This is a genomic window from Massilia sp. CT11-108 (assembly GCF_047302915.1).
In the GTDB taxonomy this organism is placed as follows: domain Bacteria; phylum Pseudomonadota; class Gammaproteobacteria; order Burkholderiales; family Burkholderiaceae_D; genus Telluria; species Telluria orientalis.
The window spans coordinates 1-40,867 of the sequence record NZ_JBKYMO010000010.1 but is presented as its reverse complement, the minus strand read 5'-3'; the positions used below and the strand labels follow the sequence as shown (position 1 = coordinate 40,867).

The following is a 40,867-nucleotide window of genomic DNA, read 5'->3' as shown; positions in this document are numbered from 1 at the left end:
CGCAGGCGGCCGCGTGCGCGTGGCGAAAGTACGCGGCCGCCTGCGTGTTGCCGGTGCCGTGCGTGAACACGAGCGGGGCCGGGCCGGCCTGCAGGAACGCTTGCAAGTCGGCGGAGAGCGTCGCATCCGCATTCGGATCGAACAAGGGAAAATCGCCGCGCACCAGCGGCTGCGGCCAGTCCGGCTGCGTGGGCGCGAACCAGTCGGGGAACAGCGTCAGCGACAGGTCGGGCACGGACGCGATCCAGTCCATCAGCGACGGCACCGGTGTCAAGCCGTGCGCCGTGCGCGCCGCGTTCACGTCCGCCAGCGCGACGGGATCGATGAAGCGCCGGCCCACCCAGCGCCAGAACGCGCGGCGTGCGACCAGCGGCACCCACGCCGGCACGCGCCACGGGCCGACCAGCAGCGGATCGTGCACCGTCATCAGGTTCGCCGGCGCAAGGTAGGCGGCCGCGATTTTCACGCCCGGATGCACCGTGCGGCACAAGTCGGCCTCGGGCAGCGCGAGCGGATGCACGAGCAGCATGCAGGTTTCATGCTGCGGCAGCGCCGCGACGAAGGGCACGATGCGCGCCATCGCAAGCCGCGTCGCGCGCCACACGACGCCGAAGCCGCGCGTGGGATGCCACAGGTCGGGATCGCGCAGCACCGCCTCGTCGGCGGGCAGGCCCGTGAACGGCAGGCCGGTCGGACGCACCCACGGCCCGTGCTGCTCGGGCGCGAGAAAGCTCACGCGGTGGCCGCGGGCACGCAGCGCGAGCGCCAGCGCGAGGAACGGGAACAGGTCGCCGGCCGAGCCGATCGTGACGACGACGTAGTGTTGAGGTTCGATGCGGATCTCCTGCTAGAATATGAGTTCGTTTATCAGGAGATTCTACCCATGCGCCTGTAATGCCCGCCGTTCGCAACGCGACGGCCTCGAAACCTTCCGGCTTTCCTTGGCATTCAGGAGTTCCTCATGGCGCATCCCTATCTCGCGGCCCTGCACGGGGTCGACATCATCCTGCCCGACGGGCGCATTCTCTTCACGAACCTGCACGAGTCGTTTCAAGCGGAGACGGTCGGCCTGATCGGCCATAACGGCAGCGGCAAGTCCACGCTGGGGCGCGTGCTCGCGGGCGACCTCGAACCCACCGCCGGCCGCATCGAGCGCCCGGGACGCATCCGCTACGTGGCGCAGCAGACCGGGGCCACGTCCGCACGGTCCCTGGCCGAAGTCGCCGGCCTCGATGCGCCGCTGGCCGCGCTGCGCCGCCTGGCTGCAGGCGATGCACGCGACGAGGACTTCGACCTCATCGGCGACCGCTGGGACCTGGAAGCGCGCTGGGAGGCGATGCTGGACGGCGCCGGTCTCGATGCGCGTCTCGCACCGCAAGCCTTGTCGGGCGGCCAGCACACGCTGCTCACGCTGATCGGCGCCTTTTGCTCGGACGCCGACCTGCTCGTGCTGGACGAACCGGGCAACCACCTCGATGCAGGCAACCGCGCGTTCCTGCTCGACCAGATGCGCGCGTGGCGCCAGGCCGGCCGCGGCCTGCTGCTCATCAGCCACGACCGCGACCTGCTGGAGCACGTCGAGCGCACGCTGGAAGTCCACGCGGGCGGGCTGAGGCGCCATGGCGGCGGATGGTCGCTCGTGGCAGAGCAACGCGAGGCGGAACTGGCCGCCGCCGGCGCCCGGCTGGAACGCGCCCGCACCGAGCGGCGCCAGGGCGAGCAAAAGATGCGCAACCAGGCCGAGCGCGCCGCGGGCGCTCTTGCGCGCGAAGGCGGACGGCGGCATGCCGAAGATCGTGCTGAACGCCCTGCCCCAGCGCGCCGAACAGACTGACGGCGCCCGCGCCGAGCGCCATGCGCGCGAACGGCAGGCGTTACAGGATGGCGTGGCCGGCGCGTTCGCGACCTTCGATGCGCTGCACCAGCAGCCGGCCTTTCCGCAGCTGGACATCGACATCCCGCCCGGCCAGACGGCGCTCGCATTCGACGCGCTCGTCGCGCGCCACGGTCCCCGTCAGCCGCTGGACTGGCGCGTGCAGGGCGCGGCGCGCATCGCGCTTGCGGGGCCGAACGGCTGCGGCAAGTCCACGCTGCTGCGCACGATCGCCGGAGAGATCGCCCCGCTGTCCGGCAGCGTGCACGGGCTGCCGGGCGTGCTGCTGGACCAGCACCTGGCCATGCTCGATCCGGCGCGCAGCCTGCTGGATCATTTCCCGACCTCGCACGACGCAGGCCGCCTGCGCCAGATGCTCGCGCTCGCGGGGCTGGGCCCGGACCGCATCCTGCGGCCCAGCGGCGAGCTGAGCGGCGGCGAACGCATGCGCGGCGCGCTGCTGCTGGCCGTGCTGGGCGAGCCGTCACCGAAACTGTTGATGCTGGACGAGCCGACCAACCACCTCGACCTCGCGAGCGTGGAGGCGCTGGAAGCGATGCTGGGGTCGTGGCCGGGGGCGCTCGTCGTCGTGTCGCACGACGGGCGCTTGCTGGAGAAGCTGGCGCTCACCCACCGGCTCGAGTGGACGGCGGGTGGGTGGATCGCCGGCGATGCGGCTGAAAACGTTGTCGATAAATAACAGATCTTCTGGCAATATTATGTCAATACATTTGCAAGGAGAAGGACATGCGGTCAAGGTGGAGCATCGCGTTGCTCATGGGCGTCGCCGTGCAAATCTGCGCGCCCGCGTGGGCGCAAGGTACGCCGCCACCGGTCGACGCTTTTTTCGGCAATAACGCGTTTGGCGGGGCCCAATTGTCGCCCAGCGGGCGCTACCTGGCGATGCGCACGAATCGCGCTGGCCTCCGCGATTTCCTTGCCGTGATGGACCTGGAAACGAAGGACGCCAAGGCGGTCGTGTCCTTCGCCGATCTCGACGTTGACCAATTCCGTTGGGTGAATGACAACAGGCTCGTGTTCAATGTGCGCGATGCGGAATACGCCAGCGCCGACCAGGACGGTGCGCCCGGCCTGTTCGCCGTCGACCGTGATGGCAGCAACTACCGCCAGCTGGCACAGCGTACCGTCCGCCAACCCTCGCCGCAGCCGTGGAACACGTTCCTCCTCTCCCAGGCCGGCAGCCAGGATTCGGAATGGATCTACGTGGCGCGTCCCATGTACGACAAAAACGACAAGTACTTCGGTACCCGGCTGCGCCGCCTCAACACATTGACCGGCAACGCCGAGGTCGGTCCCGAACCGGATGTGGAAGTCAGCGCCTTCATGCTCGATGCCAAAGGTGCGCCGCGACTGGCCATGCTGTACGGCGACATCAAGACCGTCATGCATTATCGCGATCCGGCGACGGGGAAGTGGCGCGAGGTGGCCAGCTTCGACACCTATCGCGGCACCCGGGATGCGATCACGCCGCTCGGCTTCGGTCCCGATGGCACGCTGTACGTCGTGGCCAACGCCGGAGAGGACACGGCATCGCTGCGCACTTTCGATTTCGCCACCGGTACGGTGAACAAGGAACCGGTCGTCGTCACGCGTGGCTATGACTTCGACGGCAGCCTGCTCGGCAACAGCAAGCTGCTGGGCGTGCGCCTGACCACCGATGCCGAGGCCGACGTCTGGTTCGATCCGGCGATGACGGCGCTCCAGGCGGCAGTGGACAAGGCCCTGCCCGGTGCGATCAACATGATCGACGCTCCGGCCAGGTCCACCGTGCCCTGGGTACTCGTAAAATCCTATTCCGACCGCCAGCCGCTGCGCTACCTCCTGTACCACACGCAATCCGGGACGCTCGAACTGGTCGGCAATACCTATCCGAAGATCGATCCCGCGCGCATGGGGCGGCAGGAACCTGTCCGGTACAAGGCGCGCGACGGCCTCGAGATCCCCGGACTGCTGACGCTGCCGCCCGGCGGCACGCGCAAGAACCTGCCGATGGTGGTGCTGGTGCACGGCGGGCCCTGGATCCGCGGCGCCAGCTGGGGCTGGAATCCCGAGTCGCAATTCCTCGCGTCGCGCGGCTATGCCGTGCTGGAGGTGGAGTTTCGTGGCAGCACCGGTTTCGGCATGCGTCATTTCGAGGCCGGCCTGAAGCAATGGGGCCTGGCCATGCAGAACGACATCGCCGACGGCACGCGCTGGGCCATCGACCAGGGGATCGCCGACCCCAAGCGGATCTGCATCGCGGGTGCCAGCTACGGCGGCTATGCGACGCTGATGGGACTCGTCAACGACCCCGGCCTGTACCGTTGCGGCATCGATTGGATCGGGGTGACCGACATCGAACTGATGTACACCGGCACCTGGTTTTCCAAGCCAGACTATCCCGAGGGATACCTGCGCTACGGCATGCCATTCCTGATCGGCGACCCGGTCAAGGATGCCGAACAGTTGAAGGCAACCTCGCCGATCCAGCAGGCATCACGCATTCACCAGCCCTTGCTGCTGGCCTATGGCGACGAAGACAAGCGCGTGCCTCTGTATCATGGCAAAAAATTCTATGCCGCCGTCAAACGGAGCAACGAGCAGGTCGAATGGGTGACGTACGCCGGCGAAGGTCATGGCTGGTCGCTGGCGAAGAACCGGATCGATTTCTGGCAACGCGTCGAGCGCTTCCTCGACCGGCATATCGGACCCGGCCGGCAGTAAACGGCGCAGGTCCGGCGCTTACAGGAACCGGTCGAGAATCTTCCGGCTCCCCTTGTCGACGGCGAACATGTCGCGGATGAGGAAGTGGATGCCATGGCTGTCCGCGATCAGCAGCGAATACGTGCCCAGCCGGCGAATATCTTCCTCGCCCTTGAGCACGAACTCGGTGTCGCCGCGGTCCGTCTTGACGGTCCACGTGCACGGCGTGGCATAGCTGGACACGCCCTTGATCGACAAAATCTCGGGCATGAATTCGCGGCCGTCGAGCTCTTCCGTCACGAGCGCGCGGATGTCGGCCGGTATCGTGTCGAGGTCGTCGATCCACGCGACTTCCTTGCCGCCGTCGCGCACGAGCGAGATGCCCTTCGAGGGCGCCTGCACGGGGAATGAGCGCACGGGCGTGACGCCCACGAATTCCTCGCCCTCGGCATTCGTCAGGACCAGCTTCCCGAACGGGTCACGCTTCAGTTGAAAAGTTGCATTCATCGTTCAGTCGTCCTTGCTGCCGTCGTCGTCCGGATCCTGGTCCACGTTGCGCGCCTGCGCTTCGTACAGGCGGTAATACGCGCCTTCGCGGGCCATCAGTTCGTCGTGGTTGCCCTCTTCCACCACCTGGCCGCGATCCAGCACGACGAGGCGGTCGGCGCGGTGCAAGGTGGACAGGCGGTGCGCGATCGCGATCGTCGTGCGGCCCTGCACGAGATTGTCCAGCGCCTTCTGGATTTCCTTTTCCGTTTCCGAGTCGACCGAGGACGTCGCTTCGTCCATGATCAGGATCGGCGGGTCGATCAGCAGTGCGCGGGCGATCGAGATGCGCTGGCGCTCGCCGCCGGACAGGCCCTGGCCCCGCTCCCCGACCATCGAGTCATACCCCTGCGGCAGGCGCAGGATGAATTCGTGCGCGTGCGCGGCGCGGGCGGCGGCGATGATCTCTTCGCGCGTCGCATCCGGCTTGCCGTAGGCGATGTTTTCCGCGATGGTGCCGAAGAACAGGAACGGCTCCTGCAGCACGAGGCCGATGTGGCGGCGGTAATCCGCGACGGCGAAGCTGCGGATGTCGCGGCCGTCCAGCAGGATCGCGCCCTCCGCCACGTCATAGAAGCGGCAGATCAGGTTGACCAGCGTGCTCTTGCCCGAGCCGGAGTGCCCCACGAGGCCCACCATTTCGCCGGCCTTGATGTTCAGCGAGATACCGCGGTTGACAGCCCGGTTGCCGTAGCGGAAGCCCACTTCGCGCAGCGCGATATTGCCCTCGACCTTGTCCAGTTTCACCGGATTGACGGGCTCGGGAACGCTCGACACGTGGTCGAGGATGTCGAAGATGCGCTTCGCGGCCGACGCGGATTTCTGCGTGACGGACACGATGCGACTCATCGAATCGAGACGGACGTAGAAGCGGCCGCTGTACGCGATGAACGCCGACAGCACGCCGACGGTGATCTCCTGCTGGCTGACCTGCCAGATGCCGAAGCACCAGATGATGAGCAGGCCCAGTTCCGTCAGCAGCGACACGGTCGGCGAGAACAGCGACCACACCTTGTTCAATTTGTCGTTGACGGCCAGGTTGTGTTTATTGGCATCGCGGAAGCGCGACGCCTCGCGATGCTCCTGCGCGAACGCCTTCACGACGCGGATGCCGGGGATGGTGTCGGCCAGCACGTTCGTGACCTCGCCCCACACGCGGTCGATCTTTTCGAAACCGGTACGCAGCTTGTCGCGGACGACGTGGATCATCCACGCGATGAACGGCAGCGGCACGAGCGTGATCAGGGCGAGCTTGGCATTGATGCTGAACAGGATCACGCCCGTCATGATGATCATGAGGACGTCGGACAGGAAGTCCAGCAGGTGCAGCGACAGGAACACGCAGATGCGGTCCGAGCCGCTGCCGATGCGCGACATGAGGTCGCCCGTGCGCTTGCCGCCGAAGAATTCCAGCGACAATCTCAGCAGGTGTTCATAGGTTTCGGAACGCATGTCGGCGCCCATCCGCTCGGACACGAGGGCGAGGATGTAGGTGCGGCCCCAGCCCAGCGCCCAGGCCAGCATGCTCGATGCGAACAGGCCGCCCATGTACATGTAGACGAGGTGCGTGTCGATGTGCTTGCCGTTCTGGTACGGGATCAGCACGTTATCCATCAGCGGCATCGTCAGATACGGCGGAATCATGTGTGCGCCGGTACTTGCCAACATGAGCAAGAATCCGAGGAGCAACTGCCCCTTGTAAGGCCGGGCGAAGCGCCACAGGCGGAACAGGGTCCAGGTCGACGGCGGCGTATGCAGCACCTTGGTGCAGATCGGGCAGTCTTCCTGGTCCGGTTCCAGCGGGGCCTTGCAACTCGGGCAAGTATGTTGCTCGGGCGGTTGCACGGCGACGCCGCTGACGTGGCTTTCGACCTGGTCCTCGAACTGGTCGACGACGCGGATGGCTTGCAGGTTCTGGCCCAAAGTAAAGCGCCAGGCCGCCAGCAGGCCGTTCTGGTCGACGAGCTCGAGGTGGCCGACGCCCGCGTGGTCGTGGTGGCGCATTGTCAAACCGGCACGATACGGCCAGTCGCGCCACATCGTGTCGCCGGGCGCGCGGGTCAGCAGGCGATAATTCGTGACGACAAGAATACCTTTGGTGAAACGTAATTTCGCATCGAGGTCAACCTCGACGCTGTTTAAAACGTTTTCCCCTGGCGCAAGCTTCTTCGCGACGTCCGCCTGCCAGTGCTCAGGCAGGAAACCGGCGGTCAACGCCCGCGGACCGGAGGGAATAAGTTGTTGAGTTGTCATGTGATGCCGCCGGCAAAGGCGAGTTTTGGTTCTGATCTGTACGATGGAACGTTGAGGGCGGTGTTGCCGTTGACACGCGCACCTTCCGAAACGCGGCGCTTCGGCGTGTACGGTATTCTATCGGAGGGGCCAGAGTGGCAGAAATCGGTTCGGCACGGTAAGCTTCGTTCCGGCAAGTATACAACATGTGCATTATGGAAAGAGAGGAAGACGGGGCCGCGATCCGGCAGCGTCTTTGGCCATCGATGTGCAAACTTAGGCAATGCCACGCGATGAGAGAGCGGTCGTCGCGTGGCTGGATATTTTCATGACAAATAAGAAAGACATTGCAATCCTTCGTGTAAACCACCTGCGTGGACCGAACATCTGGACCTACCGCCCTGTCATCGAAACGTGGCTCGACATCGGCGAACTCGAAGAATGTCCTTCGAATAAACTCCCCGGCCTGTATGAACGCCTTACCGCCTGGCTGCCGGGCCTGATCGAACACCGCTGCGGCGTCGGCGAACGGGGCGGCTTCCTGGAGCGCCTGCGCGACGGCACGTGGTCTGGTCACATCCTCGAACACATCGTCCTCGAATTGCAGAACCTGGCCGGCATGAAGACCGGTTTCGGTAAAACCCGCTCCACCGCCGACCGCGGCATTTATAAAATGGCATTCCGCACGCGCGACGAAACCGTCGGCCGTGCCGCCCTGCAAGCCGGCCACGCGCTCCTGACGTCCGCCATCAACGACACCCCGTTCGACCTGCAGGCCAAGGTCGATGAGTTGACGGAACTGGTCGACCGCTACTGCCTGGGCCCCTCGACCGGCCACATCGTCGACGCCGCCACCGACCGCCGCATTCCGTCCATCCGCCTGACCGAAGGCAACCTCGTGCAACTGGGCCACGGCAGCGCGCAGCGCCGCATCTGGACGGCCGAGACGGACCGCACGAGCGCCATCGGCGAATCCATCGCCAGCGACAAGGACCTCACCAAGACCCTGCTCGCCTCCTGCGGCGTGCCGGTGCCGGAAGGGTCGGTCGTGCGCAGCGCGGCAGCCGCGTGGGAAGAAGCGCAGGACATCGGCCTGCCGGTCGCCATCAAACCCGTCGACGGCAACCATGGCCGCGGCGTGTCGCTGAACCTGATGTCGGAAGCGGACGTGCATGCCGCCTACGCCATCGCGTCCGAAGAAGGGGATTCCAGCGCCGTCCTCGTCGAGCGCTTCATTCCCGGCAACGAACACCGCCTGCTCGTCGTCGGCTCGAAAGTCGTCGCCGCCGCCAAGGGCGAATCGCTGTGGGTCGTCGGCGACGGCACCTCCACCGTCACGCAGTTGTGCGACAGCCAGATCAACATCGACCCGCGCCGCGGCAGTTCCGAAGAATTCCCGCTCAGCCCCGTCGTGCCGGCCGAAAGCGATGAAGTCAAGCTGGACCTGAAACGCCAGGGCCTCACGCCGGATTCGGTCCCGCAGGCCGGCCAGAAAGTGCTGATCCAGTTGAACGGCAACGTGGCCGACGACGTCACGGACGAGGTCCACCCGGAAGTCGCGCACGTGGCCGCGCTGGCCGCGCGCGTCGTCGGCCTGGACATCGCCGGCATCGACCTCGTGTGCGAAGACATCTCGCGTCCGCTGGAAGAACAGCGCGGCGCCATCATCGAAGTCAATTCCAGCCCGGGCCTGCTCGCGCACATCAAGCCCGCCCAGGGCGAGCCGCGCAACGTGGGCAAGGCGATCGTGGAACACCTGTTCGCCGAGGGCGAGACGGGACGCATCCCGCTCGTGGGCGTCACGGGCACCACGGACGCGGCACTCGCCGCGCGCCTCGTCGGCACCGTGCTGAACCTGGCCGGCAAGCACGTGGGCGTGGCCAACCGCGAGGGCCTGTTCCTCGACGGCCGCCAGGTCACGGCGCAGGACGGCACCCGCTTCGACGCCGGCCAGCGCCTGCTGATCAACCGCACCGTGCAGGCCGCCGTGTTCGAATCGAACGCGCGCACGATCCTGACCGAGGGCCTGCCGTACGACCGCTGCCTCGTCGGCATCGTGACCGACATGGGCAGCGTGGCCGACGTGGCCGACCTGTACGTGCGCGACGACGATGCGCTCTACAACGTCGTACGCAGCCAGGTCGACGTCGTGCTGTCCGATGGCGCGGCCGTGCTGGATGCGGCCGATGAACGCGTGGCCGCGCTGGCCGAACTGTCCGACGGCGCCGTGCTGTTCTACGCGCAGGACGAAGCCAACGCCACCCTGGCCGCGCACCGCGCGGGCGGCGGCCGCGTCGCATTCGTGCGCAACCACCACATCGTCCTGGCCCAGGGCAGCGAGGAAGTGCCGCTGCTGGGCATCGACAAAGTAAAGCCCGCCACCGCCGCGCAGCCGAATGCCCTGCTCGCGGCCGCGCTGGCCGGCTGGGCGCTGGACGTGCCGACGGACCTGATCTGCGCCGGCCTGCGCACGTTCGACCCGGCCGGCAAAAAGAAAAAGGCCTGATGACGAGCCCGGCATGACCGGGCGGATGCCGCAAGACCCTAAAGGAAAGACTTATGGAAGTATCACGCGTACGCGCCCTGCGCGGTCCCAACCTCTGGAGCCACCACACGTCGATCGAGGCGATCGTCGCCTGCGCGCCGGAAGAGGAATCGATCGGCGCCCTGCCCGGCTTCGAGACGCGCCTGCGCGCCCTGTTCCCGGAAATCTGGCCGCTGCAGCCGACCGGCCATGACGACACGATCCCGCTGGCCCAGGTGCTGGAAGTCGCCGCGCTGGCCCTGCAGGCGCAGGCCGGCTGCCCCGTCACGTTCAGCCGCACGACCGCCACGCTGGAGCGCGGCATTTACCAGGTCGTCGTCGAGTACAGCGAAGAAGACGTCGGACGCCTCGCAATGGAACTGGCCGGGCAGCTGTGCGCCGCGGCCCGCAATGACCAGCCGTTCGACCTCGAAGGCGCGCTGAAGCAGCTGCGCGACCTGGACGAGGACGTGCGCCTCGGCCCGTCGACGGGTTCGATCGTACACGCCGCCGTCGCGCGCGGCATCCCGTTCCGCCGCCTGACCGAGGGCAGCCTCGTGCAATTCGGCTGGGGCAGCCGCCAGCGCCGCATCCAGGCCGCCGAGATCGACGCCACCGGCGCCATCGCGGAATCCATCGCGCAGGACAAGGAACTGACCAAGACCCTGCTGAACGCGGCCGGCGTGCCCGTCCCGCTGGGCCGCAGCGTGAACGATCCGGACGACGCCTGGGCCGCCGCCCAGGAAATCGGCCTGCCGGTCGTGATCAAGCCGAAGGACGGCAACCAGGGCAAGGGCGTGACCGTGAACGTCACCACGCGCGAGCAGCTGGACGCGGGCTTTGCCGCCGCGTCCGAGTTCCGCGACGAGATCATGGTCGAAAAATACCTGCCGGGCCACGACTACCGCCTGCTCGTCGTCGGCAACAAGCTCGTCGCCGCCGCGCGCCGCGACCCGCCGCACGTCGTGGGCGATGGCGTGCACACCGTGCGCCAGCTCGTCGACATCGTCAACAAGGACCCGCGCCGCGGCGACGGCCACGCGACGTCGCTCACGAAGATCCGCTTCGACGACATCGCCCTCGCCTCGCTGGCGAAGCAGGGCTATGACGCGGAATCGGTCCCGCCGAAGGGCCGGCGCGTCACCCTGCGCAACAACGCGAACCTGTCGACGGGCGGCGCCGCCACCGACGTCACGGACGACGTGCATCCGGAAGTGGCGGCGCGCGCCATCGCGGCCGCGCACATGGTCGGCCTGGACATCTGCGGCGTCGACCTCGTGTGCGACAGCGTGCTGAAACCCATCGAGGACCAGGGCGGCGGCATCGTCGAAGTGAATGCCGCGCCAGGCCTGCGCATGCACATCTCGCCGTCGTTCGGCAAGGGCCGCGCCGTCGGCGAAGCCATCATGGACACGCTGTACGGTCCGGGCGACGACGGCCGCATCCCGGTCGTCGCCGTGACGGGCACGAACGGCAAGACGACGACCGTGCGCCTGATCGCGCACCTGCTCGCAAGCTCCGGCCTGCGCACCGGCATGACGAACACGGACGGCGTGTACATCCAGGGCCGCCGCATCGACAGCGGCGACTGCAGCGGCCCGCGCAGCGCGCGCAACGTGCTGCTGCACCCGGACGTCGACGCGGCCGTGTTCGAGACGGCGCGCGGCGGCATCCTGCGCGAGGGTCTCGCGTACGACCGCTGCCAGGTCGGCGTCGTCACGAACATCGGCTCCGGCGACCACCTGGGCCTGAACTACATCACCACGCTGGAAGACCTCGCGGTGCTGAAGCGCGTGATCGTGCAGAACGTCGCGCCGAACGGGATGGCCGTGCTGAACGCGGCCGACCCGATCGTCGCCGGCATGGCCGAGAACACGAAGGGCGACATCACTTATTTCGCCGCGGACGCCTCGCTGCCGGTCATGCAGAAGCACCGCGCGCAGGGCCGCCGCATCGTCTACGTCGACAAGGGCCACCTCGTCGCGGCGCAAGGCAAGAACGAAGAACGCGTGCCGCTGGCCGAGGTGCCCATCACTCGCGGCGGCGTGATCGGCTTCCAGGTCGAAAACGTGATGGCGTCCGTGGCCGCCGCGTGGGCCGTCGGCATCTCGTGGGATGCGATCCGCGTGGGTCTCAAGACGTTCGTCGGCGAGAGCGACAACGCGCCGGGCCGCTTCAACGTGTTCGACTACCGCGGCGCGACGGTCATCGCCGACTACGGCCACAACCCGGACGCGATCCAGGCCCTCGTGAACGCCGTCGAATCGATGCCGGCCAAGCGCCGCTCGGTGGTGATCTCGGGCGCGGGCGACCGCCGTGACGAGGACATCCGCGACCAGACCCGCATCCTGGGTAAAGCGTTCGACGACGTGCTGCTGTACGAAGACCAGTGCCAGCGCGGCCGCCTTGAGGGCGAAGTCGTCGGCCTGCTGCGCGAGGGCCTCGCCGGCGCGCCCCGGACAACGCACATCGACGAGATCAAGGGCGAGTTCGTCGCCATCGACAAGGCGCTCGAACGCCTGCAGCCGGGCGACCTGTCGCTGATCCTGATCGACCAGGTCGATGCGGCGCTGGCGCACATCGCCAAGCGGGTCAAGGAAGGCTGACGCCTCCTGGCCGTTGTTCCGAAACGGGCGCCGCGTGCGCCCGTTTTGCTTTTTATTGGTGCTGCTCAGAAACGTCAGGCACCGCGCACGCTACGTTAGGCAACGAACGTGGCTTGACGCGGCATCTGGCATACCATGAATGAGAATTCGAGCGAGCGGTGCAACCATGACGATCGACAAGCAATCCCACCCCGTTGCAGACAACGACCCGGCCCCGGAAATGCCCTTCCGGCGCCTCCTGTATCGCTTCCTGTTCTTCGACTGGCTGTTCCGCGACGTCAGCGCCGCGCGCGACCGCATCGAGCGGCACGCCGCGCACCAGCACAACCGCAAGATGAGCCGCTACCTGCCCGTCTACCTGCGGCGCTGGTCGTTCCTGACCGCCTTCGATTTCGCGCTCGGTATCCTGTTCGAGAAGGTGCTGCAGGCCGGGATCGTGTCGGCCTGGTTCTTCACCTGGTCGTGCGTGACCTTTACCGGCATGGTCGTCATCACCGTGGCCTGGCTCATCCTCAACCACGCGCGCCTGTCCTGAACTTGATGCTCAGTAAGTTGCCTTGTTGCAATTAACGCGAAACTGGTGTCCTCAACCACAAGGAGGACGTCATGACTTACCGATGGATCGACGACCAGGGCTTGCTGAAAAAACTGCTCGGTGAACGGCGGAGCGACCGCTGGACGGCCGAGAACGTGCAGGATGCGTTGCGGGCGCGGGGCGTGCACGCGGCGGCAAGGGCGATGGAGTACCGGCGCGTGGGGCTGGAGACGGCGCTCAGGGTGTTGGCGGTGCAGGGCAAGCGACGGCGCGGTTCGATTTCATGACCGAACCGCACATGTGCTGCCTTGTTTCCTGTCATCGGCGTGCGGCCGTGGCCGAACAGTCGCTGTCCGGCCCCGCATCGAGCGTGATACACTTGGAGCAAAGGAGCATGTCATGATCATTTATACTCACGCTCAAACAAGTCTCGAATTTTTGCGCTCTGCGTTCGCCAGGTTGACCGTAGGCTCCAAGGTTTCCAACGCAGCGTTGGAAAAGTATCGTCGCAAGCAGGGTACCATCGCCGCGGGTGGCGCACCAGAAACGCTGGACGTCTATAAGTCCATCTACCGAAATAAGAAGCTGACTCCAGAGGAGCAGTACCGCGCCTTGTTCGGCTTTGTTGAGCAAATCGAGCGAAGGCCGAGCTGACGCTATTTGTAATTCGTTTTATAACACCGGGACGGTAATCGGGGTGCCCAGCCGAGTGAAGCGATTCAGCACGGCAGCCCGCACTTGTAGCTCGGCGACCTGACGGTCGAAGTCACGTGCCATGACGCGTTCGCCCAGCAGCTTGAAGCAGCGCATCTTGGTTTCGATAAGGCTGCGCCGGTGGTAGCCGCTCCATCTCTTCCATATTGCCCGTCCCACTCTTTTGGTCACCCGCAGGATGTCGTTACGTGCTTCGGCACCGCAGCGGTTTGCCTTCCAGGGCTTGGCGTTCTTGCGGGTCGGGATGATGGCATGCGGGGCGCGCGGAGCGATGGCTTCATGACAGTCCTTCGTGTCGTAGCGCCATCGCCACTGACGCTGGCAATGCGTTCGTCAGCAGGAATCTGGCTGAGCAGCACTCGCTGGACAGGTGCGTCGCCGATACTGTTGTCGGTCACTTCCATGGCCCGGATCTCGAGCGTGGACGCGTCGATTCCGAGATGCACCTTGCGCCATTGGCGGCGGTAATCCGCGCCATGCTTCTTCGTCTTCCATTCGTCTTCGCCCAGCATCTTGATGCCCGTGCTGTCCACCAGCAGATGCAAGCCCGTCGTGGTCGGCACGGCGCCGATGGCCACCCGCAGCGTCTTTTGCCGCCGGCTTACCGTGCTGTAGTCCGGCACCGGCCAGTTGAGCCTGGCTAGGCGCAGCAGGCTTTGCGTCATGCCCATGGCCTGGCGTAGCGGTAAATTGAAGAGGCACTTGATGCTCAGGCAGAACTGGATCGCCTCGTCGCTGAACGTCTGGCTGCGCCCGCGCTTGCCGCTTGGCTGGCCATGCCAGCTCATCGTCGGGTCAAGCCAGATGAGCAGCGAGCCGCGTGACTTCAACGCTTCGTTGTACGTCTTCCAGTTGGTTGTGCGGTACTTCCGAGGAGCTGGTTTCATCCGTTCAGGCTACCAGACCTGCGGGTTCTACGCTGGCCCAGCCTGATTTGCGCAACAATGCCGAGGCGCCCCCATTAATTGCTTCGGTCATTCACGCTGGACATTTACCTCTTATCAAAGGACATCGGGCGAGATTTCGGGCCGTCGGTAAAAATCCCACAGCTCCTTGTAGGGCAGTCCAATGCTCGACCCACCGGATTTCTTCCAAAAGCCAGCCCAATGCACGAGGAAGACTCCGGCGCCCCTAGGGTCGTATAATTTCCCCCCATCCACACGTCCATTTGGCGTACCGGCCCACCATTCCAAGCTCACGGTCGGAGCAATACCAACCATAAGCAGCTGCAACAGGCTCGTGTATGAGTAACCTGATGTTACAATCAGATAATTTAGAAATGGCTGTTCCATGCACTCTAATTCCATACTCTCCTTGAGTTCTAACGCGCCGTTCACCTTTGCTACACAGTGTTTCATTGGCAAGAGGCCACGCCGGCTCACAAAAAAACCCGTGTTTGCCGAATACTCGATCTGCGGTGGGGTAAGCAAATGTGTTGCGTAAACGCTATCCTTCCATACCCAGCACCGTATATTTTCGAGATTTGAATGCGAAGCGACATAGTCACCATGCTTGAGGTGCTCGAATGCGAAATCAACGGAATCAGTGACAACTGTGTCGACATCGATGTAAATGAAGGTGTCAAATATTCCCTCCCAAGCTACTAACTTTCGATAAGTTCCAAGCACGAAGCCGTGAAACCTCTCGCTGATTGCATCGCAACTGGCGAGCAGCTCCGCATCATCGAATATGGAAAATGAAAAGGTAGTTTTGAGCGACGATATCTTATCGAAATCGCTATCAAAAGGTATCAAGCAGAGTGGGATAGTCGGATTGTGCATCCGAAAGCTCCGAAGGAATGCGACGACTTGTTCGAAAACCTTGTTATTCGCCAAAAAATACACGCCGCTGGTGGGATTATTCTTGTTCATTAGTGCAGTTTCCAGAATGATAAATAAAGGTGCAATGAAGAGCTCTGTCAATACATGGCATGCTCACTTTCATACGCATCAGCTATGTTCGGGTGTGGTTCCTGATGAAGGGATGGGATCAATTGAAGTTTCATATCGCTCTAGTGGATTTCCCTTTCCCGTGGCCAATTTGAAGAGTTGGCGTAATTTCGCGCTTACTCTGCAAACCAAACCGAACAGAGTAATGGCGCATGTAAGTGCCAGTAACATGATGGCTAGGTCGTGATGGCTTTCGCGACACCAACTATTGGCGAAATATATTAAGCCGAGGTTGCTTGCAACCCAGATCGATGCATGTAAATTCCTATGCCGAAGGAAACGATTATTTTGAAAAAAATTCTTCCGGTATTTAAATCCATCGTTTCGGGTATCCGTCAGCAAACCTTTTGTCCCCCAGCTACTGTCATGCGAATTGCAGATTGCATACATCCACATGAGAAGGGGGACAACATAGATGGCAAAAAATACGACTGGAGTACTGGCAACGATCGTCTTAGTAAGTTTACGATGACCTAATAACGACGCAAGTGGCGCGGCAACGTAAAGAAACAAAAGCAACTGTGCGAGCAAAAACGTTTCTTCGAATAGCACATTCGTCAGGAGAAAAATCGCTACAGCGCTCATTTGAAGAGAAACGGAGAAACGTAAAAAGGCGATATGCCGCGCCGAAAGATCGCTACGCAAACAAACAATAAATTGAGGAAGCAGAGCACACAGCGCCATTGGCAGGAGTATCTCTAAGCTGCCCTGGAGCGCAGGAATATGATGCGTAGACGATATTGCCCGTTGTCCAATTGAAGACAAAAGGAGTATGAAAATGGCTGGGGCGCACCAGTCATAAGTGAGTATTAAGAAATGGTAGATTCCCGCTGTGACAGCACGCAATTTCCTTCGAGTCGCCACCGCTGGATCGCGAACGAAGTCAGGGAGATGTCGGAGGTAGCTGACACGGCATGCCATGTAGCCATTGCACCACCGCTTTCTTTGTCGCAATAACTCCTGCCACGAATGGCAGGGGTCGGTTACAGCCACTGCATTATCGACATGAGTAATAGTCCATTCGGTTTGCGGGCTGCTGATAATTTCGCGACAAAGAACGCGATCTTCGGCGAGATAGAGCATGGACTCATGAGGTGTTAGAGGTCCTAATCCTTTGAAGTATACACTGAGCGGATCACGTGGCTTCGTATCGGGATCGAAGCTATTGGTAGTTTTGATTGCGTCCCATCGGACCGCACTTAATTGTCCAGGAATGACGCTCAAATATCCGGCCGCGCGTTCTGCAGGCCACTCCAAAAGAATTGAGTTGGTAAAGGACGTATATTGCCAGCATTGAAGAAGGCTCCACGGACTGGAAGGTCTGGGCGGCAAAATGCTGCTCGCCACAGCTCCTACACGGCCATCTCGCTGAAACGCATTAACAAGTTCGCTAAATGCGCTTCTGGCCGGAACCGTACCTACATCCATCTGGAAGCAGTAAGCCGGTACGATACATGGGCAGAAGATACGATAAAACCACCAGTGCGAATCCAGTTTTCCGTGATTTTCACGTTTAACCGCAACGAGTAGATGAACTTGGTTGCTATCAATTAGGCGTTCTGCTTCCTGTGAATCTGTGACACACTGTTGCAATTCGCTTAGGCGCCCTTGCCAGTGAAAGTCATCGTCGTACTGGCCGCTCCTGCATAACTTAAGTAGATCAAAAAGATCGGCTTCAAGGTAGTTGCACGCCAAATCATGAGAATCAAATCGGAAACACTTATCAGAACCCGTAAGCCGCTCCAAGGTAGCCCTCATCGACGGCGAACATTTTTGAACACCATCTACCAACACGCATATATTGATAATGATATTTGGACAGGTACGACGCAACCGTGCGATGGTGTTGGCTAAGCCGATAATTGAACAATGCAATGCATCCGCAGGCTCGTTATAAACCGTAATGCATAAGAATATGCCGCCGTTCGAAAAGGGAAAACGACGAATATCGGCTGAGGCCGTGTCCCGATTGATTCGGGCTTCGAAATCGCCCCTTAAGAATTTACGATTTTCGGGGTCAACCTGCTGTGGGGGCAGCAATGCATTCATTAATATACTCGATTGTTGTTAATCGGGCTAAAAGGCGAAGCTTAATCGGTCAGCTTGCCTTCGCGTTCCGGTCGATAAAGTGGTTGCGATTAAACATAAGCCTGGTCAAGAGGCGCCAATTTATACGTTACATCTGTCAAAACTCAATAAGATTGTTCAATAGTCGGGCTGCGAAAAATACGTGCACTTCCATGCGAATTCAGTGCAGATCATCTGCTCAAGCACCCTACGCTTGTAATTTGGTATTGAAAGGGAACGGATGGGATTGCTGGCTCGCGCGACCGCCTCGTCTCAACTGCTATTGCAGGAGTTCTGAACGGGGCCGACCGATGGGCTGAATCGCAGCAAACGACAAAAAAGCGAAATCGAGTTTACCTCATCTCTGAGGTTTAAATTCTCTCAAAAATTCACCGTGTAGACCGCTAATTCCCTGCAATTTCGTACTCTCTCTAAAGTGGCTTCTTGAGCATTCGCCGGTGCTGGGAAGCTCGGCGTTTAAAATGCACGCAGCCATTTGTCAAACACATCATGGCCAGACATCACCAGCAAACGTTTCAATGTATCCCTCGATTTCGACATCGCTTATACGGTAAGCGTAGGCGACTCATTCAGCACCGCACTTAACTGCGTCGCTTGGGATTGTCGCTCGGTCGCTTTGCCATTTTGAACTTGGATGACGCGTTCAGCTGCTGCAATGGTTTCTGGACGATGTGCAATCATGATTCTTGTCAGATCGAGGCCGCTTAAGGCTTGATTCACCTTGCGCTCATTATCAATGTCCAAATGGCTCGTTGCTTCGTCCATAGCGAGAATTTTCGGATTTTTGTATAAGGCACGGGCTAGCAAGACCCGTTGTTTTTGCCCGCCTGAAAGAATGCTGCCCATGTCGCCCACAAGGGATTGATATCCCATTGGCATACGAAGGATGTCTTCGTGGATATTTGCCATGGCAGCACATCGCGCCACGTCGTCATAATTCGCTCGCACATCATAAAAGCTAATGTTGTCGAGCAGTGATCCTGCAAGCAAGTCATCGTCCTGCATGACCGTGCCAATCAGTTGGCGATAAGCTTTTAAGCCGACTTGTCGAATAGGAATATTATCAATTAAGACCTCGCCCTCATTGGGTGCAAGAATACCCACGATGATTTTGCAGAGAGTGGACTTGCCACATCCGCTTGGTCCCACTAGAGCAACATTTTGGCCCGCCGGAATATGAAGATTGATCCCATCTAGCACCCATGGCTCGCCATCAGCATAGCGGAAACGTACATTTCGTAGCGTTATACTTGGTTCAAGTCGGTCTACGGCGTTGAGCACTGTCGCTTCTTCCTCAACGGGTTCCAAGACAATATCCGCCAAACGCTCGGTATGGACCGAAAGCATCCGTACGTTGATGAACGCATCGATCAATCCGAATACGCGGGTAATAAAGGTTCCAGCGTAAACGGTAAATGCCGTTAGCATGCCAACCGACAGTTCACGCTTGATGATCAGTTCTGCTCCCAAATAGAAAAGGAGAAGGTTCTGGATGCTCATGATAGCGGAGCTACAAGCACGGAACGTCACGTCAATCTTTTGCGTCTTGATGTCTTGATTGACCGCGTCCTGCCGCAGGTTCAGCCAGCGTGCCATACGTTCCGACTCACGGCCGAATAGCTTGAGGGGGGTGATCGCGCGGAGGGTCTCAAGAAAGTGACTCTCTTCCTTTGCGCGCAATATCAGGGTTTCCTGCGTGGCATCCCGCAACGCACGATAAAACAACCAGCGTAGTCCGGAGTAAATCAGCACACAGGCGAAAACCACAGCGCTCAGTACGGCGCTATATTTCAGCATCAGGACCAGTGCTGTGATGGCCAGTAATCCGTCCAAGGCACTCTCGACCAACAGGCTAGTTACCACGCGTTGTATGGCGCTAAGGCTGCTGAAGCGGCTGATCACATCGCCCAAGTGACGTTTCTCAAAAAATGCCGGGGGCAATTTTAAGAGATGGGCGAACAATCTGCTCGACCATTGTAGCCCTAGTTCAATGCCCCAGCACGTCAAGGACCAGCTACGGGCAAGTTGTAACGCGGCTTGCGTGAAAAGAACAAGGCCAAAGCCGATAGCCAGTGCATGGAGCAGTTCGAAATCACCTCCAACGACGACGTCGTCAAGGATGAACTGAGTGAATAGTGGGGTGATCAGGGTCAGCAGTTCTAGACCAATGGCCATGACCAGCACTTGGACCAATGCGCGGCGCAAGCCGACGATTTTCCCGACCATATTCTGGACGGGCACGCGCTTGGGTGCATCGCGCTTTTCGAATGTTGCTGTCGGACGAAGTTCCAAGGCCACGCCCGTAAAGGAACGCGAAATCGCATTGTGTTTGATGACACGCTCCCCCACTGCCGGGTCGAGGATCACCAATTCCAAATCACTACGTAATGTTCGGCGTGCCCGTTTAAGAACCACAAAATGGTCAAGATTCCAGTGCAGGATGCACGGACAATCAAGCTTGACCAAGTCCTCCATCTCGAGCCGTACGGGGCGTGACGCCATCCCGAGCGCACTAGCATGGCGTAACATTTGTTCGAGCGTCATGCCCTTGAGGCTGACGGAAAATCGCCGACGGAGCGAAGCGAGGTCCGTTCGATGGCCATAATGATTGGCGATCATCGCAAGGCATGCCAGTCCGCATTCACTGGCTTCTGTCTGAGCAATAAATTTCATTCTTCACTTCTCGTTCGAGATCTGGGTAGAGCGGGCAACGAACCCAAGAGCCGGAGCGAATGCCCACTCCCAGATGCGCCGCGTATCCAGCATTAGATCGGCTTCAAGCGTCATCCCGGCAGTCAATGGCTGCGGTTTCCCGTAAATATTGATGAACTGTTCGGCTGGCTTTACACGAATACGGTACAGTCCCTCGGTTCCACCAGGCGAATTAGCAAATGCATTACTAACTACAGTCCCGGCGATATTTGCCGGTAACTCGTTCGACGCCAGAGGGGTCTTGCTGATGCCGATCACTTTGCCATCGTACAAGCCGAACCGTTCATACGGGAACGCACGGTAGCGAATTCGCACCGCTTGTCCGACCTGAGCAAAGCCGATGGCACGACTAGTGACATACAGATGGACTTCAAGTTCCTCGTTGGCTGGACCCGCGCCGGGCTTGCTGGGCATGAGGGTGGCTAGCACCTGGCCAGCCTGGACGAATTGTCCAGGCCGGTTTGTGATCGTGGTGACGATGCCATCAGCCGTGGCCTTGATGAGGGTCCGCTGGCGGGTTTGGTTCTCGGCACGTTCCTGGCGCAATGCCGCTTCAGACCGGTCGAGTTGAGCAAGGGTCGCAGACAGATTGTTTGCCAGGCTATCCCGTTCGGCGCTGATCGTAATGCGATTTGCCCGCAATTGCAGCAAAGAGCGGTTCAGTGCGCTAAGTCGACTGCTAATGTCAATAGTCTCTTCCACCTTTTGTTGGACTTGAGCCTCGGATACAAAACCATTCCGCTGGAGTGTTTCGAATTTGGTCACCGTGGCTTGGGACAGGCGTTGCCGACGGCGGTTCAGCTCAAGATCTTGTTGCAACTGAGCTTCCTCTGCTGCCAAATTTTCCAAGCGGGCGTCGAGTTCACGGCGCCGCTCGGTCTCCTGAGCAATACGGCTGCGCCGCTCAGCATCCACGGATTCCTGACGCACATCAATTTGTCGAGATAACAGCGACGCCAATGCGCCGCCTCCGACATACTGTTCGCTGGAAATTTCGAACATGGTTTGATCGCGCGTCACGCGTTCTCCCTCGGCGACGTAGTTGCGCACGATGATTCCAGGGGCGAAGCTGGAGATTGTGATGCTGCCACCGTGTGGCATGGTGAGTCCGGTGACGGATAACTTTTTTGTATAGGTGCCAAATAATCCAAAGGCAACCAGGCCCAGCGTCACACATAGCGCGATCGATGCCATGACTTTGCCAGATACCGGTTGCGTCAGTCGTATCGGACCAAACCATTGGGTCGCCTTCGCGTCCCACACTTCCGGGCGGAACAAAGGAAGCGGTACCTCGTCCTGTATCGGGTCGGGTTCGCGTTGCATCGTCTCATTCATTCAACAATATCTATCATGTATTTGCCGCACCAAGCCGATCTTGGGACGTGTGGTCACGGCGAGCGGTCCAGACAGAATGGCGCCGCACTTTCCCGTCCTGGTCACGCCGAATGGAGTGAGCCTCTACGCAATCCGGGAACATATGCCGTTGCATGTAGCGCGCCATGTCATAGCCGTGGCCGAAAGGCGCGACAAAATCCATAATCCATAGTCGCCCCCCTTCGTTCCACTCACTGAAATGCAAAGTCGCGTCGGGATCGGTGAGCCAGCGTTGCTCTACATCGGGGGCAAGCCAAGCCCAGGTGACGTAGCCCAAAGGTAAACTTGTCGTTGGGTCGAAGAAGACCTTGATTTGATCAATGTTAATCGGAGTCTCAATCCAGGCGGTTAGGCAGGCCATGGGATACTCCCGATACACCAGCTGTTGCGACATCAGATACGCAACGTGGCCGCGCGTCTCGGCCGCATCACGCAAATTTGTATTTTTTGCAAGAAATGTAAATTGGTCGCTCACAGCATCTCCCATAGGTGTTCTCCCCAGAAGGCACGCATATCGCGCCGACAAGTGGTTACGTCTGTAGCCAGGCTGTCGGCGTCGAAAAACTCGGCCCAGGTAAACCGCTTGCGCTGTCCTGACCAGCACGCGACGATCATGTCGTCGAGGGCGTCATACACGAGTTCTCCCTCGTCGGCGCACCACAGTAGGCATGTGAACCCATCCGGATCCTTGTAGAGCAACCGCGCCCGTTGTCCGGCGTACTTCCACAGGCGTTCGGCCTCCAAGTTGAACTGGCCCGGGTCATGGATGTCCTGCGCCATTTCCTCCAGTTGTATATTCATGCGATCGCGGTAAAACAGCGGTTCGACGAGCGCGGCCTTGTTTCGGTACAAGCACACTAGTCGTTGCAAGGCACGTAGCGAGAGGTTGCTACGGTCGGCCAGCGAATACATTGCCGCACAGACTGCCGCGTGGGCCGACAATAGTTGAGTTCGCAGTTCTTTAGATGGAATCAAACTTGCCAAGCGCGCATCCGCAACCGGGTCCGAAGTGTTCGCAATAATGTCTAGGATGGCCAGCACATCATAGGTGCCGGTCGATGAATCGAGGATAGGGCTCGCATACCGTCGGGAGCTTCCGCTAGTCCCGAGGTGCAACAGAATCTGACCCAGTTGCCGCATCGCGGCCCGACCGTCCGGCGTGTCCCATACCCGTTGCGCCAAGACGCCTTGGCAGCCGATCAATCCTGCCATGCGTCGATCCAGGGACGACTTATAGTGGCCGACGTAGGTATCGACAAGTTCATTGGGCTGGGGGAGGCCCCGGCGTTCCTCGATGGGAACCGGGAAGTATTTCCCGATATAAAAGCACAGCGTGGCCAGCGTCTGGGTGAGCGTTAAATACTCGTCAGTCAAGCGGCAAAGGCAGCTGACATAATTGGCCCAACCCGGAAGCGCCGACGCCGTCGCGAAGTCGATCCAACGTCCATCCAGACAAATATTGGAGGCAGTCACCGTGCCATGCATGAGACGCTTAGCTACCGCTGCGGCAAACTGCTCAGCGAAGCGGCGGACCATCTCATTCATGCCGGCATTGAGGCGGGCCAACGGTGACCAACTCAGCCATTCTGAAGGCGAGCAATCGATTGGAACAGGCAACAGGCGATCAAGTTGCGCCACGGCGCACCGCACCCGTTCCGTGTCGCTTGGCAGGCTTGCCGCAACCTCCGGCGCCGGCCGGAACATGTGTGCACGCTGGAAGTGCGCAGGCCGCCAAGCCGCCTCACGCACCACCATGCCCAGCACGCGGTCACAGGGGCGCGCTGCTTGCTCGTCGTGTAAACCAGTCCGGATCACGGCGCAAATCCGTGTCGAGCCATAAGGAAGCGCATGCTGGAATACTTCGCTCCATAGTGCTTCCTGCAAGGATTCGGCCAAGGTAGTGGTGCCAGGGCGACCGATCGATCCGTCATTGTCAATGCCGGCCAACGGATTCAGCCCGCAGCCCTTAATCTGCCAAGTGCCATCGCTGGCGCATCGGGCTCCTCCGCCATTGCGATGAATGGCATTACCGCCGTAACGGTCGGCATAAAAGACCTTCATCGGCTTGCTGCGGTCCACCCCATCTGGTGGGACATTCCAGGCGAAACGTGCAAGCAGCGCTTCCGGCCCGCCCACGTAAGGCATCCCGGGATTAGCGGCGGCCAGGCTCGCCGTAGGAAGAGCCTGCATGTGGAACGGTACACTCCAGGGAGTAACCTCGGGTAGGCTATCGCTCGTGGCAATGGCTGTAGACTGGGAGGAATTGTTATGCATATGTTAATTCCGTTCCACCGGCTTACGTGACTGCCTGCTCATGAGGATACGAACCATGAAATCATACAGCACGGCTTCGTGCTGCCGCGCATTTGCGTCCAACATGCGATTGCAAAACATGTGCACGAAGCTGGAGAACATTTGGCTGAGCGGGACTTGAAGTTCTCCGGCTTCTTCAAGCGCGCGCAATTCGTTCACAAGGGCGCGGCGGGCCGGTAAGGTATCGCGCAACAGCGCGAATACTGGCTGCGAAGCCTCAGGCACCGAATCGGCAAAAAAGTGGGAGTCGATCACGCGCCTGTAGCCGCGGAACTTTGTTCCCAACTGCACCTTCTGGGTCGCACCAATGCCGAATTCATATTTAAAGGAATCTCTTGGGCCGGTCATCACCTGCAATGCTGCTTCGTCCGAAAGTGAGTAGGCTTCCAGCCAGCTTTCAATTCCCAAGAGGGTGAGCACCCAGCGTTCCGGCAGGCCGTCCGAATCGCGCAGCAGCGCCAGCAGTTGCGTGGCGAGAACGCTGTCATGGTGGAAGAGCTGCTCCGCCAGCGAAATGGCGCGCGGCCCGCCGTAGCGATCCCGTTCTTGTTCATAGGTGTCCAAGGCCAATCGGGTGCATTGATAGTTCTGCAGCGCGGGCGTTAACGCAGTCATGAGTTCGTCGGTGACCCGTTGGCGACTGGCAGTCACCAAAGAATGAAACCGTACACGCAAATGCTGGTCTGGATCGGCATAACGGATAAAGAACCATCGGTCGATGAGTCCCTCCTGCTGGGCCCGATTCAGGAGGGGCGCGATCGTGTCGATCAGCATGTTATCGGCCTGTAGCGCTCCTCCGTAGACCTTTACATAGCTCCACGCACTTCCAGGAGGAAATATCCCACGCCGGTATCCATCGGCAGCGGGCAGCGGTGGCAAAACGACTTTTTGGCGTGGGATTTCTGGTGTCTCCACCATGAAAGGCACCACGACCTCTTTGGAGTATTGTGGCATTTCACCAGCGAAATGATTGAGCGATAGGGACTCGGCCACTTCCCACTGAGGCGACTTATCGACTTCTTCGAGCAACATGGCAACAAGCAGGGCATTGTCCAGATCAATGGGCAACGAGTTGTCGGCTACGTCCAAGGTCACGAAGCGTGGTAGCCCGCGCGCGGTACGCCATGCGGACAGGTCCTCCGGGCGGGCGGCCGCCCGTGCGAGCGCAACCGCATCGGTCTTATCAAAGCGCCAGCGCGCGGGCGCCCATACCGAATTGCGATAACACACGCGTGGCAGATAAGGGACGGTTGCAAAAGCCTGCGGCCAGCTGAACGGGGGGCAGGCGTGTGCGCCCTGCCATTGCAGGGCACAGAGAAAATGGTACATGCCGTGCGAGCCTTGGCTGTAATTGTGTACCGTCGTCATGCGCGGAACAATTTCTTTGTTGAGGCGTTTGGATCGCAGCCGATACTGCCCCTGCTCAAGGCGAAGCAACAGGTCCGATGTTGGGATTTGATGGTCGAGGTCGAGAGCACTATTGCCAAGACACACGATTTCGTACTCGCGCAGCGTGGCGCGTGTGAGAATGTTATTCACACGGCCGCCGGAATCGTGGTTAATCTCCGCGTAGATCCGCTCGGGGTCCGCTTCCTCTTGTCGCCGCAGCATCGCCTTGACTTCGTCGCGTAGTTGCTGATCGATGGGAGTAAAGCGGCCGAACATCTCTGCGCCGGATCGTCCGCCCGTCTGTTGAAGTACAAAGCGCATGTCACCTTTACCGTCGCCGATCAGCGCAGCCTGAGCGAACATGCCGGCGGCGGCTGCCCGGGGCCTAGCCGAACCGCCCTGTTTAATCCGGTCGATGTCCGTATCGGTGATGTTAATACTGCGTTCACCGTGACGCAAAGCCTGCACAAGGTGACCGGTCAATATCTGGGTACGGACAAGATCGAGCCAGGATTGGACCTCGCCGGATGAATTGCCTAGCTGAACGCCCGCCAGCAGATCTGAGATGACCTTGGTCTGAGCCGGAAACGGAACCCCGATTTCGCTATGCAGTGCAAGTTCAAGAGGGACTTCGCGCTCGCCAAATCGTTCAGTAAACAACTTTTTATGCTCGTCAAAGCCGGTAAAGCGAAAGCAGCCGAACTCGAAAAAGGCCTGTGCGCTGACGGATATGTCATCAACGAGATCCTTTCCTAGTGCTGGTTCAAAATCTCGCCGGCTATCGATTTGGAACAGCGAATCACGGGTATTTCCGGACGCATACGTGGTGGCAAACGTCTCGGCCGCAAATTGATAGTCCTTTAACAGGCAGGCTTCAGGCGTCGCGCTCGCCTTTTGGCGGATCACGGTCAAAACACGCGCGAGGTCGGCTGTATGATGCGAATGGCCAAGCTCTTGTAGTTTGGCGTGGAGTCCCAGCAAGCGCTGGCCTCCGATAACAGGGATTCCCAGCATGGGGAGCAAGACTTGATTGTCGATTAACTCGCTAATGAAAGCGTGGGCGTCTGCTACATCCACCTCGCAGTCACGGGCAATAATAGCTGCCAAGTCGGCAACTTTGCGACCTCCAGCCGCAGAGGCTATTGCAAGTGCCATCGCCTCGTTCTTTTGCAAACGCGATACCACAAATCGCGCCCGTGACTGGGAGGCATGGCGTTCAGTGTAATAGTACTGCTGATCCAGGTCGACAATGGTTGGATTTGGAAAGAAACCCAGCGCTTCGCGCACTTCCGGATCGGCGATCACTTTAGCTAGCACCGACTGCTCTATCCACGCATCGTACTGGACGTGTCGCTCGATCGGGGCGGAGCCAATGCCGTCGAAATTGCTCTCAGGCGCGATTCGTCCGAAAGAAACGGTGGAGAATAAGCCGAACGGGGTGCAACGATAGGCCGCGCGGGCAATGTAACGCGCTAACGCGATGACGAGTTTGTCGTTACCTTTTGGGTCAACACCTGGAGCGTCAAAGCGCATTCCACTAATTTGCAATTGCCCTGGTGCAATTAATTTTTCTTCGCGAGTTTTTTTGAATTCTGTGAGACGTTCGTAAAGGCCTGGGGACCCAATATAAATTGCCTCGCGCAATTCGGGTAAGTCGAGTTGCTTCAGCAAAAAGTCAACCTTATCCGGAGCGGCATGCCATTGCTCGAACAATTTGCCCGGCAGGAGCGGAGTGCGGAGATGAAAGAAACCTTGATGCACAAAAGTATTGGAAGACGCCGGCAAATTCATGGGTAATAAATCCTTTGTTAAATATTCTAATAGTGCTGTGATTGGTCGGCGCAATCCGTCAATGCGCGGTAGCTACTTTGCAGCGACCGCAGCTTACGTTGTCTTCTTTTTGAATCCGGCTCATAAAAAAATACCACCCCTGAGCAGATTTGATAGTAGGTAGAGCAGTCTCATCCCGTAATGTTGTCGGCTGGACATCCTGAATTAATTTATAAATTTCTAATCGGAACAGCCCCGAACGGCAAATTCTGCTCGGATTAACCATCCAGAAAATGCCGGGGGCTACCAACTAATCAGATTGTGGCAAGATTACTTGGCCGGCGGCGGTGCGCAATTGCAGGTGCCTGATGGGCACGTAAACGACACCGGGCAACCGTCCGAGGGGCAACCGTTCGTGGCACAGTTATTAGAGTACGTAATTTCAATACCCCAGCCGCCCCCTACCTGATCCCACTCGCTCTGGGTCAACTCGCGAATGCTATTTTTCGAAATGGAAAGTTTCTTTCTTGTTCCGTTGATGTTCATTGTGGTCCTGAATTAATTTATAAATTTCCAATCGGAACTGTCCCGAACGGCAAATTCTGCTCGGATTAACCATCCAGAAAATTCCGGGGTTACCAACTAATCAGATTATGGCAAGATTACTTGGCCGGCGGCGGTGCGCAATTGCAGGTGCCTGATGGGCACGTAAACGACACCGGGCAACTCTTCGAGGGGCAACCGTTCGTGGCACAGTTATTAGAGAACATAATTTCAATATCCCCCCAGCCGCCTCCTACCAGATCCCACTCGCCCTGGCTCAGCTCGCGAATGCTGCTTTTCGAAATTGCAAGTTTCTTTTTTGTTCCGTTGATGTTCATTGTAGCCTTCTAAAAATAGTATGAGAAAATACAACTACGCTTCTGAATTAGTAATAGTTCGTGGCGTTTCCCTCCCGTCCTCCGTTAAATTAATTCCAAAATAGGTTGGCGCGTAGCGCCCGCCGTGCTTGATGACATTTAGGCCGCCCTTCGAGTGCGGGCGGCCGATAACGGGCGCATCTCCTGAAAAGATCTCCGCGCCTGCAAAATGTGCGAGATAACAGTACCGGTACCCGTGATGGCATAAAATTCCTCCGCTATGTTCCGGCAAGCTCGCGACCGGGCACCATCGAAGGAAAAGTGTCACCGCCTGACCTGGCGAGGCTGGTGGGGCCATAGTTTCCCACCTTCTACGAGACCAACAGTTGGCGATCCCAGCGTCGTTGGATTAAGCCGCATGTATCGAGGTAGCAGAGGCAATTGCCGACGATTCCCTCCAGCAGACTCCAATCAAGGTGCGCTTGATGGGCTAGCGGACGAGCAAGATCGAGGGACAATTCGAAATAACGCTGCGCAACCACCATTAAGGTAGTTTCTTGAAATATAGAGGCGGCGCGCCTTGCCAAGTGGGAGAGGCCGGCATAGCCATGACAAAACCATGGGTCGCTGATGGCGAGTGATTCGCCCGTCCGCGCCGATGCTTGCCGGAGCAAATTCAAGCCGAAATTGTTGAGATGAGAGTCGTCTAGGGCACGGCCGGCGCACAGCAAAGCCCATGCTGCCGAAAAGTCGCCGTAGCACCAAGCACCGCGACTCAGTGTCTGATCGCCGGCACGATATCCGAAAACGCCTTGCGTGAAGTCTGGGCGTTGCTGTGCGGTATACCATGACACCGCAGCGGCCAACAACGCCCTCGCATCCGCGTTGTCTTGCTCCTGTTCAACGATCGCTGCGAGCAGTGAGATTACACCGGCATTGCCGTGCGCTATGCCCAAGTCGATGAATGATTCCTCGGAAGCTGCAGGCCAGGTGAAGCCCGGGGCCAACATGGAGCGCGTGGTCACCCAGCAGCAGCCTTCGTCCGTCCAGGTCGCCATGGCGCGTAGGTGCTTAAGCACTTGTTCCTGGAGCGCGCCACCATGGCCTTCCAATCGCCGGGCAAAGGCGTACACGCCAATCCCGGTCAAGCCGTTGATGAGTTCATAGTGACCGGGCCAGTGCGCATGACCGGACAATTTCTCGCTGAGAGATTCATCATAGTCAGCCGCGATGGAGGCGTATTCGTTCATGCCAAGAAGTGCATCGACCTCGGCGGCCTTCCAAACCAAGCCGGTGGCTCCTGAAAAGAGTGAGTGGTCGCCTAGGTCTACGCCTGCTAATGCATCGTCCATGAGTTCGAGGCCCCGCGCGCCGTAGGCATTTTCTTGAAGCGCATTCGAGGCGACTGCCAGCAATAAGGCGACTGCCCCCATCGAGCGCCTGTCGGACAGATTAGAAAAATCATGTTCCATGGCTCGGGTGCACACCACCCGAACAAGCTCGAGTGCCGATTCGCAGGAAGCTGGAGACAACGTCCAGTACTGCTCCGAGTGCGTTGAAGCCGGGGACAGGATGGATGACACCTTGGCTCGGTTCATTGTTGCCCCCCCAGCCAAGTGATGGCCGCGTCGAGGACGGGATCAGGCTGACCCGGCCCCGTCGCCTCGGCTTCGATCACAACATCGGGCACGACCTTGGGATACATTCGCTGACCGTTGCGGTCCGCGACATACTGTGATGTGATGCCAAAAAAATTTCCGTAGCGATCGGACACTCCGTGGACGGCGGTAGTAAACCCGGCTGTCGGCGTACCAAAATTTCGAGTGTTTGAACGGCCGTGAAAGGCAATCGCCACCATTTCGCCTGTACTGCTCGTCGACCCGCCAAACAAGATTGCGGTTGGCTCCCTTTCGCCGTCAAAGGTTGGATCTGAGTCGCTGAAATAGGTATTGGCCGTTTCCTTCGGCTCGGCAGGCGTGCCCCACAGCCAGTCTCCGTGTGACTTACCGTCTCTGTCGACAAAGTAGCCGACCGCACCATTACCCAGCAGCGGCCGGAGCGCAGCAATTGCCGGGAACAGTGTGCCGCCGCCATGTTCACGCAGATCAAGAATCCATTGAACTGCTCCCTGTTTATGCAGCTTTACAATGGCGTCACGCAAGGCGTGCGCATATGCTCGACCCTCGGCAAAATTCGGCGCAAGAAAAAATCTTAGCTTTACATAACCCACATGCTTATCCACAAGGTCTGTATAGAACAGGGCGTCCCGCTTCTCTTGGCGTGGCTGGGCTTGTGCTACTCGCACGGGCGTGACGTCCAAGGCCAACTCGGCTTTCGTTTGGAATCGACCATGGGGTATTACACCGGCCGCAAACTCCGCGTTATTAAGCTGCCGGGACAGTTCCTTCAGCGGTCCATCGAGTTCCCGGATATTCCGAGCCCCTGTCGCCGCCAAACCGAGGGCACCTTCCAGTTCGTCCCAGCGCAGGCGGTCTGCGACCAGCGATTCACGCCGCACCTGCTGCAATATGTCGTCCAGATATTTGCGACAAGGTACGCACATTTGCCCAGGGCGGAATTGTGTTTGGCTGACATCAATTCGTACATCGCGAATGATCAGTCCGGAAACTTCCTGTGGAGGACCGGGAAGTGTCAGTGTCCACGCAAACCTCGTGGCATCGTCCGGCACAAAAACACTGGTTTTCACCTGCCCTCGCCCCACTCGAGAGACCACGCCAACATGCGTTTTAACTTGCCAGCTCTCGCTGAAACTGGTAAGGGTGAGAAGAATCGAGGGGTTGAATTGGGACGTCGGATAGAAATCGAATGTTAAATACACGCGGCGTCCTGACAGCGTAGAAATTTCTTGGGTATCCGCCATGAGCTTCGCGCCAGCAACTGAACATCGCGCGAGCGGACGCTTAAGTGGAATCTCCAATGCTTCTTTTTTTCCTTTTTCGCATTCCATCGCTCCCTTCATTGGGAGCGGTATAAGATTCTTCATCTCCTGCGCGGACGCAGGCAAAGTCGCTAATGCGAGGCCAAGCATGATAAGACGTTGAAAACTAAAACGAGCAGACATGGAATATAAATTTTCGTCAAATGGAACTTTTGTTATTCGCGGCGAGAATCTAATTGATCCAATCCGGAGACCTTGGAAAGCAGGGTTAAAGATTGCGCCCTTTGTTCATGTGTAGGGGAAAGATCCCACCACACAATATTTGACACATTATATGTGCGCGCCAGTCTATGTAATTCGGCAGCGCATGTGCTTGCGGAGCCGGCCATTGTCGGAGTGATAAAGGCATTGTTATATCCAGCCAACATCTCCAAGGCCTCCGCATCAGTGGATGCGCAAATTCCCGCAACGAGGACTGCGCAATCGGGAATTACACTTGGATTTGTATGATCTTCAATTTGAGACCTATATTCAGCCAAGACGAGTGGATCGGCATTGCTGGTGTGGTGACACAAAGAGTAACAGTAAGATGCGCGAAGTCTTATAGCCAAGCTCATCGAGCCGCGGCCAGTACCGTGGATCCAATAATTCGGCTGGGATTCCGCCCATTCAAACGCCGATAAGCGCTCATGATTGAACTGTAAATAGCCCCTCAGCTGCTCATTCTTTTCGTCAAATCCGAGCACGTCGCCCGAACTGAGTCCTTCTAACGCCGTACCGGCAACTTGCCCGGCGCATACACCCAAATCAATCCGCCCGGGGAACATAGTGTTCAAGAGCTGAAAAGTTGTCGCGACCTTATACGGGGAGTAATATCTCAACAGGATCCCGGCTGTGCCGACCTTGATCTGCCGAGTCGTCGCGGCTAGCAATGGCAGAATAATTTCAGGACTGCTGTCGAGCAGGCAGCTGTGGTGTTCGGTCAGCCAACAGCGTTTGTATCCAAGACGGTCGGCGAGTTGTGCAATCGAAATTAATTCAGTTATAGCTTGTCCTTCGCTGCCAATCGATACCGGTCTTTCCAAAATACTAAGTTGAAGGTGTGTCAAAGAAACTCCATTTTGCGAAGTTGAGTTTTCATGTGCAGTAGCCAGAGTGTAAGCCAGCCGTAAATTCCGTCGATAGAACTGAGCAATAGCGTCTCGCAAAGGACAAGTTATTAATTATTGAGTCCGCAGGCGAACAATTCGCGAGAAAGCATGTAGCGTTTTCGCGAATCGACGTTCCCCTAGTTCCTTGTGCTAGCGTTGATTGTTCACTCATCCCGGGTATTCTCGCTGCATTTAAATTTGGGAGAAGCAATCTAATGAACGCCCGGTATATTAAATAACAAAATTATTTCTTCGAGGTAATTTAGGGCATATTTACGGCTGGTCAATAATGTTTTTCATGCATAAGCCACTGATTTATCCGTTATCGGCATTCCAAACTGCGCGCAGCCTGAGCCCGGGTAGCCATCGGAAAAAATACGAGTGTATTGTTCCTACATCAAAGACGTTGCCGGCGAATGCGAATCTGGGCCAGTTTTCTCGAATCGATAATGCTAGAGGCCGCGGCTCTCCCACTTGCCTTCGCAAGCTGGGGATACGTAATGCATCGGATTCAGCGCTTCGCGTAAAACACACGTCCATACCTTGGGCGATCAGCTATAATTGCCCAGGGCAATCTGCCTTGAGAGCCCGGCAATAGTTTTTGCCATTACTTCATTCCAATTTTTTATCGAGGTTCAATGAACAAAATTAATGCAACGCGCGGCGTATACTTTTTGGCAAATAACGGGGTTTTTGAGCAGTCCGTTGGATTCCTTCGAAGCTTTCGCACACATAATCCAAAGCTTCCGCTGTGCCTGATTCCTTTCGATAGCGATTTCGACAAGATATCGGCGCTTAAGAATACCTATTCTTTCTCTGTATTTGATGATTCCAGTTTGCTTGCCAGTTGTGATGCCATTAGTGAGAAGTTTCATGGTTTCAAGCTTGGAACCTATCGGAAGCTCGTGGCGTGGGAGGGCATATTCGACGACTTCATCTATATTGATGTCGACACAGTTGTCATTGACTCGGTGGATTTTGCATTCGAGCATCTCAAGCAGCATGACTATGTGGCTTCGCATTCAAATATCGAAACTATCCGGCGCTGGGTCTGGAAGGACAGCGTCTACTCCACGAATTTGCTCACTACACCCCAGATTGCATATTCCGCCAATACAGGTTTTTTTGTTAGTCGGCGTGGTCTATTACCGATGAAGCATTGCTCGGCAAAGGTTTCTGGAGGTCTGGAACTCAAGGAAAGCATGGAGTTGGATTGTATGGAACAGCCCTTCTTGAATTATCTCGTCGTAACCTCAGGTTATTCCTATACCAGCCTGCTGCGCTTGCTCACTGCTGAAAATGCCCCAGCCGCGAAGTTGGAATGGTGGGCCGGCACACCGGCCGGGCGCGTCGAAGAAGGGAAACTGTACCATCCATCTGGCGCGCCGATCTTCTTGGTTCATTGGGCGGGATTTTCGAACAATTTCGGTGGTTCAAGGGCGGGACTTCCTTATAGGGATTTATGGGAATTTTATCGCCGTCCTGGTTTTTCCGCAGATATCCTATAGCCGAGTCCTGAACCCCCGTCCGGAAAACTCCTGTGGCGGTAATCCTGCCGTGTTCGCCATACCCTCGGACGGCTGCGTTTACCGGACGGCGTTCGCGATGATTTTTTACGGCTCCATTAAATCAAGCGCTGAATTCCCGTCCAATCTATTCTCACGCCGTCGGCTTCCTCCCCGGCTTGAGTAAACAGCATATTTGGATTGTCTTTCCAAGGAATATTTTTGTTTCTACAATCAGGATTCGCCCATCGCAACGATTGAAAATTCATCAGATGCAAGTAGAGATATTGATGCCCAATATTTCTGTTGTTTGACACAATCCCATCTTTCCAGAACCACACGTCAGGATGATGAGTCATTCCGTCGTGCCAGGGCATGGGATGGAAAACCGTTGAGTACTGTTCTTTGAAGTAAACGTTGTGACGAAATACGGCGTCGAACTCGTTCGTCCGATTACGTCGAATGAAGAGATCGGAGTAAACATCCTCGTCAAATCTCGTCGAATCGGGATTCTCCAAGTAGGCCTTCCAGTCAGGAATCTTTAAATATGCCCTGCGTATCGGTTCGGTATTTTTAAAAAGAACCAAATGTCCAGAAATCATGTGTTGATGTGCGCTAACCACATCAAAAGATAAGACATCGTCGGTATAAAATTTTCGGATATCACCATAAATTACATCTAGATCGCCGAAGCCATAGTAGTCATACGCTGCTACGTCGTCGCTGTACAGGTCGCCGTAGGCGGGTCTGATATCGCAGATCTTATAGTTTCCGTTCGGGCGGAAATTGATATTTAGACGTTTGGAAACGTTAGCTACGTAGTCGGCAAACGTTGTCGAAATGAATCTTACATTTTTTGGTGGGCCGACCGGAACTTGACAATCTGTTCTTATTATCCAGTTAACAGTACTATTGCACTTGCAACTTGCCAGGAACACTGGAAACCATTTTGGCCAGCTTCCAAAATAGTCGATAAAAATAGCGATACTTTTCATTGTCCTCAAGTCCACTCATTCTTCATTTTTATCTTGCGATTCAAGCCGATTATCATTGTCCCGCCCCACCCATGAATATTCGAATGTGACTACATGCTGTGAAATGCACTCTCGGGACTACCTCGGCAGCGTGTCAAGCGCTGCCACAGTTCAGGCGATTATTCCGAAATTTTGATTGCTGGACGTTGTAAAATCAATGCAAGTATTTCTCGTTTGCGAGCCACTGTGCAGTCAATCGCTGCATCTGCGTAGCCATCTCTTACAGGCGAAAATTTGGCAAAACATTTCATCTTGTCAAATAACTTTTTTGGCAATTCTGCAGGCTCGTCGCAATTGCATTCGTCATCAGATTGCATTCCCGACGTCACATAGATTTTTGGAAACAAAGATGAGCGTGTTTGTGGAGCGTTGCAAAGTGCTCAAGTCCGTTACCAAAAATCTGCCCCGCCCGTTTGAATCAGGTGAAAAGAGCATTCACCAAAAGACAGCCGGAGCGCATAAGTACGCTTATCTATCGCTATTCGTTCAAAATCTTTCGGTGATTTGGATTCTATCCACACGGTATCCCATGAAGCAATTATGAAATTCGCTTTTTCAATGATGTTTTTTGACAAGACAATTGCAGGCTTTTCGTGTTACGTTTGCTGGAGTCTCAGGATGTGCCGATCAAGTGGTTATTTGAGAGAATTAATCCCAATGCAGGCATAAAGGGGCACGTTGATTGCCGTGATATTTTGTTAGAATTATTTATCAAGAATTATCATGCAATCCACCGACATAGCAAAAACGCCATAGGATGAAGATGAAGTCAGCAAATGTATTGGAAAAAGTTCTTGTGACCGGCGGGGCGGGGTTCCTGGGTAGTCACCTTTGCGAACGGCTTTTGAAGACGGGCGCCGACGTGCTGTGCGTCGATAACTTCTTCACTGGGAGCAAGGCCAACATCGCACATTTGATCGGCAAACCGACTTTTGAGTTGATGCGGCACGACGTAACATTTCCACTATACGTCGAGGTCGACAAGATATTTAATTTGGCATGTCCGGCGAGCCCAGTCCACTATCAATACGATCCGGTCCAAACAGCAAAGACTAGTGTAAACGGCGCAATCAATATGCTGGGGCTCGCGAAACGCCTGAAGGCACGTATTCTGCAGGCATCGACGAGCGAGATATATGGCGATCCCGAGATGCATCCACAGACCGAAGGCTATTGGGGTCGTGTCAATCCGGTCGGAATCCGTTCGTGCTATGACGAAGGAAAGCGCTGCGCCGAGACGCTTTTTTTCGACTATTGGCGCCAGCATAATCTTAACATCAAGGTGATCCGTATCTTTAACACTTACGGGCCACGAATGCACCCTGACGACGGCCGCGTCGTCAGCAACTTCATCGTCCAGGCATTACGAGGAGTTGACATCACCCTGTACGGAGATGGAGAACAGACGAGGAGTTTCTGTTACGTCGACGACTTGATCGAAGGGATGATGGCAATGATGCAAAGCCGGGACGAGATCACCGGCCCTATCAATATGGGCAATCCTACTGAGTTCACAATGCGTGAGCTGGCCGAACTCACGCTCAAGCTCACGGGATCAAAATCGAAACTCTCGTTCCTGCCGTTGCCGAGCGATGATCCACGCCGTCGAAAGCCTGACATTACCGTGGCAAGAGAGCAGCTCGGCTGGAGCCCGAAGGTCAGCCTGGAGGATGGTTTGAAAGAAACCGTGCGGTACTTCCGGCATACCCTCGATCTCTGATCGGGCATGCCGTGCAATGACTGCACTATAGTGGACCCCAAATTTGAGACGGTGGTTTAAGCTGTCGTCCTTGAAGGGATGATAGCGAATGAGTGAATGTAAAAAACGCAGGACGCATCCGGCGGACTTCAAAGCCAAGATTGGCCTGGAAGTGGTTCGCGGCGTGAAGACGATCAACGAGATCGCGCAGGAGCACAACGTGCATCCGCAGCTGGTCACGCAATGGAAGAAGGAGATTCTGGAGAACGCGAGCTCCTTGTTCGATACCAAGCGTGGCCCGAAGCCAGTCGACGAGAGCAACCCGGAGGACAAGCTGTACAGCGAAATCGGCCGGCTGAAGATGGAAACCGACTGGCTCAAAAAAGCTGGGGCTGTAAGTCGGGAAGATCGCATGGGATGGATCGAGCCTGCACATACGGATCTGCCGTTGACGCGCCAGTGCGAGCTTGCCGGTGTGCCGAGAGCGACGGTGTACCGCAGGCTGGAGGCGATGGTCCGCCAGCAGCATGAGGGCCAGGTGGACAACGAACTGCGCGCCCTGATCGACGAGGAGTACACCGGCCGACCGTTCTACGGCAGTCGGCGCATGGTGGTTTTCCTGCGAGGTCGGGGACACAGGGTCAATCGCAAGCGCGTACAGCGCCTGATGCGAGCAATGGGGCTGGCAGGCATGGCGCCCGGACCGGGGACGAGCAAACCGCATCCGCGGCATAAGATCTATCCGTATCTGCTGCGCGGGGTGGCGGTCGCGCGGCCGAACCAGATGTGGAGCACGGATTTGACCTATATCCGGCTGGCGCGGGGTTTTGCCTACCTGTGGCGACCATCGACTGGTACTCGCGTCGGGTGCTGGCCTGGCGTATCAGCAACAGCATGGATGCGTCGTTCTGTTTGGACTACCTGGAAGACGCCTTGCGTCACCACGGCAAGCCGGAGGTATTCAACAGCGACCAGGGCTCGCAATTCACCAGCGATGCCTTCACCGGCGTACTCAAACGGGAAGGCGTGGCGATCAGCATAAATGGGCGCGGGCGGGCGCTGAACAACATTTTCGTCGAGCGCCTGTGGCGCAACGTGAAGTACGAGGATGTGTACCTGAAGGGTTACGCCAACATGGCCGAGCTGACAGTTGGTCTGGCGCAGTATTTTGCGTTCTACAACGCCGAGCGTCCGCACCAGGCGCTGGACTACGAGACGCCGGATCATGTCTATCGTGCCGGCGTCGGAGGCGGTGCGCTGATCGTCGACAAGTTCGGCGACGCCGACCAGGAGCTGGAAAAAGATAGCAGTACGGGGCAGCGCCGGGCAGCTGCTGAGGTGGAAACGGACACAGCTTAAATTGACCGGCTGAGTGTCTTGACTGACAGGTCCACTTTAATACAGCGCTTGGTTCGCATGGGTAGCTTTCCAAAACCTCGCCAATTATCAGATCGAAGAGTTGCCTGGCTCGTTCGGGAGATCCAAGAATGGGCCGAAGCTCGGCCCATGTTAGATCTACCTCCACCGCCAAACACATCAAAGCGAAAAGCTCCAGTATCGTGCAGTGATCACGTTGAGGAGCGTGCCACTGACTCGTAGTGCTCGCTGAGTTTGGTCAGCCATTCCCGGCGCTCGCGATCATACGCGTACTTGTCATAGATGCCAGCGACCCCATCCGGTATATGCCCAATCACGGCTTCTGCGATCTCTCTACGGCAGCCGAGCGCGGACAATTGAGTTCGACCTGTCCGGCGCAAGTCATGTGGTGACCAATGGGTTACCGGCAAACGAGGCCTGATCTTTTCCGGACGCGTCATGGAATATGGCTGGTGAATCCAAACCCCGACGCCCACTACTTTTTGCTCCATATGGTCACTCTTCCCTCTAGACGGGAACAGGTATCCGCTCTTCACCAGAGCAATACGTCGACGAACGACATCCGCAGCGCGACCAACTAAAGGTACCCGCAAGTCCATAGCTTCCTCATGCCGCTCGTTTTTGGTCTTCGCCTTGGGAACGGTCCACCATAAACCGTCTGGTTCCTCCGAGATCTCACTAACTTCCATGGCGACGATCTCGGAGCCGCGGGCGCAAGTCCACATGTAGAGGATCAGGAGGTCATGTACGGCTTTCGAGAAGTTGGGCAACCACCGAATTAACGCGCCCTGCTCCGCCGGCGTCAAAAATCGCTTCGCAGTTCCAATTTGTTTGCCCTCGCGTACGCGTCCCTTGCTGCGAAGCTTTCCCCGCATGATGACCCGCCACCAGTTAGGCACCTCCTCGGGGAGTTTGCCGGCATCGTGGCCAAAGTCCCAAGTTGCCCCAAGCTCGAGCCGAACCCGCCCTGCTTGTACGGGAGTTTCAATGAATGTGTGCAGCAAGGCGAATGCCCGTGCTCGGGTGACTTTCGCCGGATCGAGATCTCCAAACTCTCCCAGCCACTCCTCGGGGCAGGTCGCACATAACGCGTAGTTCAAGGTCCGACGAGTCTCGTCGATGCCTTTCTGTTTGCGTTTTCGTTCGATGTGTCCGGTCAGATAAAGATCGACCAATGTACGCACCGTTAGCGTCCGCGCCGACTTCGCACGCGCAGATTCTTTCTCTTCGTTCTCCCGGGCGCGTTTGGCGCGACGCTCGGCAGCGGGATCCTCACCTCGCGCACGCTGGTCGCGCAGCTTTTCCCATTCGGCCTTCGCCGCATTGATCGATACGGCGGGCCAGGTACCAATCTTCACCTGGCGCATCTTGCCGTCGACTGGGCTCTTGTAGCGATAGATCCACGCACGTGTTGTGGTTGACACTTCAAATCTGAGACCTGGGCAGTCAGGCATGGTGTAGTGCCCCCTGGAGCCATCAGCTTGGCCGCCCTGGCATCGAATGCCATTTCTTTCCTCCTTTCGCATACGTTGACTTCATGCCATGTAAGCAAGTGTAGGGTCCGCTATGCAGCGCATCCTTGAGCATCCTCGGATTGTCGGTTCCGCGCGTCCGGCGTAGGCTCGGAGTGGCTTTTCACGTATACTTGCCGCCCCTGCATCTCGCATCGCCGGTCGACCGGTGCGACATGGTAAAGTGCACGTTTGGCGACGGCTGCTCGGCCGCCTGGCATCGAGCGCATCACTCTCCCAGCACAGGGGCCGGCGTAGCTTTTTGACAGTCCGCGACACCGGTTTGCTCCCTCGGCGTAGGTTCGACGGCAGAGCATCGAAAAAGCTACGCCAATCCGTGAAATGAAGCGATGTCGAGTGATGCGTCGTCATGCGATCGAGAGCCGCGCGAGCCCAAGGAATCCGCAACAAAATCATGAAGTTAGACGACGACATGCCGTTAGATCAACAAGTTACCAAGTCCGGAAAAAGCCAGCATACCCCGATGATGCAGCAGTACCTGAGCATCAAGGCCGACTACCCCACGATGCTCGTCTTCTACCGGATGGGCGACTTCTACGAGCTGTTCTTCGAGGACGCCGAGAAGGCCGCGCGCATCCTGGGTATCACGCTGACGGCGCGCGGCAGCTCGGGCGGGAATCCGATCAAGATGGCCGGCGTGCCCTTCCACTCGCTCGATCCTTACCTCGCCAAGCTCGTCAAGCTGGGCGAGTCGTGCGCGATCTGCGAACAGATCGGCGACCCGGCGCTGAGCAAAGGTCCGGTCGAGCGCAAGGTCGTGCGCGTCGTCACGCCGGGGACGCTGACGGATGCCGACCTGCTGCCCGAGAAGGCCGAGCGCCCGCTGCTCGCCGTCTGCACGGTCGCGAACCGCAAGGTGGTCACGACGGGTCTCGCGTGGATGTCGCTCGCGAGCGGGGGACTCCGGCTGATGGAATTCGCGGGCGACGCCCGTGCGGCCGCCGTGCGCCTCGTGCAGGAACTGGAACGCATCGCGCCGGCCGAGGTACTGCGCGCCGACGGCGGCGCCGACCTGTTCGAAGAATCGCCGGTCGGCCACACGGCACGCGTGCCGGAATGGCATTTCGACGTCGTGCACGGCCACAAGGCGCTGCTCGATCAATTGGGTGTCGCCACCTTGTCCGGCTTCGGCGCGGACGGTCTCGGCGCCGCGTTCGGCGCGGCCGGCGCGCTGCTGCGCTATGCCCAGGCCACGCAGGGCCGCGGCCTGCAGCACGTGAAGAGTCTCGCGGTCGAATCGGAGAGCGAATTCATCGGCCTCGATGCGTCCACGCGCCGCAACCTCGAGCTGACGGAGACCATCCGCGGCCACGAGTCGCCCACGCTGTTTTCTCTTCTGGACGGCTGCCGCACGGCGATGGGCTCGCGCCTGCTGCGCCACTGGCTGCACCACGCGAAGCGCGACCAGCGCGTGGCCCGCTCGCGCCACGAGGCGATCGAGGCGCTGGCCCAGCGCGAGGCCATGCACGACCTGGCCGCGAC

At 58.1% G+C, this 40,867-nt stretch carries 26 protein-coding genes and 3 pseudogenes; 13 read left to right on the top strand and 16 right to left on the bottom strand.

What is annotated here, in order from left to right; all coding sequences use genetic code 11:
• Positions 1-769, bottom strand: a pseudogene (locus ACEN88_RS02485) (glycosyltransferase); the annotation flags it as partial.
• Positions 770-961: 192 nt separating this feature from the next.
• Between ACEN88_RS02485 and ACEN88_RS02480 the strand changes: the two are divergent.
• The 3 genes from ACEN88_RS02480 to ACEN88_RS02470 are packed head-to-tail and all read left to right on the top strand — an operon-like array spanning position 962 to position 4,597.
• Complete coding sequence (locus ACEN88_RS02480) at positions 962-1,834, top strand: ATP-binding cassette domain-containing protein (protein ID WP_413337237.1); 873 nt, start codon at positions 962-964, stop codon at positions 1,832-1,834.
• A complete protein-coding gene (locus tag ACEN88_RS02475; protein WP_413337236.1) occupies positions 1,785-2,573 on the top strand; it encodes an ATP-binding cassette domain-containing protein in 789 nt (262 codons plus the stop codon). Before ACEN88_RS02480 ends, ACEN88_RS02475 begins: the two co-directional genes overlap by 50 nt.
• Positions 2,574-2,620: 47 nt before the next feature.
• Positions 2,621-4,597, top strand: coding sequence for a prolyl oligopeptidase family serine peptidase (locus ACEN88_RS02470; protein ID WP_413337235.1), 1,977 nt, complete (start codon positions 2,621-2,623; stop codon positions 4,595-4,597).
• Positions 4,598-4,615: 18 nt separating this feature from the next.
• Here the strand turns inward: ACEN88_RS02470 and ACEN88_RS02465 are convergent, their stop codons facing one another.
• Both ACEN88_RS02465 and ACEN88_RS02460 read right to left on the bottom strand, forming a co-directional pair.
• Positions 4,616-5,083, bottom strand: a complete 468-nt coding sequence (locus tag ACEN88_RS02465) for a DUF1854 domain-containing protein (RefSeq protein WP_413337234.1) — start codon at positions 5,081-5,083, stop codon at positions 4,616-4,618.
• A 3-nt stretch (positions 5,084-5,086) separates the two neighbouring features.
• Complete coding sequence (locus ACEN88_RS02460) at positions 5,087-7,375, bottom strand: ABC transporter ATP-binding protein (protein ID WP_413337233.1); 2,289 nt, start codon at positions 7,373-7,375, stop codon at positions 5,087-5,089.
• A 307-nt stretch (positions 7,376-7,682) separates the two neighbouring features.
• Here ACEN88_RS02460 and cphA (ACEN88_RS02455) point away from each other — a divergent pair, with 307 nt between their 5' ends.
• The 5 genes from cphA (ACEN88_RS02455) (at position 7,683) to ACEN88_RS02435 (ending at position 13,673) form a co-directional block, all read left to right on the top strand.
• Positions 7,683-9,860 carry a cyanophycin synthetase gene (gene cphA, locus ACEN88_RS02455; RefSeq protein WP_413337232.1) on the top strand — a complete coding sequence of 726 codons (2,178 nt, stop codon included), beginning with the start codon at positions 7,683-7,685 and terminating at the stop codon, positions 9,858-9,860.
• Between the two features lie 53 nt (positions 9,861-9,913).
• Positions 9,914-12,484: a cyanophycin synthetase gene (cphA, locus tag ACEN88_RS02450; RefSeq protein WP_413337231.1), complete on the top strand. Its 2,571-nt coding sequence runs from the start codon at positions 9,914-9,916 to the stop codon at positions 12,482-12,484.
• 166 nt (positions 12,485-12,650) lie between these two features.
• Positions 12,651-13,019 carry a hypothetical protein gene (locus ACEN88_RS02445; protein ID WP_413337230.1) on the top strand — a complete coding sequence of 123 codons (369 nt, stop codon included), beginning with the start codon at positions 12,651-12,653 and terminating at the stop codon, positions 13,017-13,019.
• A 71-nt stretch (positions 13,020-13,090) separates the two neighbouring features.
• Positions 13,091-13,306: a hypothetical protein gene (locus ACEN88_RS02440; protein ID WP_413337229.1), complete on the top strand. Its 216-nt coding sequence runs from the start codon at positions 13,091-13,093 to the stop codon at positions 13,304-13,306.
• Between the two features lie 112 nt (positions 13,307-13,418).
• On the top strand, positions 13,419-13,673 hold the full coding sequence (locus tag ACEN88_RS02435) for a hypothetical protein (RefSeq protein ID WP_413337228.1): 255 nt from the start codon (positions 13,419-13,421) through the stop codon (positions 13,671-13,673).
• Between the two features lie 18 nt (positions 13,674-13,691).
• Here ACEN88_RS02435 and ACEN88_RS02430 read toward each other — a convergent pair.
• From ACEN88_RS02430 to ACEN88_RS02380, 11 genes and pseudogenes are all read right to left on the bottom strand, one after another.
• A pseudogene (locus ACEN88_RS02430) lies at positions 13,692-14,620 on the bottom strand (IS5 family transposase).
• Positions 14,621-14,734: 114 nt separating this feature from the next.
• Positions 14,735-15,604 carry a hypothetical protein gene (locus tag ACEN88_RS02425; protein WP_413337227.1) on the bottom strand — a complete coding sequence of 290 codons (870 nt, stop codon included), beginning with the start codon at positions 15,602-15,604 and terminating at the stop codon, positions 14,735-14,737.
• Positions 15,605-15,682: 78 nt separating this feature from the next.
• Complete coding sequence (locus tag ACEN88_RS02420; protein WP_413337226.1) at positions 15,683-17,731, bottom strand: hypothetical protein; 2,049 nt, start codon at positions 17,729-17,731, stop codon at positions 15,683-15,685.
• Positions 17,732-18,313: 582 nt separating this feature from the next.
• A complete protein-coding gene (locus ACEN88_RS02415; protein ID WP_413337225.1) occupies positions 18,314-20,443 on the bottom strand; it encodes a peptidase domain-containing ABC transporter in 2,130 nt (709 codons plus the stop codon).
• 3 nt (positions 20,444-20,446) lie between these two features.
• A complete protein-coding gene (locus ACEN88_RS02410) occupies positions 20,447-21,805 on the bottom strand; it encodes an HlyD family secretion protein (RefSeq protein ID WP_413337224.1) in 1,359 nt (452 codons plus the stop codon).
• Positions 21,806-21,830: 25 nt separating this feature from the next.
• On the bottom strand, positions 21,831-22,331 hold the full coding sequence (locus ACEN88_RS02405; RefSeq protein ID WP_413337223.1) for a toxin-activating lysine-acyltransferase: 501 nt from the start codon (positions 22,329-22,331) through the stop codon (positions 21,831-21,833).
• A complete protein-coding gene (locus tag ACEN88_RS02400; protein ID WP_413337222.1) occupies positions 22,328-24,046 on the bottom strand; it encodes a hypothetical protein in 1,719 nt (572 codons plus the stop codon). The genes ACEN88_RS02405 and ACEN88_RS02400 overlap by 4 nt, the downstream gene beginning before the upstream one ends.
• An 87-nt stretch (positions 24,047-24,133) precedes the next feature.
• Positions 24,134-27,349 carry a lantibiotic dehydratase gene (locus ACEN88_RS02395; protein ID WP_413337221.1) on the bottom strand — a complete coding sequence of 1,072 codons (3,216 nt, stop codon included), beginning with the start codon at positions 27,347-27,349 and terminating at the stop codon, positions 24,134-24,136.
• 1,210 nt (positions 27,350-28,559) lie between these two features.
• Complete coding sequence (locus tag ACEN88_RS02390) at positions 28,560-29,786, bottom strand: lanthionine synthetase LanC family protein (RefSeq protein ID WP_413337220.1); 1,227 nt, start codon at positions 29,784-29,786, stop codon at positions 28,560-28,562.
• Positions 29,783-31,270 carry a S41 family peptidase gene (locus tag ACEN88_RS02385; RefSeq protein ID WP_413337219.1) on the bottom strand — a complete coding sequence of 496 codons (1,488 nt, stop codon included), beginning with the start codon at positions 31,268-31,270 and terminating at the stop codon, positions 29,783-29,785. Before ACEN88_RS02385 ends, ACEN88_RS02390 begins: the two co-directional genes overlap by 4 nt.
• Before the next feature lie 32 nt (positions 31,271-31,302).
• Positions 31,303-32,196, bottom strand: coding sequence for an LLM class flavin-dependent oxidoreductase (locus tag ACEN88_RS02380; protein WP_413337218.1), 894 nt, complete (start codon positions 32,194-32,196; stop codon positions 31,303-31,305).
• A gap of 680 nt (positions 32,197-32,876) precedes the next feature.
• On the opposite strand from ACEN88_RS02380, the gene ACEN88_RS02375 reads away from it, so the two are divergent.
• Complete coding sequence (locus ACEN88_RS02375; protein ID WP_413337217.1) at positions 32,877-33,746, top strand: hypothetical protein; 870 nt, start codon at positions 32,877-32,879, stop codon at positions 33,744-33,746.
• Between the two features lie 116 nt (positions 33,747-33,862).
• Here the strand turns inward: ACEN88_RS02375 and ACEN88_RS02370 are convergent, their stop codons facing one another.
• A complete protein-coding gene (locus tag ACEN88_RS02370; RefSeq protein WP_413337216.1) occupies positions 33,863-34,738 on the bottom strand; it encodes a DUF6625 family protein in 876 nt (291 codons plus the stop codon).
• Positions 34,739-35,540: 802 nt separating this feature from the next.
• Here ACEN88_RS02370 and ACEN88_RS02365 point away from each other — a divergent pair.
• The 3 genes from ACEN88_RS02365 to ACEN88_RS02355 all read left to right on the top strand — a co-directional run bounded on the left by ACEN88_RS02365 (position 35,541) and on the right by ACEN88_RS02355 (position 38,075).
• Complete coding sequence (locus ACEN88_RS02365) at positions 35,541-36,497, top strand: UDP-glucuronic acid decarboxylase family protein (RefSeq protein ID WP_413337215.1); 957 nt, start codon at positions 35,541-35,543, stop codon at positions 36,495-36,497.
• Positions 36,498-36,585: 88 nt separating this feature from the next.
• Positions 36,586-37,835, top strand: a protein-coding gene (locus ACEN88_RS02360; protein WP_413337214.1) for an IS3 family transposase whose coding sequence is annotated in 2 segments (ribosomal slippage) — positions 36,586-37,312 and positions 37,312-37,835 — 1,251 coding nt in all. Because the reading frame shifts where the segments join, the coding sequence is not laid out codon by codon here.
• An 18-nt stretch (positions 37,836-37,853) separates the two neighbouring features.
• A complete protein-coding gene (locus ACEN88_RS02355; RefSeq protein WP_413337213.1) occupies positions 37,854-38,075 on the top strand; it encodes a helix-turn-helix transcriptional regulator in 222 nt (73 codons plus the stop codon).
• Here ACEN88_RS02355 and ACEN88_RS02350 read toward each other — a convergent pair.
• Positions 38,045-39,307, bottom strand: coding sequence for a tyrosine-type recombinase/integrase (locus ACEN88_RS02350; protein WP_413337212.1), 1,263 nt, complete (start codon positions 39,305-39,307; stop codon positions 38,045-38,047). The genes ACEN88_RS02355 and ACEN88_RS02350 overlap by 31 nt on opposite strands.
• A gap of 541 nt (positions 39,308-39,848) precedes the next feature.
• On the opposite strand from ACEN88_RS02350, the pseudogene ACEN88_RS02345 reads away from it, so the two are divergent.
• Positions 39,849-40,867, top strand: a pseudogene (locus ACEN88_RS02345) (DNA mismatch repair protein MutS); the annotation flags it as partial.

Coding starts and splice junctions, on each gene's coding strand:
- cphA (WP_413337232.1), top strand. CDS start 7,683: ATGACAAATAAGAAAGACATTGCAATCCTTCGTGTAAACCACCTGCGT.
- ACEN88_RS02435 (WP_413337228.1), top strand. CDS start 13,419: ATGATCATTTATACTCACGCTCAAACAAGTCTCGAATTTTTGCGCTCT.
- ACEN88_RS02465 (WP_413337234.1), bottom strand. CDS start 5,083: ATGAATGCAACTTTTCAACTGAAGCGTGACCCGTTCGGGAAGCTGGTC.
- ACEN88_RS02410 (WP_413337224.1), bottom strand. CDS start 21,805: ATGCAACGCGAACCCGACCCGATACAGGACGAGGTACCGCTTCCTTTG.
- ACEN88_RS02420 (WP_413337226.1), bottom strand. CDS start 17,731: ATGAATGCATTGCTGCCCCCACAGCAGGTTGACCCCGAAAATCGTAAA.
- ACEN88_RS02375 (WP_413337217.1), top strand. CDS start 32,877: ATGAACAAAATTAATGCAACGCGCGGCGTATACTTTTTGGCAAATAAC.
- ACEN88_RS02385 (WP_413337219.1), bottom strand. CDS start 31,270: ATGTCTGCTCGTTTTAGTTTTCAACGTCTTATCATGCTTGGCCTCGCA.
- ACEN88_RS02365 (WP_413337215.1), top strand. CDS start 35,541: ATGAAGTCAGCAAATGTATTGGAAAAAGTTCTTGTGACCGGCGGGGCG.
- ACEN88_RS02370 (WP_413337216.1), bottom strand. CDS start 34,738: ATGAAAAGTATCGCTATTTTTATCGACTATTTTGGAAGCTGGCCAAAA.
- ACEN88_RS02440 (WP_413337229.1), top strand. CDS start 13,091: ATGACTTACCGATGGATCGACGACCAGGGCTTGCTGAAAAAACTGCTC.
- ACEN88_RS02400 (WP_413337222.1), bottom strand. CDS start 24,046: ATGCAGGCTCTTCCTACGGCGAGCCTGGCCGCCGCTAATCCCGGGATG.
- ACEN88_RS02475 (WP_413337236.1), top strand. CDS start 1,785: ATGCCGAAGATCGTGCTGAACGCCCTGCCCCAGCGCGCCGAACAGACT.
- ACEN88_RS02415 (WP_413337225.1), bottom strand. CDS start 20,443: ATGAAATTTATTGCTCAGACAGAAGCCAGTGAATGCGGACTGGCATGC.
- cphA (WP_413337231.1), top strand. CDS start 9,914: ATGGAAGTATCACGCGTACGCGCCCTGCGCGGTCCCAACCTCTGGAGC.
- ACEN88_RS02350 (WP_413337212.1), bottom strand. CDS start 39,307: ATGCCTGACTGCCCAGGTCTCAGATTTGAAGTGTCAACCACAACACGT.
- ACEN88_RS02390 (WP_413337220.1), bottom strand. CDS start 29,786: ATGAACCGAGCCAAGGTGTCATCCATCCTGTCCCCGGCTTCAACGCAC.
- ACEN88_RS02425 (WP_413337227.1), bottom strand. CDS start 15,604: ATGAACAAGAATAATCCCACCAGCGGCGTGTATTTTTTGGCGAATAAC.
- ACEN88_RS02460 (WP_413337233.1), bottom strand. CDS start 7,375: ATGACAACTCAACAACTTATTCCCTCCGGTCCGCGGGCGTTGACCGCC.
- ACEN88_RS02395 (WP_413337221.1), bottom strand. CDS start 27,349: ATGAATTTGCCGGCGTCTTCCAATACTTTTGTGCATCAAGGTTTCTTT.
- ACEN88_RS02470 (WP_413337235.1), top strand. CDS start 2,621: ATGCGGTCAAGGTGGAGCATCGCGTTGCTCATGGGCGTCGCCGTGCAA.
- ACEN88_RS02445 (WP_413337230.1), top strand. CDS start 12,651: ATGACGATCGACAAGCAATCCCACCCCGTTGCAGACAACGACCCGGCC.
- ACEN88_RS02480 (WP_413337237.1), top strand. CDS start 962: ATGGCGCATCCCTATCTCGCGGCCCTGCACGGGGTCGACATCATCCTG.